38 protein-coding genes and 1 tRNA gene are annotated in these 44,201 nt (G+C 46.1%); 15 read left to right on the forward strand and 24 right to left on the reverse strand.

Annotated features, from left to right (window positions below; genetic code table 11):
• Positions 1–24: 24 nt before the first annotated feature.
• Both QUA71_RS12750 and QUA71_RS12755 read left to right on the forward strand, forming a co-directional pair.
• On the forward strand, positions 25–426 hold the full coding sequence (locus tag QUA71_RS12750) for a hypothetical protein (protein ID WP_190662364.1): 402 nt from the start codon (positions 25–27) through the stop codon (positions 424–426).
• Between the two features lie 411 nt (positions 427–837).
• Positions 838–1,503: a DUF1295 domain-containing protein gene (locus QUA71_RS12755; RefSeq protein ID WP_333285377.1), complete on the forward strand. Its 666-nt coding sequence runs from the start codon at positions 838–840 to the stop codon at positions 1,501–1,503.
• Between the two features lie 369 nt (positions 1,504–1,872).
• Here QUA71_RS12755 and obgE read toward each other — a convergent pair whose 3' ends face one another.
• From obgE to QUA71_RS12775, 4 genes are all read right to left on the reverse strand, one after another.
• Positions 1,873–2,913 carry a GTPase ObgE gene (obgE, locus tag QUA71_RS12760; RefSeq protein WP_333285379.1) on the reverse strand — a complete coding sequence of 347 codons (1,041 nt, stop codon included), beginning with the start codon at positions 2,911–2,913 and terminating at the stop codon, positions 1,873–1,875.
• Positions 2,914–3,491: 578 nt separating this feature from the next.
• On the reverse strand, positions 3,492–4,388 hold the full coding sequence (locus QUA71_RS12765) for a Mo-dependent nitrogenase C-terminal domain-containing protein (protein WP_333285381.1): 897 nt from the start codon (positions 4,386–4,388) through the stop codon (positions 3,492–3,494).
• 417 nt (positions 4,389–4,805) lie between these two features.
• A complete protein-coding gene (locus QUA71_RS12770; protein WP_333285383.1) occupies positions 4,806–5,879 on the reverse strand; it encodes a class I SAM-dependent methyltransferase in 1,074 nt (357 codons plus the stop codon).
• A 481-nt stretch (positions 5,880–6,360) separates the two neighbouring features.
• The gene (locus tag QUA71_RS12775; protein ID WP_278187374.1) at positions 6,361–6,672 is read right to left on the reverse strand and encodes a 30S ribosomal protein PSRP-3; all 312 of its coding nucleotides are present in this window, start codon (positions 6,670–6,672) and stop codon (positions 6,361–6,363) included.
• Between the two features lie 177 nt (positions 6,673–6,849).
• Here QUA71_RS12775 and QUA71_RS12780 point away from each other — a divergent pair, with 177 nt between their 5' ends.
• On the forward strand, positions 6,850–7,638 hold the full coding sequence (locus QUA71_RS12780; RefSeq protein WP_333285385.1) for a TIGR01548 family HAD-type hydrolase: 789 nt from the start codon (positions 6,850–6,852) through the stop codon (positions 7,636–7,638).
• 191 nt (positions 7,639–7,829) lie between these two features.
• On the opposite strand, the gene QUA71_RS12785 is transcribed toward QUA71_RS12780, so the two are convergent.
• On the reverse strand, positions 7,830–8,648 hold the full coding sequence (locus QUA71_RS12785) for a tetratricopeptide repeat protein (protein WP_333285387.1): 819 nt from the start codon (positions 8,646–8,648) through the stop codon (positions 7,830–7,832).
• A gap of 179 nt (positions 8,649–8,827) precedes the next feature.
• On the opposite strand from QUA71_RS12785, the gene QUA71_RS12790 reads away from it, so the two are divergent.
• Positions 8,828–9,577: a cobalt-precorrin-6A reductase gene (locus QUA71_RS12790; protein ID WP_333285389.1), complete on the forward strand. Its 750-nt coding sequence runs from the start codon at positions 8,828–8,830 to the stop codon at positions 9,575–9,577.
• A 201-nt stretch (positions 9,578–9,778) separates the two neighbouring features.
• Here the strand turns inward: QUA71_RS12790 and QUA71_RS12795 are convergent, their stop codons facing one another.
• Positions 9,779–10,975 (reverse strand): CapA family protein, encoded by a 1,197-nt coding sequence (locus tag QUA71_RS12795; protein WP_333285391.1) that lies wholly within the window; start codon positions 10,973–10,975, stop codon positions 9,779–9,781.
• A gap of 63 nt (positions 10,976–11,038) precedes the next feature.
• On the opposite strand from QUA71_RS12795, the gene QUA71_RS12800 reads away from it, so the two are divergent.
• Entirely contained in the window at positions 11,039–12,016 is a 978-nt protein-coding gene (locus QUA71_RS12800) for a hypothetical protein (RefSeq protein ID WP_333285393.1), read from the forward strand.
• A 78-nt stretch (positions 12,017–12,094) separates the two neighbouring features.
• Positions 12,095–12,655 carry a Uma2 family endonuclease gene (locus QUA71_RS12805; RefSeq protein WP_333285395.1) on the forward strand — a complete coding sequence of 187 codons (561 nt, stop codon included), beginning with the start codon at positions 12,095–12,097 and terminating at the stop codon, positions 12,653–12,655.
• Between the two features lie 116 nt (positions 12,656–12,771).
• Here QUA71_RS12805 and QUA71_RS12810 read toward each other — a convergent pair whose 3' ends face one another.
• From QUA71_RS12810 to QUA71_RS12820, 3 genes are all read right to left on the reverse strand, one after another.
• Positions 12,772–13,167 (reverse strand): SH3 domain-containing protein, encoded by a 396-nt coding sequence (locus tag QUA71_RS12810; RefSeq protein WP_333285397.1) that lies wholly within the window; start codon positions 13,165–13,167, stop codon positions 12,772–12,774.
• An 81-nt stretch (positions 13,168–13,248) separates the two neighbouring features.
• Positions 13,249–15,108 carry an N-acetylmuramoyl-L-alanine amidase gene (locus QUA71_RS12815; protein ID WP_333285399.1) on the reverse strand — a complete coding sequence of 620 codons (1,860 nt, stop codon included), beginning with the start codon at positions 15,106–15,108 and terminating at the stop codon, positions 13,249–13,251.
• 192 nt (positions 15,109–15,300) lie between these two features.
• On the reverse strand, positions 15,301–16,986 hold the full coding sequence (locus tag QUA71_RS12820; RefSeq protein WP_333285401.1) for an NAD-binding protein: 1,686 nt from the start codon (positions 16,984–16,986) through the stop codon (positions 15,301–15,303).
• A 371-nt stretch (positions 16,987–17,357) separates the two neighbouring features.
• On the opposite strand from QUA71_RS12820, the gene QUA71_RS12825 reads away from it, so the two are divergent.
• Positions 17,358–17,969, forward strand: a complete 612-nt coding sequence (locus QUA71_RS12825) for a COP23 domain-containing protein (protein WP_333285403.1) — start codon at positions 17,358–17,360, stop codon at positions 17,967–17,969.
• Positions 17,970–18,058: 89 nt separating this feature from the next.
• On the opposite strand, the gene QUA71_RS12830 is transcribed toward QUA71_RS12825, so the two are convergent.
• Positions 18,059–21,982: a cobaltochelatase subunit CobN gene (locus QUA71_RS12830; protein WP_333285406.1), complete on the reverse strand. Its 3,924-nt coding sequence runs from the start codon at positions 21,980–21,982 to the stop codon at positions 18,059–18,061.
• A gap of 209 nt (positions 21,983–22,191) precedes the next feature.
• Between QUA71_RS12830 and cobJ the strand changes: the two genes are divergently transcribed.
• Together cobJ and msrA are read left to right on the forward strand one after the other, a co-directional pair.
• On the forward strand, positions 22,192–23,946 hold the full coding sequence (gene cobJ, locus QUA71_RS12835; RefSeq protein ID WP_333285408.1) for a precorrin-3B C(17)-methyltransferase: 1,755 nt from the start codon (positions 22,192–22,194) through the stop codon (positions 23,944–23,946).
• Between the two features lie 107 nt (positions 23,947–24,053).
• Positions 24,054–24,677, forward strand: coding sequence for a peptide-methionine (S)-S-oxide reductase MsrA (msrA, locus tag QUA71_RS12840; protein ID WP_333285409.1), 624 nt, complete (start codon positions 24,054–24,056; stop codon positions 24,675–24,677).
• A gap of 61 nt (positions 24,678–24,738) precedes the next feature.
• Here the strand turns inward: msrA and QUA71_RS12845 are convergent, their stop codons facing one another.
• The 12 genes from QUA71_RS12845 to QUA71_RS12900 form a co-directional block, all read right to left on the reverse strand.
• Positions 24,739–25,515: a DNA polymerase beta superfamily protein gene (locus QUA71_RS12845; protein WP_333285410.1), complete on the reverse strand. Its 777-nt coding sequence runs from the start codon at positions 25,513–25,515 to the stop codon at positions 24,739–24,741.
• Between the two features lie 45 nt (positions 25,516–25,560).
• Positions 25,561–26,511 carry a DNA polymerase beta superfamily protein gene (locus QUA71_RS12850; RefSeq protein ID WP_333285412.1) on the reverse strand — a complete coding sequence of 317 codons (951 nt, stop codon included), beginning with the start codon at positions 26,509–26,511 and terminating at the stop codon, positions 25,561–25,563.
• A 128-nt stretch (positions 26,512–26,639) separates the two neighbouring features.
• Positions 26,640–27,044, reverse strand: coding sequence for a putative toxin-antitoxin system toxin component, PIN family (locus QUA71_RS12855; protein ID WP_333285414.1), 405 nt, complete (start codon positions 27,042–27,044; stop codon positions 26,640–26,642).
• Positions 27,041–27,406, reverse strand: coding sequence for a hypothetical protein (locus QUA71_RS12860; protein WP_333285416.1), 366 nt, complete (start codon positions 27,404–27,406; stop codon positions 27,041–27,043). The genes QUA71_RS12855 and QUA71_RS12860 overlap by 4 nt, the downstream gene beginning before the upstream one ends.
• A 171-nt stretch (positions 27,407–27,577) precedes the next feature.
• On the reverse strand, positions 27,578–29,236 hold the full coding sequence (locus QUA71_RS12865) for a DUF262 domain-containing protein (RefSeq protein ID WP_333285418.1): 1,659 nt from the start codon (positions 29,234–29,236) through the stop codon (positions 27,578–27,580).
• Positions 29,237–29,336: 100 nt separating this feature from the next.
• A tRNA-Val gene (locus tag QUA71_RS12870) sits at positions 29,337–29,408 on the reverse strand.
• Positions 29,388–29,534: a hypothetical protein gene (locus QUA71_RS12875; RefSeq protein WP_333285420.1), complete on the reverse strand. Its 147-nt coding sequence runs from the start codon at positions 29,532–29,534 to the stop codon at positions 29,388–29,390. The genes QUA71_RS12870 and QUA71_RS12875 overlap by 21 nt, the downstream gene beginning before the upstream one ends.
• Entirely contained in the window at positions 29,534–29,746 is a 213-nt protein-coding gene (locus tag QUA71_RS12880) for a DUF2839 domain-containing protein (RefSeq protein WP_333285421.1), read from the reverse strand. Before QUA71_RS12880 ends, QUA71_RS12875 begins: the two co-directional genes overlap by 1 nt.
• A gap of 65 nt (positions 29,747–29,811) precedes the next feature.
• Positions 29,812–31,320: a helicase C-terminal domain-containing protein gene (locus QUA71_RS12885; protein WP_333285423.1), complete on the reverse strand. Its 1,509-nt coding sequence runs from the start codon at positions 31,318–31,320 to the stop codon at positions 29,812–29,814.
• Positions 31,321–31,342: 22 nt separating this feature from the next.
• Positions 31,343–32,872 (reverse strand): pentapeptide repeat-containing protein, encoded by a 1,530-nt coding sequence (locus QUA71_RS12890; protein WP_333285425.1) that lies wholly within the window; start codon positions 32,870–32,872, stop codon positions 31,343–31,345.
• Between the two features lie 78 nt (positions 32,873–32,950).
• Complete coding sequence (locus QUA71_RS12895) at positions 32,951–34,513, reverse strand: pentapeptide repeat-containing protein (protein ID WP_190662308.1); 1,563 nt, start codon at positions 34,511–34,513, stop codon at positions 32,951–32,953.
• A gap of 96 nt (positions 34,514–34,609) precedes the next feature.
• A complete protein-coding gene (locus QUA71_RS12900; RefSeq protein WP_190662306.1) occupies positions 34,610–36,172 on the reverse strand; it encodes a pentapeptide repeat-containing protein in 1,563 nt (520 codons plus the stop codon).
• Between the two features lie 38 nt (positions 36,173–36,210).
• Between QUA71_RS12900 and QUA71_RS12905 the strand changes: the two genes are divergently transcribed.
• From QUA71_RS12905 to ccmS, 6 genes are all read left to right on the forward strand, one after another.
• The gene (locus tag QUA71_RS12905; protein ID WP_333285428.1) at positions 36,211–37,050 is read left to right on the forward strand and encodes a prephenate/arogenate dehydrogenase; all 840 of its coding nucleotides are present in this window, start codon (positions 36,211–36,213) and stop codon (positions 37,048–37,050) included.
• A 67-nt stretch (positions 37,051–37,117) separates the two neighbouring features.
• Entirely contained in the window at positions 37,118–38,953 is a 1,836-nt protein-coding gene (locus QUA71_RS12910; RefSeq protein WP_333285430.1) for an APC family permease, read from the forward strand.
• Positions 38,954–39,407: 454 nt separating this feature from the next.
• Positions 39,408–39,896, forward strand: coding sequence for an RtcB family protein (locus tag QUA71_RS12915; RefSeq protein ID WP_333285432.1), 489 nt, complete (start codon positions 39,408–39,410; stop codon positions 39,894–39,896).
• 344 nt (positions 39,897–40,240) lie between these two features.
• Entirely contained in the window at positions 40,241–40,909 is a 669-nt protein-coding gene (locus QUA71_RS12920) for an RtcB family protein (protein WP_333285434.1), read from the forward strand.
• Positions 40,910–41,011: 102 nt separating this feature from the next.
• Complete coding sequence (locus tag QUA71_RS12925) at positions 41,012–42,808, forward strand: ABC transporter ATP-binding protein (protein ID WP_333285436.1); 1,797 nt, start codon at positions 41,012–41,014, stop codon at positions 42,806–42,808.
• 162 nt (positions 42,809–42,970) lie between these two features.
• Complete coding sequence (gene ccmS, locus QUA71_RS12930) at positions 42,971–43,405, forward strand: beta-carboxysome assembly chaperone CcmS (protein ID WP_332955063.1); 435 nt, start codon at positions 42,971–42,973, stop codon at positions 43,403–43,405.
• A gap of 76 nt (positions 43,406–43,481) precedes the next feature.
• Here ccmS and QUA71_RS12935 read toward each other — a convergent pair whose 3' ends face one another.
• Together QUA71_RS12935 and QUA71_RS12940 are read right to left on the reverse strand one after the other, a co-directional pair.
• On the reverse strand, positions 43,482–43,703 hold the full coding sequence (locus QUA71_RS12935; RefSeq protein WP_333285438.1) for a HEAT repeat domain-containing protein: 222 nt from the start codon (positions 43,701–43,703) through the stop codon (positions 43,482–43,484).
• 184 nt (positions 43,704–43,887) lie between these two features.
• Positions 43,888–44,106 carry a hypothetical protein gene (locus tag QUA71_RS12940; RefSeq protein ID WP_333285440.1) on the reverse strand — a complete coding sequence of 73 codons (219 nt, stop codon included), beginning with the start codon at positions 44,104–44,106 and terminating at the stop codon, positions 43,888–43,890.
• Positions 44,107–44,201 lie beyond the last annotated feature (95 nt).

Consider the following 44,201-nt stretch of genomic DNA (forward strand, 5'->3'; position numbering starts at 1 on the left):
TCAAACTATAAATCAGTTTGTATTATGAAACTAAGCATTCGACTTGCTTGTCTGGTAGCGCTCTCAACTTTAGCCGTTGGAGTCTCCCCCTCCTTGAGTAATGCTAATCCTGCTCCTGAATATGAGACCGACGGCGTGAGAGCGATCAACAATAATATCGAACTCAATCGGGCAAAAAACTTAGCTCGTCAAGCAGCAGAAAGGGCTAATGGGGGTTTAGGCAACTATCGAGCTGAAGCTTCTATGCACGGTACTTCTAAGGAATCGCCGTTCGTTGACAATGGCGATGGAACTTGGACTTTTACTTTTAAGGGTTCCAAGCCTGGTTCGTCTGTCTTTACTGTAGAAACGGTTGTTACGGTTTCCCAAGATGGGAGGGTGAGAGTCGATTACAACGGGCAAATTCGCGACTCAAACGGAATTTAACAAGACTTAAGACTTACTCATCGGTGCTCAGAAACCTGGTTTTTCACGAAATACTTTGTTACAGCCCCAGAAACGGTAAAAAACCCGGTTTCTTGGTGTTGATGCGTCCAGGACTGAACTTGTGAAATAGCGATCGCCCGATTAGAGAAATCATTGATTAAGCTTTCGTCGCGGGTGATCCGCGCAACATTCTTTCGGTACTGAGATCGCGATCGATTTTCTTTGTTAAGCCGAGAGCCGGAGCTGTCAAATAAACGAACGAGGGCACTCCGGTCACGCTGTCAAGTTGCTTGTTACCGCGTCAGGCAAAATAGAAGCAGGTTGATAAGTTTGGTCGTGATAAGTAGTTACATCTAAAAAAGTGTAATATAAATAGAGATAGACTTTACTAGATAGAGATTAGCAAAAGCTATGAAACTCAAGCACTTTATCAATCTGCACAAAGGACTCAGCTTTCCATTTATTTTGACACTGATGTTCATTTACCAAAATTTTAATTTAGGTGCTTGGGTTTATCTCGCTCTGCACGGTACTTATGGTTTGTTGTGGCTGCTCAAAGGCCAGATATATCCAGATAAACAGTGGGAACAAGAAATCTCTGTCGGAACGGGAATATTCGGCTTTATGTTAGTTAGCCTCTATTGGGTAGCACCTTTTATTTTGATTAGCAGTGGCTCACAACCACCTCTGCCGTTAGTGGCAGCAGCAATTTCCCTAAATATCATCGGTGTCTTTCTACACTATAGTAGTGATGCACAGAAGTATTACACCCTTAAGTACCGTTCGGGACTAATAACTGAAGGATTTTTTGCCAGAGCGCGCAATACGAATTACTTAGGGGAAATCCTCATCTACGGATCGTTTGCGATGCTAGTTCAGCACTGGCTACCTTTTTTAATTCTGGCAGCTTTTATTGCTGGTATGTTTATTCCTAACATGATAAAAAAAGATCGTTCACTCGAACGATATCCTGAATTTGCCGACTACAAAACTATGTCGGGACTTTTACTACCTCGACTATTTGTATCGACAGCTCTCGAACAAAAAAAAGACAGTTTAGAGGAGAAAGTTGGTTAAAAATAGTAATTTAGGGCGTTGCAGAATTACAATATGAGTTCATAAGCGATAAGGCGATTTTTTAGGAAATGCCCTGAATGCAGCTCAACTCATATCCGCAAAATAAGATAAAGCTTCTAATAAGATAAAGCTTCTAATAATAAATTTCCCGCCTTTGCAGCACAGCCTTAGCGATGGCCCCATACCCCTTTGGGAACTTTCACCGTCACGCTTGTAGGCGATTTAAAGCAGTCGGTAGATACTTTTAAACGATCGTTTTTCAAGACACAGAGGCTCAAACCCTGGCCGCACCAGTCCTACAGCCGAAAGATTTGACCCCCTCAAAAAAACACTTACCCATTCACGGAAATTTCAGGAACCAGAAAGCGATTAAACACTCGCGACGGCTTCGAGTTCCGCCGCCTCTTTCTCGTTCATCTCGTCGAGTTTTTGCCAAACTTGCTGCATCAATTCATCCAATCCAACTCTACTAACGGCGGAAATCAACAAAACAGGAGCGCCGCTAATTTCTTTAAGTCGGCTGATTAAATTACCGATTTCTTCGCTTTCAAGATCGATCGCATCTACTTTATTAAAAGCCAAAATCTGCGGTTTATCGGCTAAACCACGCCTGTAAGCCTTCAATTCTTCCTGAATAGTGACATAATTGGCGATCGGATCTTCATCCGTAACATCGATCAAATGCAGCAACAACCGAGTCCGCTCAATGTGCCGCAAAAACTCGTAGCCCAAACCAGCACCTTCGTGCGCTCCTTCAATCAATCCCGGAATGTCTGCAAACACCGTACCGTCGCCAGTCGGTTTTTTGACTACGCCCAAATTCGGTACTAAAGTTGTAAACGGATAATCTGCTATTTTGGGGCGAGCCGCAGACAAAGCAGAAATTAAAGTGGATTTGCCAGCATTCGGCAGCCCGAGAATTCCCACTTCAGCTAATAGCTTCAATTCCAAACGCAAAAACTTGTGTTCTCCTTCTTTTCCCGGCATTGCATAATCTGGAGCGCGGTTAGAATTGGTCAGAAAACACTTATTCCCCAAACCGCCTTTGCCGCCTTGGGCAACGCAAAAAGTCTGTCCGGGCGTTACTAAATCTGCTAAGATTGCCTGAGTTTCCGCGTCGTAAACAACTGTACCGCAGGGAACTTCGATCGTGCGATCTTCCCCAGAAGCCCCAGTCATATTTTTCGGCGCGCCCCGCTTCCCGTCTTCGGCTTTAAAAATCCGGTTGTACTGAAAATCTAGCAGCGTTTGCAGGCTTTCCACCGCTACCATAAACACAGAACCGCCCCGCCCGCCGGTGCCGCCACTGGGCCCGCCCGCCGGTACATACTTTTCTCTGCGAAAAGCTACCATACCGTCGCCGCCTTTGCCTGCTGCGACTTGAATATCTGCTCGATCGATAAATTGCATAATTTAGTCAGTAGTCAATAGTCAGTGTCAATAGTCATTAGTTATTATTATACCAGATGCAAGTACCATATCCCCCTTTTCCTTTAGTCCGCGTCAGCGGACGACAGCCAAGTTTAGTCGCGATTTACAGTGGCCGGAAAAATATAATTATACCAATTCTGAAAAGTAGTGCAGAGTGAGAGATTGTACGCGAACCTCTGTAGGGAAACGGCACTGCCGTGTCCGGCTTATAAATATGCGACTTTTAATAATTTGTATAAGATTGAGGATTGTACCAAGACTTTTGTTGAATTAGTATTATCAAAGCCGATTTTATATTAGCCGGACTCACGCACAAAAACTGAATAAGCCGGATTTTTATAATGAGGCGGATAGCTGTAAAAATATTTTTTGTGCCAAAAATAGGTTTCTAAATCCTCGAAAATACTCTACTGAAAAGTAGTAATTGCTACTTACACGAGTTCTGCAAATACTGATTTAACGTGCTAATTATAGCGGTAAGGTGCTTATGGGCGCATCCTACAGATAGAGGTTTTGCGCCCCGGAATGAATTACCAATTAGCAATTACCCATTCCTATTAACAATAGGACGATACATCTTCCTTACATTCATCTGCCAAATAGCAGAGAGCTCGAAAGCGCATCCCCACCAACTGTTCGTAAAGCGGGTTAATCTTGCACATCGCCGGAATGTGCACGATTTTGCGTCCGAATAAGACGACATCTCGCTCAAACGGACACTGCGGCGGAATCATTTTGCAGACAAAGTGTGCCAGCTTGGGGTCGTGAATTTCCCAGCCGTCAAGCCAGTCTTTGACGGGTTGCAGGACATTTTTATGGTGAGGTTTAGGTAGCCGAGATGAAAGGGGTGTTCCGGCGACGGGGGCGACATTCGCATCAAAGACGATTTGGCTGCTGGGCCCCTGCGGATCATCGCACTTGCTGTCTTCGATAGTGTGTCGCAGAGCTTCGATCGCCTCTACATTGTGTCCCAAAGCTGTGCAAAACTTATAGATTACCTCGTCTTCGCTGAGCGAGTAGGTACCGTCTGCCAAAGCTACCATGACTGCTGTCCTCAAAAAATCTTCGCCTTTGGCGGTGTCTTCCCCTAACACAGCAGCTAATTCCTCTGGGGCTATCGGTTCAAAACCCGCCTCAAAAGATACCGGGTGGAGTTCATCCTCAGTTAGATTTGCAATCATTTTTTGCTCGTCTTCGTCAAAGTTGCCGTCTGCCCAAGCAATTGTCAGCAATCCCCGCAGCCAAGCAGTAATCTCTTCGTTGGTGCAGGAAGATTTAGCGTTACTCATTAGCATTTCCACTTGGATGTACCAGTCAATTTGTTCGTTTACAGCGGGCTCAATATTCCCCTCCCAATAATTTTTACTGGTTTTTTGGTCGATGGATGATCTATTTGTGGAAGGTTGGTGCCCGAAGATTGCTCCAAACGCTTGTAGTGGATGTGTTAAAAGCATATTTGTTTCTCAGCAGCATCGCTTACTAGCGAGCTAATCTATTGGGTAATCCTATTCCCTAAAAAGTCATCTATCGGGAGGAATAGGTTGGTTGAATTCATCTTAACTCTAGTTGCACCCATCGAGATGACGATCGAATTTTATTCAAACCTGATTGCCATTAGCCACCCAATTTTTCGCAACAAATAAAAGGTTGGCAAGGGTTCGATCTAATCAGACACTGGGTTTGTCGCCCAGGGGCGATCGAACTTCGCTCTGTTTACATTTTAATATATATTTTTGTAACTTTTTATGTGCAGGCTGCACAATATTAACAGCGAGTTGGCTTTAAGCTGTTGAAAGAAAAAGATATGAGGAAACAGTTACTGCCGATTAACAGTTGTGGTTGCTGTGTCCGCCTACAAATAACAAGTTTTTTTAACTTCGGCGGCACAAAATCCAGCGCAGTTCCATGGGCGGGCGTGCGTTTGCCATTGGGAAGACATCTCGACCGGTGGCCCAACTGGGAAACCAGGGCGTCGGTGGCCAGGCTCCTTCCGGCAGGTGGTGGCGTTCGTACTCAAACACCAATTCATCGGATATTTGGACTAAGGGCAACCCTTCCATTGCGGTGGCGAGTTCTTGAGGCGTAAATAAAGTAGACCAGGAGAGTTGGGCAACTTGTCGCACGAGGGCATCCGGCTGGTAGTCGCCGACGGTTAAAAACGTGCTGAACAGCAACAGACCTCCGGGACACAGGGAATCGCACATTTTAGCGAGGAAAAGCCGTACTTGATCGCTGTCTCGAAAATGTGAGATGACTTCGGCGGCAACTGCCAACTGGTAGCGGGCCGGCTTCATCCGCATTAAGGGATCGAGCACATCGCCTTCAGTCACTGTCACGGGAAGGTTTTCGGCTGTTACTGCAGCTTTCAATTGTTCTGCAAAAGCTGGAGTTAGTTCGATCGCATCTACAGAATAGCCCAATCTCGCCAAGGGCAACGTATTGCGGCCGGTACCCGCCCCCACGTCTAAAATCCGCACTCGATCGGGTGTACCCAATTTAGCAGCCGTTGCCATCAATTTTGCATCTGGATGAGAGCCGAAAAGCGGAGGTTCTCTGGTGTCTACCCAGCTTTTGTACTGTTCTCCAACTGTTGAGGTAGTAACAATGACTTTGCAAGCTAAACCGGTTTGTGGCGGCTGCACTGACTCGTATTGCAGAATCAGCATCGATGCTGTGGAGGTGCGGTAGCCTTGTTCTAACTTGGTGGCTAAAAGCTTGCTGAGTTCGTCTCTGCGGTCTTCGGGCAGGGGTCTGTCGAGAGTGCTAAATAGCTTTTCTATCGACTTGAGATAGTGGCTTAGCATTCCCGGTACGCAGGGGAAAATTAATTCTCCGCGAGCGTTTATGCGAGTATTAATTTTGTAGAGGATAGCTTGCTGGAGAATGTCGGGATTTACTACCAGCGGTAGCTGTTCGGTCTGGTCGATCGTACTTTCGGCGCCCATAAATTCCGCGAAGAAGGAAGAAGGAAGAAGGAAGAAGGAAGAAGGAAGAAGGAAGAAGGAAGAAAGAAGTTCAACAAGGAAGCCGTGTACAAGATTTAACGAATTTAACCGATGGATTTTGAGGCTTGAGGTTGGAGGTTCGGGGGAATTACGTTGAGAGCTGACTGTACAATTTAAAAGTATAAAAAAGCCGATTTTAGATTTATTTGGTTTGGTTGCTTAGCCTTTTTAGATTGTATTAAATCAGATTTGAGAGCTTTATTTTGGGTAAATCTCAAATCTCAACTCTCAAATCGACCAAGCCCAAAACCCGAGTAAGTCCCAAAATCGGAGTTAGTATCAATATAAGCTGTAGCGCATTTAAATTGTATGTTTCACGGCGAGGTGGAAAAAGCGTCAAATCCTCTCGCCTTCTCCCCTCTCTCCTTCCCCTCGTCAGCCATAACAGGCAATGTATATGGGTAGCAAATTAAAGCTGGGCTTAGTTGCTGCCGGTAAAAGTCACTTGGGGGAATCTTGACTGAGCTTCAGTCATCGGGCGCCGTCTGCCTTCCTCTTGCCAGTAGTTGATTACTTCTGTCGCTTGGTTGAGGATTTCGACGCGATCGTTATCAGCAATCCAGTGTTTGGCTTCGAGTTCGTTTTTGAGGTCTTCCCACGCATCTTTGCGAGGCCAGAAAAAGTAGGATGTCAGCGGGCTAGTTCCTTTGCCGACAACTTGGTCAACGGCGAGGGCAACATTCTCTTCTAGCCAGAGAACTTTTAAGATGAACTTGGACAAGCAAACCTCCAGGGTTCCGATCGAACTTGTTAAAAATTTCTACAATCGCTAAGCGTAGCACACTCTGTTCGATAATTAATCATCGGCCATGAAAAGTTTTGTGGCGCGGCTGGTTTTAGCGCCACTCAGGGGCTGGGAACAGATAAAATTTGGGTTCTCACCCGCCCTAGGTACAAGGATGGTTAAGTTGTGAACAGAGTTATTGTAGTCTTCGACATTGACGGTGTGGTGCGGGATGTGTCCGGTTCCTACCGGCGGGCGATCGCGGATGCGGTGGAGCATTTCACGGCGGGTGCTTTTCGTCCGAATTCTCTCGATATCGACTCTCTGAAGTCTGAGGGAGTGTGGAATAATGACTGGCAGGCGTCTTTCGAGTTAGTTTGCCGTTATTTTGAGGGGATTGGGCGATCGAGAAACCAACTCGCTCTCAACTATGACGAATTAGTGGCTTTCTTCCAAAGTCGCTATCGCGGGCCTGATGAGAAAAATTGGACTGGTTACATTTGTACCGAACCGCTGTTGTTAAGTCCGGCTTACCTGGAAAATTTAACAGTTGGGGGCATTTTTTGGGGCTTTTTTAGCGGGGCGATGCGGGATGAAGCTGCTTATGTTTTGTCAGGGAAACTGAGTTTAAATTCCCCCGTGTTGGTGGCGATGGAAGATGCACCGGGAAAACCCGATCCGGCTGGACTTTTCGCGGCAATTGAACAGTTGGAAAACCTGCACGGTTTAGAAAAAAATTTGCCCGTGATTTACGCGGGAGATACTGTTGCCGATATTTACACGGTTGTGAATGCGCGGGAAGTGCAACCAAATCGGGTTTGGCTGGGGACTGGAATTTTGCCACCTCATGTTTTGGATGATTCGGTGCGCTGCGATGCTTATGCTGCAGCGCTGAAAACTGCTGGTGCAGCAGCGGTTTTCAGGAATGTCGAAGAGTTGACGGCTGGGCGGATTCGAGAATTAGTCAATTGTTAGTTGTTAGTTGTTAGTTGTCAATTGTCAGTAGTTAGTTGTCGAAATAACAAATAACCAATGATATCGTTTCCGGTTGTATCGGAATAATAAAATCGAGTCAACAGTTAACACTCAAACATTCAGTTTTTCGACCCCGAGTCAACAGTCAACAGTCAACAGTTAACAGTCAACAGTCAACTTTCCCTTTGAGATTATTGCAAGTGCAAGAATTTGTCTAATGCACTGACTGCAACTGGTGGCCAGCGCCGGGTATGGGCAACCCAATCGATGTCTTTGTAGCGGGAATCGAGGCCGACTGCTGCTACCCAATTGCTCTCAGCTTCGCCGCGCTTCCCGGCTTCCCAAAGACAGGCGGTGAGGGCGGCTCTCATGTCGGCAAATTGGGGGTATCTGCGGACGATGTTTTTCATGTTGCGAATTGCTTCTTTAGTTTGCCCGTTTTGATAAAGTGCGAGGGCGTGGTTGGCGCGGGCAAAGGCGTATTCGGGGGCTAATTCAAAGGCTTTGCGGTAGTCGGCAATTGCTTGTTCCCATTTTCCTAAACCTGCTTCGGCGTTGCCTCGGTTGTTGTAGGCTGCTGGATCTTTGGGGTCTAATTCTAGCACGTGATTGTAGTCGGCGATCGCTTCTTCCCAGCGTCCTAAACCTTCTAAGGCTGTGCCGCGGTTTAGGTAGGGATCGGGGGCGTCGGGAGCTAGTTCGATCGCTCTTTCGTAGTCGGAAATTGCGGCTTGCAGCTTGTTTTGGCTGACTCTAGAATTGCCTCGGTTGCTCCAAGCGGGGGCTTGTGAGGGAAATTTGTCAATAATTTGAGTCCAAAAAGTTTCAGCGGCGGGAAATTTGCCTTCATTTGTAGCTTCAAAAGCTTTTTGAACGAGTTCTCCCAGTTCCTGTTCGGGAGTGGCGATATCTGTTGGTTGTACTTGTGCGGTAGCGGGCGCTATATTTCCCAACCAAACTAACCCGGTTACAATTAATACTGTAAAAAATGTCAAAAGTGAGCGAATCATCGTTGTTGGCAGTTTAAACTTTACTAAACATATTATTAACCGAAATTGCGGGCGTTGCTTGGATAGTACCAGTTTCAAAAAAGGATGTGACTGTAGGCAACCTCCGAACCCTTATTTCATCAGTCATTTACAAATCTAAAATCTAAAATCTAAAATCTCAATAAGTTAGGGAGAATTTGGTGAAAAAACGGTTGCTAATTTTGGGCGGGACGGGGGATGCTGCGGAACTGGCGGTAAGAGCGTCTCAAATTGCTGAAATTGAGGTCGTATCTTCGCTAGCAGGACGCACTCAACAGCCTTTTACCCCAAAAACGGGTACGGTGCGAATTGGGGGGTTTGGTGGGGCGGCTGGGCTGGCGCAGTTTTTGCTCGATCGCCCGATCGACTTGTTAATTGATGCTACTCATCCGTTTGCGGCTCAGATTTCTGCCAATGCTGCTGTTGCTGCTGCTGAATGTAATGTGCCCTATTTGATGCTGGTGCGTCCCGCTTGGGAGAGGGTGGAGGGCGATCGCTGGATTGAAGTTGCCAGCCACTCGGAGGCTGCAAAAGCTTTATTAGGGCAGTCTCAGCGGGTGTTTCTCACCATTGGTAGGCAGGAATTGGCGGAGTTTGCAGGTTTGGATGCTATTTGGTTTTTGATGCGGGCGATCGATCCTCCTGCACTCAATTCTCCTGTTCCTAATGGTAAATTGTTATTAGCAAGGGGGCCTTTTTCATTGGAAGACGAGCGGCAACTACTATTAGAATATCAGATTGATACAATTGTTAGCAAAAACAGCGGGGGCGGGGCTACTTATGCTAAAATTGCTGCGGCTAGGGAACTAGGAATTCCGGTTGTGATGGTGCAGCGACCGCCGATACCCGATGTTGAGCGGGTTGCGGATGTTGAAGGGGCGATCGCTTGGCTGAGGGAGCAATTGAATTAATTTAATCTTACTCACATCTTGCCTCAATTTTAGTAACAGGCAAGATGCCTGTTTCACAAGACATAAATTTTTTTGTGGGGTGGGCATCTTGCCCGCCCCCAAAGGTTACTAACACGCAAGATGCCTGTTTCACAAAACATAAACTTCCTTCCAGCCTCTGCCTGGGAATACAAATTGATCGGCTGTGCCTCGAATACCCAATTACTTAGATTTTTTCGGACTCTCCAAAGAGTTAAGATGATTGTTCATATCCTGCAAATATTTTGATAAAACCGGATACTGTGAAGTTGCGAGTAGTGCATCTTTTTTCTGGCTGACAGTTGTTTCTAAGGGCAAAACGCGATAGTTAGTTTTATTGTTCTGAGTATAGCGGTGTACCCAAGTCGGAAAGGTTTTGATGCTGGTAATTTCTGTAGTTTTTTCGGGAAATGTTTTGCGAATATTTACTTGCAAAATTACGCCTAAGTCTGTATATTTTTTATTCTGACCGGAAATGAAGTTTCCCATTGAATAAATTGCTACAGCTTTGCGAGTTTTGCCATTTTTTCCGGGAAAGTTAAAAATTTTGTAAGGTTGGACGACGTGGGGATGGCTGCCGAGAATGATGTCTGCACCAGCTTTTAATAGGTTTTCCACTAATTGTTTTTGTTGGGTGTTTGGCTGTCGCTGATATTCGTCGCCAAAATGCAGGGAAATTGCGATAATATCTGCTCCTTGCTTTCGGGCTTTGGCAATGTCTTTGACTATCTTTTTTTCGTCTATTAGCGAAACTAAGTAGTCTTTGCCTTTGGGTATGGGAATGCCGTTTGTGCCGTAGGTGTAGGCTAGCAGGGCTAGTGAAATGTTGTTTTTGGTGCTGATGAAAGTGCGTGAAGCTTCGGCGGCTGATGTGGCTGTTCCTGTGAACGCAATTTTGCGATCGCTCAGATTGGCGATCGTCCTAATTACCCCTTTTTCTCCACGGTCTAAAGCATGATTGTTGGCGGTTGTCAATATATTAAATCCGGCTTTTTTAGTCGCATCCGCTAATTGAGCCGGTGCGTTAAATAGCGGATATCCCGTATATCCGCCCGCATCTTCGCCCGCTAAAGGTGTTTCGAGATTTCCGATGACCCAATCGCCTGTTGACAGGATACTTTTAACTGGTGCGAAGAAATTGTCAAAATTGTATGTTTTCTTTTTTGCGTCGTAGCCCGATCGCGTTTGGGTACTGTGCATCATGATGTCGCCGACAGCAATTAGTTTCGCTTCTTTGATCTCAGACTGTGGTTTGGGGGGAACAGGAGTTGCTATTGGCGATCGACTTTCTGTAGGCTGTGTGTTGGTTTGTGGCGTTTGGATATTGCAGCCTGCGATCGAAAGCATGGCAATTACCGAGAGCAACCGACGAAAATTCATGATTTTTGATAGTGATTTGTCGGCTTATATGGTATCATAAATAATTTACCTACTGCTAAAAAAATGAAAAAAAACTATCTAATTCTTGCCTTAATTGTTTTTGTAGCAATTACGGGTTTTGGGGTTTTAACTTACGCTCAAACTTCGGGTGATAGACCTTTTGAATTTGCCTTAATTGGCGATTTGCCCTACAGTGCCGAACAAGAAGCAAAATTTCCGAGTTTAATTGCAGATATCAATCGATCGCCCGCAGCGTTTGTCGTCCACGACGGCGACATTAAAAACGGTTCTAGTGTCTGCGATGATGCAACTTTTGTGAGTCGCAAGCAGTTATTTGATAATTTTAAAATTCCATTTATTCTAGTTTATGGTGACAACGAATGGACGGATTGCCACCGTTCAAATAACGGCAGTTACGATCCAGTAGAAAGACTCGCTAAACTGCGGGAGATTTTCAACCAAGGTAATCAAAGTTTGGGAAAGCGCACCTTAACTCTCACCCGTCAAAGCGAAAACCCGCAGTTTGCTAAATTCCGCGAAAATGTTCGCTGGATTTATCATGGAGTTGTGTTTGTGGCGATTAATATGCCGGGAAGCAACAACAATTTTGGTCGCACTCCCAAAGCAGATGCAGAATATGCCGATCGCAATTCAGCTAACTTAGCGTGGATCAAAGAATGTTTTGCTTTAGCCAAACGCAGCAACAGCAAAGGAATTATGTTAGTTGCACAGGCAAATCCGGGATTTGAACTCGATCCGACGGACAAAAGAAGAAGTGGCTACAACGATTTTATCTCAACTCTGGAAACAGAAACAGGCAATTTCCCAGGACAAGTTGTATTCGTCCACGGCGATACTCACTATTTCCGCATCGATAAACCTTTACCCTATTTTACCGATGAGACTCAACTACCGAGAATGAAAAATTTTACTAGAGTTGAAACTTTTGGTTCTCCCAACGTGCATTGGTTGCGGGCTTTTTATGACCCTACCAATCCTAATTTGTTTGAATTTAAACAGCAGATTGTTCCGGAAAATTAGGCGATATTACACCAGTTTCATGCAAGATAACTATTTTTTGGTTTACACTGAAGATAGGTAGCATTGAGGAATTTATTTATGACGATCGCAACTGAGCGCCTTACTCTTGAACAATTTCTGAAACTGCCAGAAACTAAACCTGCCAGCGAATACATTGAGGGGGAGGTTCTCCAAAAACCTATGCCGAAAACAAAGCACAGTCTATTGCAATTAATAACCTGCAACGAAATTAATCAGGTGACGCAAACTCCCAAGATAGCTTATGCTTTTCCAGAGTTGCGGTGCACCTTTGGCGGTCGATCGATTGTTCCAGATATTGCGGTACTATTGTGGGAACAAATTCAATTTGATGAGAGCGGTGAACCATTGGATGATGTGCTAATTGCACCGTATTGGGCGATCGAAATTCTCTCGCCACAACAAAGCTCAAATCGCGTAACTAAAAAAATCATTCACTGTCTGCAACATAATTGTCAGTTGGGGTGGCTAATCGATCCAGACGATCGATCGATTTTAGCCTTTTTGCCCAACCAACAACCGCAATTCTGCGAAGGTAGCGATGTCCTTCCTGTTCCCGAAATGATTCCCCTGAATATCACCGCCGAACAGGTGTTTAGCTGGTTGAGAATGCAACAATGAATCAGGGCGATCGTCTTTTTTGTACCACTTTAAAAAATCTTCCGGTGTGGTTTGTAGTGAAAACTTTAGCTTTCATCTCAACTAAGGACTGAAATCCTTACTACAAACCAAATCCCCTATTGCCGCCACCTGTCAAATTGGTCTTCGGAACAGCCATTAATAAATTGATTGTTCACCCAACCGTCAAGGATTGTCAAAGTTTCATTAGGAGGATTACCCGAAAATCTGGCCGCAATTTTCACCCACTTACCTTGTCTGCTGACAGCCCTAACTCCGTCTCCCCTTTTCAATTTAGCAACAACCGGGTACTGATTGCCGGGGCCTTTGCGAATGTTAACAGCGCCACCTTCACCTGTAATAAACGAGCATTGAGTTTGCTTTTTTAAAGCTTCTGCTTTTGCGGGTGAAAGACTTTGCTGCTTGCCGAAAACAGGAAAGCTGTAAAGTGAGAAGCTAAGACTTGCAACTACCGCTGCAATAAAAAAGGCTTTTGATTGAGTAAAAATTAGCATTATTTCATTTCCTTGGATTGACCGAACTGAAGTCCTGACTATGATTTTTGGTAGAAGGACTTCAGTCCTTACTACTAACTGTTATTTGACAGAGGAAAACCATTCGGTAACACCTTGGGCGATCGCCTCGGCTAACTTCTTCTGTTCTGTTGGATTCACAATCCATTCAAACTCTTCAGGATTTATGAGAAATCCCAATTCCATTAAAACAGATGGAGCAACGGCAGGACGAGTCATGGCTAAGTTGTTCCAGAATACACCATAGCTCGGACGGTTCAACTTGGCAACTAAATAATTGTGCAAAAACATTGCCAAACTGTGGGATTGCGGGTGAAACCAGAAAGCGCCGACGCCTTTAGTCTTAATCGCGTCGCCGTTATCCGGCAAAGCATTGTAGTGAATTGAAAGTGCGATCGCAGGTTCTTCTTTTTGAATCATTTCCACCCTTGGTGGCAAATCCAAATCGACATCTTCTACCCGCGTCATTAGCACATTCGCGCCCCGATTTACCAATTCTTCTCGCACCAATTTCGACACAGTTAAAGCTACTGTTTTTTCTCTAATCCCCACTGGACTCACAGCACCTCCATCCTCCGGCCCGCCGTGTCCCGGATCGATCAGAATCTTAATTCCCGACAGCGGCTTTGCTTGCGAATTGGGCACCGCGCTTGTATTCGCAGGCGGGTGTTTTAAAGACAACACTAAAGTTGTGCCGTCGTATCTCAACTTGTAACCCCACTGTTGGGCGGATTTGAGATTAAAAGTGTATTGTACTTGCAGCGGCGATATTTGTTGCCATTCCAAACGCGAAATTACGGGGTCATCCTGGATGCGAATAATGTCAGTTTGAGCGGTAGTATTGTACAGAGTTAAAGTGAAAGTGCGTTCTCCTTCTTGCACAGTGACTGGGACGGGTATTTCTAAGGGAAATAAGACCTCTGTCCAGCCGGAAACTTGACGCGAACTGGCGCTGCGAATAATCGATCGCGGAGGCACTGCATCCTTGACAATTTGCACTTCTGATGCTTTAATCCAAGCACCGTAATCGAGTCTGAGCCATTCTCCCTCGCGCCCGATAACTGTTGCTCGCGTTCCCTTCGGCAGCGGTGTCATCCGAGAAAAATCTGTACTCGCGCCGGTTCGGGCAACGCCAGGATCTGCTGTTACTTCGGCTATTTCTAAGTCAGCCGGAGAAAGAATAGAAATCTTGCCAGTACCCTGCTGGCTGATAGTTTGATTATTCATTGTTAGCTCAAATACAGGCACTCCTAAATCCACTTTTTCCGTTTTTGGTAGCGAGGAGTTAGACTCATTTTCCGCCCTGACCAAGGAAGCATTAGACTCATTGCCTCCCCTTAGCAAGGGGGGGTTGGGGGGGGTTTGAGCGCAGCCTTGATACTGTTCGCTGCCGCTTTTTTTGATCGGGGAGTTTTCACCTAACAGTACAGATTTGTTGTCGGGTAGTTCGACTTGCGATCGCGCTTTTAAAGGAATAGTAACGCCCGCCAATTTTACTGAAACTTGAGCATTCGCAGGTGCGATCGCCCCAAAGCAAATATATTCCCCCGGCAAACTCGCCACATCGACTTTCGGCGTCAGGGAATCTTTAGCAAAAGCCAATCCTACAGGGACTTCCGGCTGATTAGACTCGCGCGTCACCTTAATTTTGACTTCCTGATTTTCGTAACGCAAGGTAAAGAGATTTTCGCCGAGTTGCAGCGGAAAAGTTGGGGCGAAATGCCCCGATGCGGTGCGCGAAATTTGGTTGCCATTTACTAACACTTGTCCCGGTGCGGGCGCTGTGCCGATTAAAAAGATGCGATCGGCTGTAGTTTTGTGGTTGGCTGGAGGATAAGAGACGAACAAAGGTTGAGCCGCCACAGCTACAGAGGCGATCGCCATTATCAGCCCAAACACACATAATGCTAAAAATTTTCTCATTCTAAACTGCAACTAATTGAGACTCTGTTGGTTATTTATACTAGGACTTGCGCTAAGAAACCCGGGAGAAATCCGGGAATAAACCGGGTTTCTGAGAATTAGCCGTAAGTCCTATTTACTATACAGGCCCCATTTTATCAGGTTTGTAGTTGCAATTGAGCGATCGCCAACATAAATTCCCGCGTCAAACCATTAAGTTTTAATTAATTCCGAGGTGGTTCTCCACAGTTGCTCCAACCGATTCGCCGGCATCGTCAAATACAAAACATCCCCCGTACTCAAACAACAATTGAGTAAATCCCAGCCGTGGAGAGTTTGACATTTAGCTTCCACATAAAGAGGCACAAAATCAGCAGACTTAGCAGCATCTTGAATACGGTGGCCGCAAAAAGGATGTTTTGGCGTAATCAATGTGGCTAAGCAAACCCATAGACTGTCAGCAGTCATTCCGTTGCCCAAAATTCTGCCTCCAATCGCCGCCGCCGCGAAAGCAGGAGCAGCCAATTCCGTCGGGTTCAAAACTCCTTCAAACTCAAAAACTTGCTGCACCATCAAAGCAAAATGTGGGTCTTGATTGCGGACAATAACTGATAGTTTTGGTGCCAATCCTTTAGCGCTCAAGGCAATTTCGACATTAGACATATCGCTGCTAGTTACCGCCAAAAGTGCTGCCGCTTGCTTAACATTAGCAGCTTCCAGAGTTGCGGGCAAACTAGCACTTCCCTGAATGACCGGAATTTTCATTGAGCGAGCCGTGCTCAGAAATCGGCTGTTCGGATCTTGCTCGATCGCCACAATATCGTAACCGTTAGTGTGCAGTTCTTTTGCAATTTGGATGCCAATTCCTCCGAGTCCGCAAATAATGTAATGATTGCGCTGCGGAACTCGCGCCACATCCCAATATTCGGTAAAGCGAGTTCCCAATACATAATCGTTGAGCAGTGCGTAGCAGATGCCGATGATGCCGGCTCCAACTAACATCATCACAACTGTAAATAGTTTAATGCTTTCGGGAGCTTGTTCGGCTACTTTTTCATGACCTCCGGCTCCCGTAATCATCCCGACTGAAAAATAGAGAGAATCAACAAGTGAGATATTATTGTCAACACAAATATAGGTAGCAGTAGCAACGGCAATCATTGACAGCAGCGTCAATACAACAATTACTGCTGCTTGGCTGTGCTGCTGAAATCTGTGCAGCCTAGTTAATGTTTTGAGCAGTTTTTGAGTTAAAGTTTTTTGGGAGCTGCGGATAGTCGGCTGAGTGGCAACAATTAGCCGATCGCCCTGCTGACACTGCCGATCGGCAAGCACCGCCGATACTAAATCAGTTTTGTTAGCAGCCGGCAGATAATAAATCAACATTCGCGATCGATCGTCCCACAAATCGCTCAGTTTGCGATTTTTCCAAGGATGTGTTTCATCGATATATTCTTCGTGAATCGGCCAAGTGCGATCGAACAAACGCAACTGTCCGATCGCCTGACTTCCGAGAGCCGCAAAGGCAAAAACCGGAGCAGCCAACGATGAAACGCTCATGGAAGTGTGATCGGGCAAAGTGTGGTCAATCCTGTCGCCCAAGCTAGTATTGAACAATCTGTTGATGATGCGAATCTGAGGATTGAGAATCCTCGCCTGCATCAAAATTGCCAAATTCACAGCATCATCGTCTGCTGCAATTACTAAAGTGTGAGCGTTTTGAATGCCAGCCGCCAACAAGGTAGAAGCTGCTTGCAAATTTCCGACAACCACATCAGAAGTTTCGCCGCGAATTGGGCGATCGCTAATACCAACCACAATCGCTCCTTGCTGTCTCAACAAACAAAAAATCTTGTGTCCCGTGTGGCCCAACCCGCAAACAATGATTCGAGGTTTCATAAAAAGTTATTTGCCAGCCAATTTCGGAGCTGTCCTTGTAGTTTTACTTATCATTGTTGACTCTCCTGGTTTTGCAGAATGTAGCTAAAAAGACTATCTAGGGAACTTGTGCCGCCGTAGCCTGGAAGTTTTGAAACAAGGACACGACAGGGCCGTTTCCCTAAAGCCGCGTTCCCAAGTTTTGAAACAAGGACACGGCAGTGCCATGTACCTACAGATATGATGTGCAACTAACCTAATTTAATATTTGAAAAATATCCGGGTGCGACAGCCAACCAGCAGAATCTGAATAGGTAGGGACACGACACTGCCCTGTCCCTACAACTATGACTTCCTACATAAATTTAACTGCCTTAGCGGCAGGAGTTATTATGAAATTGACTGCACCCTTATTAGCATCCGCTTTAGTTTTCGCCGGTACTGTCGCCTTTGCAAGCCAAGTGCAAGCAGCTACCAGCAACTCTGGGAATAGCACTAGAACAACATTTCAGTGCGTTACTTCTGGCCGTAATTTTGTCACAATTGCGCGGCGGGGAAATGTCACGACAGATCCGATGATTCTTTGGAAATCTACCGAGTTCGGCCGCGAATATACACCTTGGCAGCGCTGTCAAATTGTTTCCAATAGATTGACCAAAGCTGTTGCCCAGAATGGCGGAAGATTGAGCAACTTGCAGTTAACAACAGGAATTGTTAATAACTTGCCCGTAGTTTGTTACGTGAACGGACGGGGGCGCTGCAACTCTCAAAATCTGCTGTTCACCCTTGACAAGCGAAATGCTAAAAATCCCGGTGATGCTTTAACGAGATTGATTAATTTTGCCCAAGACGGCAGCGGGCCCGTGGCAGTGTTCAGAACCGGAGCTCCATCGTCTGCACCGCAGTTTGTTCCCTTTGGAGATATGGTCGATCGAGCTTTTAATTCTCCAAACAATAAACCGTCAGTTCCTGTAGCAAAACCGCAGGGCGATCGGGGTATTTAATAGTCGCGCCTCTAACTTGCACCTGATAAAATTGGAAACTATTGTGGGGTGGGCTTCTAGCCCGCCCCTAAATATTTAGACTAACAAAACTACACTGTCACCCCTTCAATTTTCTCATCAGTCAACTCGTACAACTCGCGCAACTGCTGCAACTTATCCGCATCGGGCAGCCAAAAACCCCGCCCGTTAGCCTCCAACATTCTGCCGACAATATTGCGAAAAGCTTCAGGATTGGCCTCCCGCAACTTCTGCGCCATTTCCTGATCTAAAGCATAAGTATCAGCCGCCTGATCGTAAACCCAACTATCAGTAAAATCAGCCGTTCCGCCCCAACCAATTAACGCTGTCATCCGCTGCGAAATTTCATAAGCGCCGCCAGAACCTTGATTTGCCATCGCGTTAGCCCACTTAGGGTTTAGCAACTTAGTTCGATATTCCAAGCGCAGCAAATCTTCTAAATTGTGCGGAGTTGTATCCTTAGAAAAACTTTCGACAAAACTCGTGTTAACCTTTTTGCCGCGCTGCTTTTCTGCGGCTTTCTTCAAACCGCCAGTATTCGCATAATACTCTTGAATATCAGTCAAACCGTATTCAACAGAATCAATTTCTTGAATTATGCGATCGCACCCTTGCAACAACTGAGTCAAAACCTCTGGCCTCGCTTCCCCCTTATCCTTTCTCCCGTAACTAAAAACATTGCGACTTTCCCAAGTTTTCCCCAACTCATCCCCCGATTCCCAACTACCATCAACAACCCTATCGTTAACCAAAGAACCAAAATCCCCAGCCGGATTAGAAAACAACCTTGCCGAATAATTCTGCACACCTTGTCCCTGCAAAATTAAAGCGTGTTTGCGAATAAAATTCTCCGATTCCGGTTCATCAGCATCCGCTGCCCGCACGAACAAATCATCCAACAATTCAATAATATTCACAAAGCTATCTCGGAAAATCCCCGAAAGATTTCCCAACACATCAATCCGGGGATGACAGACATCAGCTAACGGTTTTAATTCATAGCGAACAATGCGGCCAGTTCCCTCTTTCAGAGGTTCAGCCCCCACCAATTCCAGCAGAATTCCAATAGATTCGCCCCGAGTCTTAATCGCATCCAAACCCCACAGCATCACCGCCACAGTCTCAGGATAATTCCCATGTTCCTCAAGGTGCTTCTCAATAATTTTCCGAGCAATTTCGCGCCCCCTTTCATAAGCCGCCGGAGAAGGCATCCGATAAGGATCTAAAGCGTGAATATTCCTGCCAGTTGGCAACACCCCAGCCCCATCCCGCAACAAATCCCCGCCCGGTGCAGGCAGAATATATTCCCCATTCAAACCCCGCAAAAGATTAGTCAACTCATCCGTCGTTTGCAACAACAAATCCCGCACCAACAAACCCTCCTCAATAACCCCATCCAACCCCTCTTTCTCTTCTTCTCGGCGCCCTCTGCGCCTCTGCGGTTCATTTTCTTCACAAACCAGTTTTTGCACCTGTTCCGATGATAACCTCTCCCCAAAATAAGCCTCAAGATAAGAGGTCATTTCCTCAGAATTAGGCGGTTCCCCGAGAACGTGCAAACCAGAAGAAAAAAAGCGACATTCCACCACCTGCAAATACTCGTAAAGCTTCACCAAATAGCGATTAAAAGCATCAGGACTGAACATTACCATAGTCTCAAAACTAAAAGCAATACCCAACTTGCGAGCCTCATCAAACGGACAATCAGCCTCCAAACCGCTATCTAAAATTTTCTTACAAATAGCCTCTTTCAACACATAATTCTTGGCCGTATCTTCCCGATATTCCGCAATCAAATCCCGCAAAGCCATCAATTCCTTGTACAAGCCCGCGCGGCCATAGGGCGGCACGTTGTGAGAAATCAAAACACCGTAACCGCGCCGTTTTGCTAACATCGATTCCGAGGGATTGTTGGCGGCATAGACATAAAGATTCGGCAAACTTCCCAACAAAATATCCGACCAAGAATAGCCAGTATTTCCCAGAGGAGATCCCGGCAACCATTCAACAGTGCCGTGCATTCCGAAGTGAACCACAGCATCAGCTTGCAAATCATTTTGCAGCCACTTGTAAAAAGCAGCATATTGAGGGTGAGGCGTCAAATCGCGATCGAACATTAAGCGCATCGGATCGCCCGAAATTCCCAGCGGCGGCTGCAAACCTATCCAAACATTCCCCAGTTGAATGCCACCGATAAGGAACTCGTCGCCGTCTGTCTTAATGCCAGTACCAGTCAGAGATTCCCACTGTTTTTCGATACGACTTGTTAACAGATAGCCCAGCCATTTTTCTAAAGTTTTGACATTAACAGTCTCTTTTGTGGTACGGGCATCTTGCCCGTCACAAGTAGGTTCATCCGCCTCTTTCACCCTGCGAATTAACTCCTCACCGTCAGCCGGAATTTCTCCAACTGTATAACCTGCTGCTTGAAGTTTGTGCAGGAAATTTAGCAGCGATTTCGGTACATTTAATAAAGCAGCCGTACCAGCCGCACCGTAACCGGGAGGAAACCCGTAGAGAATAATCGCAATTTTCCTTTGAGATGGCGGAGTTTGTCGCAGTTTCACCCAATTATTAATTCTACTTGTCAGGCGTTTGGCGCGATCGGGCACGAGATAAATATCCTCACCCACCAAACCGCCCAGGGGAACAGGATCGATCGCGCCATCCAACTCAGGCAAAGCATACAATACCACACTTTGCAAACCCCCTATCCCCTGACGAGTCCAAGAATGGATATCCTGAATCAGCAGAGGTGCGGACACAAAATAAGGTACATTTTTAGCAGTTAAAATGCGCTTAGCAACTTCCACCTGCCTTCCACCCTCCATCGAACCAGCAGGCCCGCCAACCAAAGGAAAGCCAATAGTAGAGACAATGGCATCAACTTCCACAGCATCTTTAGAAAGCGAAAGAGTTTCAATATTGCCTTGTTTTCGCCGTGCAGTTTCATCAGCAGTCGTCATCCAATCCCGCACCGCCACATGGCCTTCAACGCCATTGATAAAAATTGGCAAAGGCACAATTCCCGCATCTTCAAAATAGCGAATTAATTGAGGTATATAAGGCTGCTTGGTGATAACGTGCTTGCGGTAAAGCAAGATGCCCACAACAGGGGATTTTACTTGCTTGAAATTAGGGAACCCATTGGTTCCAAATTTGGTGGAACGGGCATCTTGCCCGTTAGAAACCTGGTCATAATTTTCCGACAAATTACTCTCAAATTTTGTGGAACGGGCATCTTGCCCGTTATAACCCTTTCTATCAAGATGTCTAGCCTCTTTTGTGGAACGGGCATCTTGCCCGCCCCTAGCACTTTGATGACTCAGATACCAATCCAAATATTGCCTAGGCGATTCAAAATAACCATTATAATCAGGATGCAACAAACCCATATTGGGAGTTTCCACAGGCGGCGGAATTTCTGCAACTTTCAGCCCCAAATACTTTTCGGCAATAATCCAAAACATCGAGACAACATTATCCGCCCCGCCCGCATTCCAGTAACCATAAATAATCAGCCAGTTTCGCAAATCCTGCACTTTTTGCACCGGCACATACTTTAATAACTTCGGCCCAACCTTCAAAAAGCTGATGTAACCAGCCAGCTTATCTTCTTCTCGCCCATTGCTGAACTTATCCAGAATAAACTTAACAGGCTTCGGCATTCCCTTCGGCTTGTCGCCAATTTTAAAAGCGCCGATTTGAGTAAGACTCATCAATTCCAAAGCCGACTCAAAAACCAGGCGAATCGGAATATTCTGCACCCTTTCCCGCAGCCACATTACCGCATCGTAATCAAACAGCAAACTCCCGAAAAACACATCAGCATTCGAGAGGGCGGCTGCTACAGCGTCGGGTTCGTCTACGAGGGCGCGATCGCTAAAAACGCGCACTTCCAATCCCTGACAGCCACCCACAGCCAACTCAGCCGCTTTGCGGTACAAATCAGCATTAAAAGATTCAAACCCTGCAATTAAGACAATGCGTTTCACAGCCCTACCTCGAAATATTTGCTTCTTTTAATGATAGACTAATTGCAGAAAAGCACAGGCAAGATGCCTGTGCCACTTCCAGACAGAACAACACAAAAGATAAACTTCTTCCTTCTCTTTCTTCGCGCCCTTCGCGCCTTCGCGGTTCGTCAAATCTAAGAAAATATTAAAATAATCAGACCAATCCAAACACAAGCATAATTAAAACAGTGAATCGAATTCCTCCCGCAATAGTTATATTAGGTCAAAACAGCCAGCCGATCGCCAAAAAAATCTCCGCACATTTCCCCGGTTCCCAGATTTACGGTTTAATCGATCGCACGAACGACACAGACATCAACTTTAGCAACTTCGGCGAAACATTGCGGGAATTGTTTGCCACAGAAACCCCAATTATCGCTATTTGCGCCGCCGGAATAATCATCCGTACCCTCGCCCCGCTGCTGTCAGACAAACGCGCCGAACCGCCAGTTTTAGCCGTCGCAGAAGACGGAAGCGCCGTCGTACCGCTGCTGGGCGGTTTGCACGGCGTTAATGATTTGGCCAGAGAGATTGCAGCAGCCCTCGGCGTACAACCTGCAATTACCACCACCGGAGATATTCGGTTTCGCACCGCGTTGCTGAGTCCTCCTCAAGGCTATTATTTGGCGAATCCAGAGGACGCGAAGACTTTTATTTCAAATTTGCTCGCCGGGGCAAAAGTAGGCCTAGAAGGGGTTGCAAGCTGGCTTTCCGAGAGCAATTTGCCGATCGCCCCCGACGCCCAATTAACTATCCGCGTCACCGAAAAAGCAATTGGGCCGACGCCAGATTGTTTGGTTTACCATCCGCAAATTGCAGCAGTTGCACTCGCGAATCTATCGAATATTCAGCCAGAAATAGCCCTGTATTGCGTGCAGGAATTACTGGCCCAAACAAATTTAGCAGCAGCTTCTGTTGCTGGATTTTTTGCATTAAAACATGAGATGGGAAATCCGGCACTTGAAGCACTTTCACAATATTTTAAAGTCCCCGTCCGCTTTTTCAATCTCTCCGAACTTGTCGAATTAGACTCAATTGAATTCATCGAAAATAAGGCTGCACAAATTGCCCTGACAGCAGCAGGTGCAAACAGTCAGTTAATCGAATGCGATCGCACTTTATCCCTGAATTGCGCGCTCGCCCTGGCCGCCGAGCCCATAAATGCTAGCGCGATCGGAATTAGCCGCGGCAAACTGGCGATCGTCGGTACCGGCCCCGGTGGCGCGCCCTGGATGTCCCCGGAGGTTAAGGAAATTTTGCGCGAAGCGACGGATTGGGTGGGTTACAAGTTCTATCTCGACTTAGCCGGAACCCTGCGGGAAGGACAAAAGCGGCACGATTCCGACAACCGCGAAGAGATCGATCGCGCCCGTTTTGCCCTAGATTTAGCAGCATCGGGTCAATCTGTAGCTGTGGTTTCGTCGGGAGATCCGGGTATTTTTGCGATGGCGGCGGCGGTGTTTGAGGCGATCGACTTTGACGCCAAACCCGAATGGCAAGGCATCGATATTCGGGTAGCACCGGGCATTTCAGCCATGCAGGCGGCCGCTGCTGCGATCGGAGCACCCCTCGGACACGATTTTTGCGTGATTTCGCTTTCGGATATTCTCAAGCCTTGGGAGGTCATAGAACAGCGGATTGCGGCTGCTGCTGCTGCCGATTTAGTTATGGCATTTTACAATCCCATCTCGAAACAGCGGATTTGGCAACTCGCAAGGGCGATCGAGATTTTGTTGCAAAGTCGCGATGCTAAAACCCCCGTCATATTGGGGCGAAACCTCGGCCGGCCCGGTCAATCTGTGCGCGTTTGCACCCTCGGCGAATTCCAGCCGGAAGACGCCGACATGAGAACTTTAGTTATTGTCGGTTCGAGTCAGACTCGGATTATTCCCCGCAACTATGGAGATGTTTGGGTTTACACGCCGCGCAGGTACGAAAAATAAGTCTAAGTGATTTGTCAAAAGCAACATTTCTCTATTTCCTCTTTCTCTGCGCCCTCTGCGCCCTCTGCGGTTAATAAAAAAAATCTTCTTCACACAACCCGCCACCAATGAACACTAAATTACCAGAAACAATAGAAACAGCTACTTTTGGACTTGGTTGTTTTTGGTCTCCCGACGCGCAGTTTGGAATTCTCGAAGGAGTCGTGCGAACTCGCGTCGGTTATGCGGGCGGGACTACAGCCAACCCGACTTATCATAACATAGGGAATCATATTGAAGCGGTGGAAATAGATTTCGAGCGATCGCAAATTTCCTATGCAGAACTGCTAGAGATTTTCTGGAGAAGTCACAATCCCCGGCAATCTCCTAGTTGGTCTCGCCAGTACATGGATGCGGTTTTCTATCGCACTGAATCCCAAAAGCAATGTGTTGAACTAAAACTCGATCGCGAAAAAGCTAATGGCGGCGAAATTTATACATTAATTCAGCCTTTGACCCAGTTTTATTGGGCTGAGGATTACCATCAAAAATATTATTTGCGTCAGGAACCGGAACTGATGCAAGAATTCGATCGCACTCAGTTTGTTAACTCCACTGTAGCAGCAAGAGTCAACGGTTATATCGCTGGTTTCGGCAGTTTTTCAAATCTCGAAGGGGAAATTAGAGATTTTGGTTTGTCTGCCGCCGGATGCGAGAAGTTAGAGAAAATAGTCTCCAGAATCCGACATTAAATTTTACCAAACTCTTGTGGGCTGGGCGTCCCGCCCGTCCGCAGCAATACGCACCTTACGACTAATTAGACGTGGAACAGCTTAGAGATGACATTCTCACCTTAATCAATAGTTCATTGAGTGGAACTTTTGCATCAGAATTTGACGGCAAATGACTTGTACTGCTTGCATCTACCAATATATTAACCAGTCGAACGCGCTCTTGTCGATAAAACTCGATCTCAGCATCTTCCAGCACCGATTTTTCCTCCCCGCCGAGCTTTCTCGCAATCAAATCGGGAATGTACGACAACTGAAATTTTTCATTTAGTTTTACCAAATTTGCCTCTACCTCCCCCGTTTGCATCAAATGAATCCCAGTCAGCAACACCCGGTAAACATACAGCAGCGGTTTCACCCGGCGCGGCTGTTCTTTCTCAAACAATTTCCACTGATTGTGAGCAAAACCGAGATAGTGGTGGCTGTGGTGCTTGGTAATGCAGTTCGAGGCGAGATTTTTTAATTCCTGGTGTTCCTTTGTACTGTAAACTATGAGCGGCGAATACAGTTGTTCCAAGACGTAGCCGTTGCGCTTCAACAGCAACTCAAAAAATTTTTTGATATCGTGAGTTACTAAATCGAGTTGCATTCCCTCCCGAACTTCAGAAACTTCGATTGTTTCTTCTCCAGCAATCAGCCCAATTACTTTCGGTAGCGGTAAGATGTGTACTCCCCGCAAGTCGAAGTCAGAATCGGCGGAAGGAAAGCCGTATAAATGCGAACCGCTGACAGTCGCAAACAACAGCGGATAAGGTTGAACGGAGATAATTTGGGCGAGATTCGAGATGTATTCTGTCATTTATTCCAGTCCATGCAGGCGGGCTTTGTTTCACAAGAAGCCATTTCAAGATCCGACTTCGATCGCACCTCTGCGAGATTTAATCAAAAACAGGTTCGCTTTCTCGTAATTAGGACGTTCTGGCAACTTAGTTGCAGCAAAAGCGCGATCGAACTCACCGTGCAAACTCAACCGCCAGCGATTCACCTCATCCCAGGATATTTCTTGGTTGCGGATCGATAAAAGTTGCGATCGATAATCCTGCACGCGAACAGGCACAAACCCCTCCTTGAGGACAGTAATTCCGGACAGCAACAAGCGAATTAAGTGCATCGCGTGCTTCCAACGAATTTCCCCGGTATTGCGGAGGTCTTGCTCCATTTTTTTAAATTGAGACAAAACGTAGCTATTGTAAGTTTGATAAACCAATTGAGAAAGAAAGATTTCCCTAATTTCGAGCAATTCTTGTGCTACAGGAGAAACTGTTTCTACCAAAGGCGTGTACAAACATTCTAGCACATTTGGATTAGCTTTTAGTGCCAAAACTAGAAACTTTTGCAGTTCCCAATAGCATTCCTGATTTTCCTTGTTTTCCAATTGTTCTGGAATGCCGTAAAGCGACCAATGAAGTATTGCAGGCGGCAGGTAAATCCCGCGTCTGTCTGTATCGGATTGCTCGTTATCAAGGCCGTAAGCTCTCGAACCAACAATGCAGCGGTAAATTACAGAATCATAGAGGTTGTATTCTGCCAGAAAATCTCCTCCTGACTGCAATCCTTCGCTCTGAAACTGCTTGCGGATGCTGAGTTCGTGCCGCCGCAGACTAACTTGTGTTCCGTCTGGGAGTTTGACTAAATATGCGTGGGAATTGTCGGTAGGCGATTGAACGATGACACCTACTAATCCCGGTTTCCAAGATTGGTCACTGGCGGGGTTTTTGACCTCAATTCTGGTGACAATTTGGGTTCCTGCGGGTAGGATTAAGTTGAAATTTTGAGGAATATTGGCATTTGCCATGAGGGAACCTCCTGCGGGGACACGAGCTACAATGTTAATGTAACATATATGTAGTACAAAAGTCGGTGTTTTGGGCGATCGCGTCCCTGCCCGCAAGCTACGGCAATTTTGGTCTTTTTGAACATAGTCTAATTCATAATCAATTCTGCAAACATAGAAACAGAAATAATTAACGTATTCTCTAAACTCTGAACTTCAGTAAAATCGCGATCGCCTGTAATTAAAAAATCAGCATTACCAGAGAGTGCACAAGCAATAAACTTAGCATCTTTTTGATCTCTAGGAAAATCAATTTCTATAGACACATCAATGAGTTGGGTTGAACCTTGAATCAAATTCAACCATCTTTCTTTCTGAACATCTGTTAATTTTAGTTTGCGTCTACTTAATACCTCCTGATACTCTGCTAAAATTTCTTCTGAAACTACCCATTCATAATCCGGTTTATTGATAACCCAGGTAATAACAGATGCTGGTTTTCTTCCAGCAATCGCCGCAGATACTAAAATATTAGTATCTATAACAACTCTCATTCTCCTCTCCGATAAGCTGCAATTTCTTCGGCAATTTCTTCATCAGTTAAAGGATGATCCGCGTGTAAAGCCTGGGTTTCTTCACATAAGTTTCTAAAATCTTCAGCTAAAGCTTGTTTGTGCAGATCGGGCTGATAACTCTTCTTAAGTTCTCGGCTGATTTTGATTTTTTCTGCTAGTAAATCTTGTGCAGTTTTTCCTGAAAGAATCGTTACTACTTGCCGAGGTTGATTAAGATGCTGTTTTTCTGACAAAGCTTTTAAAGCATCAGTAATTACCTGATCGGGGGTTGTATATTTCCCTGTCTCTAAGTGTTGTTGCAGTAAATTTTCTTGTTCTGAGTTCAGAATTATTTGGATCATAACTTTGCCTCTATGCCTCTATAGGGATTGGTATAAAAATGGTAAAAACAAAGAGAGTATCAGGCATTAAACAAGAATAAAATTAGGTTGCAGTTTCAAGAAGGAGGAGAGGCCTCGAATTGCCATTTCTGTCGATTTGCTGGATACAGGGAATGTGATAATATAATCTCACTATTCGACAAATTTAAATTCACTCATAAAACTAAAAAGTGATGCTATTTCTGTTACATTCTGCACATTTTCGGTTCGGCCACCACTAACATCAATATATAATTGTTTAAAATTTGAATTTTCGATACCAAGTGACTTGAACTTCTTTGTTTCTCTATTTGATTTCTCACTCAACTCCATATAGGTTCCAACAAAGCTCAAAGAAGCTAATCGATTTATTGAGTATTCATCTTCTTTAATTCTATCTACTACAAACTCTAGAATCATATAAATAGCCTCTAATATATTATCAAATTCATAGAGCGAACCATTCAGATAAAATTTTGTAGGCGAATTCACTGTAGTTCTTTTTCTTGGCTGTAATTCTGTCTGGGTAAGAGATGGAGAGGAACATCTATGGTAAAGCATCCCATCTACAAAATCTGTTTCATCAATTGTTTCAATTCTTTTACCTGAAGAACTACATATTGGATTAGAGTTAAACAGTTGTCGCTTCATCTCTAGCTTTTCATAATATGACTGTGAATTTTCGATAACTTGACTCAGCTTATTTTTCCAAATTCCTATACGTTCATTTAGTTTGGAATCAGTCCTCTGTGAAATCGCATCTATAAAATTACGGTCATAAGAACATATATCAAGAAATGCTTCATAGATAATTTCAGTTTTGTCCTGTATATCGGTTATTGTATAATCAACAAAACCTTGCATTTGAACATCGAAAATAGCTTGATTAAGAAGTGGAGAAAACTGAGCTTTATCTGTTTTAAGGGTAAAGTTTCTAAACTGTTTCTCGTTGAAGGTGACTTTAACCATTCGTAAGACTTTCTCAAATAAAGATTCAAGCTCCTCGTTGGCTCTTAAATTTACTTGTGGCAAGAAATTTTTATCCGCATTAGGTTTTCTTCGCCTCATATAATTATTAAGCGTTTCACCTCTGGCTTCCGGATATTGATTTGATTCTGGCTTGTAAAGTTCATAAAAAGCAAAGAATCTTAGAATAAGTTCAACATCAAGCATCCTGTTTGGATCTGGCTTGCCTTCTCTTACTGGCTTGAACTTAGGAAAAGGTGATAATAATTCTCTGTATAAGATAGAATGACTACAATGATTTAAAAAATCATTGAATTCACCATGAAACATACAATTTCTTAATTCTTGTGAATTAAGAGAAACTGAGCCTTGATTAAGTCGTCCAAAAACTTCAAATTGTATTTCAGGCTGTGTCCCAGTTTCAATAACAATTGTATTGATTTGACGCTCTAAAAAAAGGCTGCTGATTTTCGGTGGTAGAGACGGATAAGTAAATTGGTTTAGGTCTGGTAACGTTATAAGATTTGTTAACTTCAAAGTTCCGTTACTAAAATGCGCCAAAGTTGTTAGTCGTTGAACTCCATCAATTACTTCAAACACTCTTTCATCTTTTTCTTCATCAAACTTTTCCAGTAAAAATATAGATGGAATTGGCACATCCATAAAAACCGATTCAATAAAACGACATTGCTTAGGGATATCCCAAACAAAAGTTCGTTGATAGGATGGTACAACAATTTTTCCGCTCTGAAAGTCCTTAATCAAGTCTTTGACTGAGCGAGTTATAGATTTTTGCAAAACTCTCGCTTTTTGTAAGCTTTCAACAAAGTCATTTCCAATAGCCATTATTATTTTTTGGGGTAATGGATGCTGTAAAAACTATATAAAAGAGGCGCAACCCTAAATCTGAGCTGTGAAAAATGTCGGTTAGTTTGAGTTAAAAATATGGGCAATACTGGATTTGAACCAGTGACCCCTTCCGTGTGAAGGAAGTGCGCTACCACTGTGCTAATTGCCCGCAGATAATTAAGATACCATACCAAGTCCAAATTTGCAAGTAAATTTTTCCTAAAAATTTAGCAGCTTGTTTCCGAGTTAAACTCGACACAATGCCAAGAATACAGGCATTTGTCGAGTCTGGCATCAGTTAACCTGCCACCAACCCGCCGCTGGGCCGACAAATCGCACTACCACCCACCAAGCCACCAAAACGCTAATCCCGATCCAGCTTCCGCGACTTGTCCACTTGACAAAATCTTCGCTTTGGGTTTTCGTGATTGGCAGCCAGGAAACGATGCGTTCTTCTTTACCGTATTCGTCGCCGATCGACTCTTTGCGACGCTTAGCTTCACCCATAATCTTTGTCTACTAAATTAGATTTCAACTGGATACCTAACCAAATTATACGCCAACAGGTCATCTCAAGCCTGCGTCAGCCAAGTCGTATCCAAATAATCAATCCTCGCAAAAGGACTCAAAGCCGCTAAAACCTGCTGTCCATAACTGCGGTGAATCACCCTGCTGTCGAAAATCGCCACCACCCCTTGACGTTCTCGCACCGGCGCGATCGCCCGTTGCAACTCATTCAGCGCCGCCGGCAGCAAATACAACCGAAACCAATCCTTGCGCCGTTCCTTATAATAAGCCACACGCGCCGTCACCAAAGGATTCTCCAAAGAAGGTAGCGGCAAAGTTGCGATCGCCAGCAAATGAGGCGCCCTCAATTCCCCCTGATGTTCCCGCCAAAACTCCCACCCAGTCACCAAAATCGCATTCTCGCCCACATCTGTTTTTTCTACCTGCACCCGAGAACCGAACTCAGAAGCCAAAATCGCCGCCAGCCGAGCCCTCAGCGGTACATCACCAACTATCAGCACAGTTAAACCCGCCACCGACGCGCTCATCAACAGCAAAGTCCGAATTTCTTCAATTAAAACTCCCTGAAATTCCGGCGTATTTGGCAGCGGCAGCCCGTTGGGAATGTACAGTTGAATTAATTCGCTTTGTCGATCGGGCGAAAACTTAACGCTGGTCAATTCTGGAAGTCCCAGCATTTCCCGGAAAATAGGAGCCTTCGGTTCCACATCCACCGCCCCACCAATCAACACCACGGGCTGATCGTCCCAAAATTTGCCCACAACCTCCCCCACCTGCACCGGCGCGCAGTACAGAGAAAATGAGCCAGCCTCCCGATGAATTTCCGCCCACCGCAGTTTTCCGTTTGCTTCCCACCGCTGCCAAAAATTGCTCCAAGCAGCCGGAATTAGGGGGTTTGGCTCGATTTTTTCAAACAGCCCCTGCAAAATATTTTGCTCTGCCGTTTCCAGCAAATAGCACTCCTCTGGTTTCGCCGGATGCTGAAAGAATGCCCGCGTTAGCATTACCCGCTTTTGGAGGATGGCATCGGCTTCCAAAGGCTGAGATTGCATTAAATCATTCCAATCAGCCGGTTGCAAACCCGCCGTCAATTGCTGGCGCGTCCAAACTTCCAAGTCATCCACACCGTCAATAATTGTCGGAATATTCCTGTGAAGTTCCGAATTCCCCGCCAAGCGAGCCGCCAGCCAAGACTCTGGATCGGCTAGCATCAATCCTCGCCCAGTGGCACGATCCGAATAAGTCTCGATCGACCCCTCTGTTTGCAGCCACTCTTGCAAACGCGGAATTTCCACAGCTCTCAAATGCTCGATCAGCGGTGTCGGAGCCACTAAAATCACAGGCTCCGGCCACATCAAAACCGGCATCAAATAGCTAACTCGATACCGCTGTCGGTAAGCTCCAGCGGGAAGCCCTGTTTGGATCAGAGCGCTGCGCCCCAAGCGCAAAGCCCGCGCCACGAGCCGCGCCATCGTTAAATGGTGTGGCCAGTGCGGCTCGGAGTGCGATCGCAGGAAGCGGAGCAATGAGTTGTGGACTTCTACCTCAATCAATCGGTTTTAAAATTGACATTTCTCACTCAACATAATCAAAACTGGCCAGAAAATCAACTACTTTTTGACCGAGAGGCACACTGAATTTACTGTCCTGATGAGTTGCACCTCCCTTCCCAAAATTCCCGTGAGAATTCACCATCAAACTCTCCTGTCCCGAACTAATTAAAATAGTTTGCGTAGGTGACTCAAAAAACTTTGTTGGCTGACTAACCCGTGATATATTAGAGACAAAATTTATCAACTCATTTAATTTATTTGTAGCTGTACTCAATGCTTTACGCAACTGCACTATTCGTCTTTCTTCCAAATTTTGAGTTTCGATATTTTTGCCGATAACCATAATATTTCTCTGAGTTTGTACAGCATCCTTAAAAGGAAGAATCGCTAAAAAAGCTGCTGGCAATAAATGCTCATCGCTCTCAAATCTAAAAGTTAGAGTTGTGCGGCGGTAGCCGACTTCAATATTAGGAGGAAAATTCATTGCCCGGTAATGCCGAGCTATTTCGCTGTAAACTGTGGCTAAAGTGCTGTTTGCTGAGTAGTCTAAAAGTGCGTCAACCACAATTTGCACTAACCCAGGCGTGTGATTTAAAAATTTTCTCGATTCTGACGGCGAATTAAATTGTTGAATCTGAGTGCGATCGCCTGCGGGGCTGAGGTCTACCCACTGGCAAGTAATATCCTCTGCAATGATACCACACCGAGGAACCAAATACAGTTTTGCTCCTGTTAAAGTTGCTCCCCTCAAATCAGCGCCCACCCAATCTGCATTAATCAAATTTGTTTCTGTCAAATCAGCGTGAACGAAACTAGCATTTCCTAAATTAGTATTTCTTAAATCTGCTCCGTTAAGGTTAGCTCCGCTCAATTTAGCACAGCTCAGATCGGCGCCGTTGAGGTTAGCTCCCGTCAAATCCGCCCATTTGAGGTTAGCTCCGCTCAAATTGGCACTGCTGAGATTCACCTGTTGCAAAGAAGCTTGTCTCATATCGGCATTGCTCAAATTGACGCCGCTAAGTTCTGCTTTCGTCAAATCTGCGCCGTGTAAGTTAGCTTCTTGAAAGTTAGCTGAAGCAGCCGAAGCACCTCTGAGATTTGCACCGGAAAGATTAGCACCGCACAGGTTAGCTTCCGTCAGTTTTACCTCTCTTAAATCTGCTTCAGTCAGGTTTGCGCCGCTGAAGTTAGTTTTGCTGAGTTCGCAGCGGACTAATTCACTTCTAATCAGGGATGCTCGGATTAATTGAGCTGCACTTAAATCGGCTCTCACTAAGTTTGCTACGTTGATAGTAGCCCCGTTTAAGATTGCCCGCGAAAGATTAGTGCTACTGAGTCTCGCCACATTCAGGTTAGCTTCGCTCAAGTTAGCGTCGCTCAAGTTAGCGCCGCTGAGGTTGGTTACAAATAAGCTAGCCCGCCTTAAAATTGATTGGCTGAGGTTGATGCGGCTGAGATTAGCTTCATTCAGGTTGATTCCTGTGAAATCTCTGTCACCTTCTGTGTATCTCTTGACGAGTGCAAATCGTTTGAGCAGTTCTTCAGCTTCCATTTTTTTCTTTAATGAAATGGCAATTGGCTAACTTTTATATGGCATGAATAGAAATGATATCAAATTAATTTATAGTATTTACTCACCGAGCTGATAAAAGCTTTTGACAAACTCAATGACCGTATTTAGCGGCGGGGTGGTAAATCTTTGGGCTTTAATTCCAGGACTGATAGACGTTTTGTTGACTCCGGGCAAATTTGTCAAGTTTCTGCCAAAATCTGGGTGATAGTGAATCATCAAAGTTTCGGCGCTGGAGTTAGCCAGTACAGTTTGGGTAGGCGATTGGAAAAAACTTGACATCGGTTCGCGATCGAGGCGAATCGGCTGAATTTTCATTTCCCCTATTTTTCTCATTGCTTTGGTCAGAGCTACGTTTAATTGCACTACCATATTTGAGACTCTGACGCCCAGGTTATTACCACTTTGGGGTTGAATCATCTTGATCAGAGTAATCAAATTTTTCTGAGTAAATGCTGCATCACTAAAGGGAATAATCGCAACGAAAGCTGTGGGAAATAGTTGCTCGTCCTGCTCTATTTTAAATGATATGATTGTGCGTCTGGAATTAACTTCGATACTGGGAGGATGGCTCAAAGCAGGGTATTGACGGGCAATTTGGCGGTAGGTAGCTGCAAGGACAAAGTTAGCATCGGGGTCGAGGGGTCGATCGACAATAATTTGAACTGTCGGCGGTGTAGCATTGAAAAACCTTTGAGATTCTTCTGGGGTAAAGCGCTGAATGTGGCTGCGATCGCCGTTAGGGCTGAGGTCAACCCAATCGCAGGTAATGTCATCTGCTTTCACATCAAACCTAGACACCGCGTAAATTTTTGCCCCCGTCAGGGCCGCCCCCGTCAAATCTGCGCCCACCCAATCAGCGTGAATCAAATTTGCTTGAGTCAAATCCGCGTGTACCAGAGTAGCGTTCAACAGGTTGACATTGCTCAAATTTGCCCCGTACAAGTTGGCCCCGCTCAATCTCGCTTCATCGAGGTCAGCACCGCTCAGGTTCGCTCCGCTGAGGTCAGCCCACCGGAGATTAGCGCCTCGCAAGTCAGCGCCACTGAGGTTTGCCTGAGACAGATTAGCTTGTCTGAGTTCGGCATTGCAGAGGTTGACTCCTCGCAAGTCTGCCCTGCTGAGGTCGGCTCTGTGCAAGTTGGCCCGTTCCAAGTTGGCCGCTATTAGGGAAGCGCCTCTCAGGTGAGCCCCGCTGAGGTCGGCTTGCTCTAGATTGGCTTCTCTGAGGGTTGCTTCTCTCAAATCTGCTTCGCTGAGATTTGCACCGGTCAAGTTGGCACTGCTGAGGTCGGCTCGGATCAGTTCGGATCTGATCATTGTAGCTTCGACGAGTTGGGCTTCTCTGAGGTCGGCTCGAATCAAGTTTGCCACGTTGAGGATAGCGCCGCTGAGGTTGGCTTTGTAGAGATTGGCACCGCTGAGTCTGGCAACATTGAGTTTGGCTTTTCTCATGTTGGCGTTTGACAAATTGGTGCCGCTCATGTTAGTCAGGCTCAAGATTGCCTCACTGAAATTAGCCCCGCTGAGATCGATCCTGCTGAGATTTGCCTCGCAAAGGAGGATAGCAGTAAAGTCTCTTTCTCCTGCGGCATATTTGGTGATGAGTTCTTGGGCATCCATGCTTTTCAATTTCCCTGATGTGTTAGCTAGAACAAAGCTTTGTTGTGCCAACCTTTAAACTAGAATAAGCATTTTTTGTAACTTGATGCAATATGCCTAGACATCTATATTATGGAAGCCTTTTATAAAATCCAAAATGCTAGTGATATTAGCTTGACCTAATTTTGTGCTTTCGGCTAACTTACCCGAGGTTGAGTTGCTCGGCTCGTATTTTTTTATCAGGCGCTTGCCGAAGCCTGGGTGGTGATATACGCTGAGTCTTTGGTCGCGCGAATTAATTAAGATCATCTGTGTAGGAATCTGAAAAAAATTGATGCTTTCGCCGATTTTTGGAAAAGAACTGGAAATTTTGATTTGGTCTACTTTGCTAATAGCTTGGTTGAGAGCTTTGCTGCATAACTGGACGTGTTTAGATTCTTTGACGTTAAGCTTGCCTGCATCGTGAGATTGAATCATTTTCATCAAAGCGATCAGGTTTTTTTGAGTGATGGCGGCGTCGTTAAAAGGAATGATGGCAACGTAAGCGGTGGCAAATAATTTATCGTCGCTGTCCATTTTAAAGGCGAGTACGGTGCGCCTGGAGCTGACTTCGATCGTGGGAGGCTGACTTAAACTCGGGTATTGTTGGGCAATTTGGTAATAAGTTGCAGCTAGGGCAAAATGAGCGCCTTGGTCTAAGGGCGAGTCAATCACAATCCGAACTGTGGGCAAGGTTTCGTGAAAAAATTCGTGGGTTCCTCCGGAGTTCAACCAGTAAATTTGGCTGTGGTCGCCGTTGGGGCTCAGATCGACCCACTTGCAGGTCATGCCTTCGGTTTTGATGCCGAGTCGCGAAACTGCGTGGAGTTTGGCTCCGGTTAAGGTGGCTCCGGTTAAGTCGGCTCCAATCCAGTCGGCGCGGATCAGATAGGCATTTGTCAGGTCGGCGTGAACTAAACTGGCATTTGACAGGTCGGCGTGACAGAGGTCGGCTCGGCTGAGGTCGGCACCGCTCAATTTGGCTTCGCTCAGGTCGGCCCAGCGGAGATTGCAGCCGCTGAGGATTGCCCAGCGCAAATTGACGCCGCTGAGGTCGGCGCCGCTGAGTACGGCTTGAGTGAGGTTGGCTTGTCTCAGTTCTGTGCCTCGCAAGTCTGCGCCGCTGAGGTCGGCTCGGCTGAGGTCGGCGCCTTGCAGGTTGGCTTGTTCGAGGTTGGCTTCTGTCAAGCACGCGCCACTGAGATGAGCGCCTCGAAGGTTGGCTTGAGCGAGGTTGGCTCCTCGAAGGGTGGCTTCGGTGAGGGTGGCGCCGCTGAGGTTTGCGCCGCTGAGGTTTGCGCCGCTGAGTTCGGCTCGAATGAGTTCGGCTCTGATCAGTTTCGCTCCTATCAGTATGGCTTTTTTGAGGTCAACTCGCACTAGGTAAGCGACGTTGAGGTCGGCGTCGGTGAGGTCGGCGCCGCCTAGGTGGGCGCCACTGAGTCTGGCAATGTTGAGTTTGGCACCGATGAGGTTGGTTTTGCTGAGGTTGGCTCCGCTCAGGTTTGCTACACTCAGATTCGCACCCTTGAGGTTGGCTCCGCTCAAGTTGACGCCGCTGAGGTTGGCCTCAGTCAGGTTGATTCCGGCAAAGTTTCTTTCTCCGGCGGCATATTTTTTCAGGAGTTCCTCGACTGTCATGGGGGCGGCACCGTATCAAATATCCCCATTTTATTGCTATGAATATCGGTATTGTAGGACTGGGTTTAATTGGCGGCTCGATCGGGCTGGATTTGCGATCGCGCGGGTTTAATGTTTTTGGGGTTTCCAGTCGGCTGCAGACTTGCTCTCGGGCGCAAGCTCGCGGTGTTGTCAATGAAGCCAGCATACACCTGTCTCTAATGGCAGCAGCCGATGTAGTTTTTATTTGCACGCCGCTGGGGTCGATCGAGCCGATCGTCCGAGAGTTGGTGCCCTATCTTTCCCGGGATACTATTGTAACGGATGTCGGTTCCGTAAAAACACCCATAGTGCAGGCTGTGTCTTCTCTGTGGCCGAACTTTGTCGGGGGACACCCGATGGCGGGGACTGCTGAAAGCGGAATCGAGGCGGCGGTGCCGGATTTGTTTGTCGGGCGGCCTTACGTGGTGACGCCGACTCCCCAGACGCCGGCGCTTGCGGTGGATAAGGTTGAGGAAATTGCGCGGTTACTGGGTGCTAAAGTTTACCGATGTGAGCCGGAAGAACACGATCGAGCTGTGGCTTGGATTTCTCATTTGCCGATCGTGGCGAGCGCGACGCTGGTTGCTGCGTGCGATCGAGAGGGCGATCGGGATATTGTTAATTTAGCCCAACATTTGGCGAGTTCGGGTTTTCGGGATACAAGCCGCGTTGGCGGCGGCAATCCCGAGCTGGGAGTGATGGTGGCAAAGTACAATCGAGAGGAATTGTTGCGATCGCTCTCTATTTACCGCGACAGTCTTGACGAGTTCATCACCGATATCGCAGCCGAAAATTGGCAAGCTCTCGAACACAAGCTGAAGCTGACTCAACAAGCGAGACAAAATTACAAATTGTGAGCCAAAAAATACTTAAAACTTTCCCCGTCTCGATTATGATTTGTGGATGCCTATATATTGAGTTTTAATGTCCACTTATTCTCGACTCAAGCGATTTTTACTGGGTGAATCTCTCCCCACTAGCGCATCGGTTCATGAACGCCTAAGCAACGCTGCAGGACTAGCTGTTCTGGCTTCCGATGCACTTTCGTCTGTTGCCTACGCTACTCAAGAAACTCTGCTCGTGCTATTACTAGCGGGGAGTAGCAGTTTGAGTTTATCGCTGCCTATTTCTGGAATTATTATTTTACTGTTGGCGATCGTGGCGCTGTCTTACCGACAGACAATTAAAGCGTACCCCAACGGTGGCGGTGCTTACATTGTGGCGCGAGAAAACTTAGGTATTTATCCCGGTTTGGTCGCAGCAGCTTCACTGATGATTGACTACATTTTAACTGTAACAGTCAGTATTTCGGCTGGGGTGGCGGCCTTAACTTCAGCATTTCCCGGATTGGAACCGTATAGAGTGGAACTGTGTTTATTTTTTATTGTCTTAGTCATGTTTGCCAATCTCAGGGGCGTGCGGGAATCTGGCAATATATTTATGGTTCCTACCTATGCGTTTATCGTGGTAATTTTTATCTTGATTGGCACGGGTTTATATCAACAGGCAACAGGTCACGTTTTGCCGACATTAGAAAATATTCCGGCTAAGGAACCTTTGGGATTATTTCTGCTGGCGCGCGCGTTTGCAGCGGGCTGTACGGCCTTGACAGGAGTTGAAGCCATATCAGACGGGGTATTGGCTTTTAAGCCTCCTGAATGGAAAAATGCGAGCCTGACTTTGACCTATATGGGGGTAATTCTAGGAGTGATGTTTGTGGGAATTAGTTACTTGGGTAATATTTATCACGTGATTCCTAGCGAACATGAAACGCTCCTTTCTGTGTTGGGAAAACAGATTTTTGGTGTGGGTATATTTTATTACTATTTGCAGGCAGCCACTCTGTTGATTTTGCTGTTGGCTGCGAATACGAGTTATGCAGATTTTCCGCGACTTTGTTATTTTTTGGCGCGGGACGGGTTCTTGCCCAGGCAATTGTCGCTGTTGGGCGATCGACTGGTTTATTCTAATGGCATTAATCTGCTAAGCTTCTGCGCTGCTCTTTTAATTATCATCTTTCGAGGCAATACGAGCGCGGTGCTACCCCTGTATGCGGTTGGAGTTTTCACTTCTTTTACTCTCTCCCAATCGGGAATGGTAATTCACTGGTTTAAGGAACGAGGTAAAGGTTGGCAAGTTAGTGCTGTGATGAACGGTATTGGTGCAGTGGCAACAACGGGAGTTTTGGGTGTAATTCTCGCTACAAAATTCCTTTTGGGAGCTTGGGTTGTCGTAGTAACTATTCCGATCGTAGTCAGTGTATTTTTAGCTATTCACCGGCACTATCGGTATGTAGCAGCTCGCTTGAGCATTCAGGGAATAGAACCGAGGTCTTATCTTCGCAGACCTAAAGTTAAGACGGTGACACATCCGGCAGTGGTGTTAGTCGGGCAGTTGCACCGAGGAACTTTCGAGGCCCTCGATTACGCTCGTTTAATTGCTGATGAAGTTGTGGCAGTTCACGTAGATATTGGTTTGACAGATCGAGAAAAATTACAATTAGCTTGGAAAGATTTGCAGTCAGACATTCCTTTGGAAATTCTCGAATCGCCTTACCGTTCTGTTGGTGAGGCTTTGACTCACTTTTTGACTTTGTTTGAAGAGCAGCGACCGGGAGTGTATTTAACGCTGATCATTCCGGCTTTTGTGACGCGAAATTGGTGGGAGGGACTGCTGCACAATCAAACTGCTTTCTTTTTGAAAGCGGCTTTGCGGGCTAAAAAAAGTCGGGTTGTAACAACGGTGAGGTATTTTCTTTAAGTGGGGATGGGCAACCACGGGGGATTGCCCCTACTTCCTGGCAATTAAGGCTGGAATGCGGTCGGACGCGCTGGCCCAAAAAACCCGGTTTCTTCGCAAAATCTTTGGTTTGGATGCGATTTTGCTAGGCATAAAGCGGGTTTCTGACACCGCTTGGTAAATCGTATATAGCAATCCTTGCAGGAGTCGTAAATTTTTTCCCCCACCCCAGCCCTCCCCTTAGTAAGGGGAGGGAGTAAGAAATTCACAAATGATTTAGGAGCGCTATATATTTATTAAAAATTCCATGAAAGGGTTGACATATCAAAAATGATATGTCATAAATTTAGTCATTAGAAAAGTTGCCTTTCAACTTATCTTGAAAAAGATTGCGGCTGCTGAACCCAAGTCTTTTGTTCCCTAAAAAATCTCTTCAACTCTTGGGGGTTGCTATGCAACCCGCAACAGACTATTTATGCAGCAGCCAAAAAACTTGAAAAGGCTTTTGCGAGCTTTGTCTCGGCAAGGTCTTGATGTTAGTTACGACAATAAAGTCTACTCGATTTGTCTCAATAGTTCTCTGAATGAACACTGGCAAGATGCCAGCGCCACAACAGCAGAAGTTTTGCTCCCAGAGGATTTTCCTGTGGAAGCAAAGGCGCTCAAACAGTTAGCAAATTTGGCGAATGTTCGACACCCTCAAGGCGGCTGCGTTTGCCGCGCCTGGGCTACTCCTGACTTCCATCCGGGGGATGCGGGGGTGGCGATCGGCTCGATCGTCCAAACAGCAGGAATGGTGATTCCGGCGGCTACCGGTTCCGATATTAACTGCGGGATGCGGTTACACGTTGCGGATTTGTCGATCGAACAATTCCTCAGTCAGCGCGATCGATTTGTAGAATTGCTCAAAGGGGATTATTTCTTCGGTACTCGCGATGTCAGCTTGACATCCACCCCGACCTGAAGGTACGGGGATTCCCAAACCTCACGATTTGAATTTCTGCTTCTTCGCAACTGCCTCCACCCTAAAAGAGATTTGGTCTTATGTTCGCTCCACAGACTAACCCCGCAAGCCCTGCGGTTTTTACGTGTCGAATACCAAACGGAATTCTTCTTCGTTTTGATTCTAGGGATGTTTACCATTGCCCTATCCTCTTTTCCCGGTCTACCGATTTTGCTTCGCCGCCAGCACAAGGCTGAACTTCGCTCGTATAGGCTGTTTGATCCATCGTCTCGGGTGGGTCGTTGACCAATTATATTGTAATATAAAGCCGTCCTAACAGGACGAGGTTTCTACCCAATTTTCTGATGATTCATTCGGGTTCGCGGAATGTGGGCAAATACATCGGCGGAATGTGGCGCGATCGAGCTTGCGACGCCTGGCCGAAAACTCTGAAACATCCTGAATCCCGGCTTTTTCCGCTGTCTGTGGCAGCAAATCCCGAACTTGTGAGCAGCTACCTGCAAGCGGAAGCAACTGCCGCTAACTACGGTTTTATCAACCGTTTGCTGTTAGCAGAACTTTTGCGCTTGCGTTTGCGGCAAGTTTTCGGCGATGTGGAAGCTCCGTTAGTATACGATTTGCCTCACAATATTACCTTAGCTGAAGGTGCCGGCTGGGTAACGCGCAAAGGCGCTTGTCCCGCACATTCCGGCCAGCCTGTAATTGTACCGGGTTCGATGGGCGCGCCCTCTTATTTGCTGGTTGGGAAGGGGAACGATCGATTTTTGCGATCGGCTTCTCACGGTGCCGGCAGAGCGCGATCGCGCTTCGATATGAGTCGCGCAGGTGCTGACAAAACTGACTCCGCTTTGGGATTAACTGGCGTAGATTGCATTACCTGGCGCGAAAAACGCAGAATCGAAGAAGCACCGGCAGCTTACAAGCCAATCCAACCAGTAATTGACGTTCAGGTTGAGGCGCAAATAGTTGGTGTAGTCGCTAAAATGAAGCCAGTGTTAACGTTTAAAGCCTAGGAACGGGGCATTTGAGAATTAAAAATTAAACAAAGGTAAGGTGCGCGCCCAGCACCCTACTAATTTTTAATTCTCGACCCTATTTCCGATGCCCCATGCCCTATGAATGATTCTCAAGTATCACCAAATCCATCAAAACCTGTCCATCCCCTAAAGCGGCTGCTGAAGTACGGGCGCCGCTACCGCCTGAAAGCTTGGCTGGCAAGTATCTGTTCGCTGCTGAATAAATTCTTTGATTTAGCGCCGCCAGCATTAATCGGTATTGCGGTTGATGTGGTGGTGAAACAGCAAGATTCTATCCTCGCTCAGTGGGGCATAAAAGATGTCTTTTGGCAACTGGCAATTATCACTCTTTTGAGCGCGGTTGTTTGGACGTTGGAATCTCTTTTTGAATATGCCTATGATTATTTGTGGCGCAATTTGGCTCAGGATATTGAACATGATTTGCGTCTGGAAGCTTACAGCCATTTGCAGGAATTAGAATTAGCTTATTTTGAAGAACGCAGCACGGGCGGTTTGATTTCTATTCTCAATGATGATATCAATCAACTCGAACGTTTTTTGGATGACGGCGCTAATGAGGTGATTCAGGTAATGACAACGGTTGTTGTGATTGGCGCGGCTTTTTTTGCTGCTTCTCCTGGTGTTGCTGGGCTGTCAATGCTGCCGATACCTTTTATTATTTGGGGTTCGATCGCCTTTCAAAATCGCCTCGCTCCTCTCTATGCTGATGTGCGGGAAAAGGTGAGTTTTCTGAACGGGCAACTGTCGAATAATTTGATGGGAATTACTACTATTAAAAGTTTTACTTCCGAAGAGCATGAAATTCAGCGCATCGGAACACAAAGCCAAGCTTACCGCCAAAGCAACCGACGGGCGATCGTACTTTCGGCAGCTTTTATTCCGCTGATTCGGGTTGTGATTTTCTTGGGGTTTATTGCAACACTATTTCTGGGCGGTTTGGAGGTGGTAGCGGGCCGGTTGTCTGTGGGAACTTACAGCGTTTTGGTGTTTTTGACCCAGCGGTTGCTGTGGCCGCTGACTCGCCTGGGAGATACTCTGGATCAATACCAGCGCGCCATGGCTTCTACTAATCGGGTGATGAATTTGTTGGATACTCCGATCGCCATTCGCACCGGTGATATTCGGCGGCCTGTTAGTTCGATTAAGGGTGAGTTGGAATTTAAAAATGTTACCTTTTCTTACAATCAAAGAAAACCGATTTTGCAGTATTTTTCTCTGACTCTGCCGGCGGGAAAAACTACTGCGATTGTTGGGGCTACTGGTTCGGGAAAAAGTACCCTGGTGAAGCTAATATTGAGGCTGTACGAGGTACAGCACGGCAATATTTATCTCGACGGTATAGAATTAAATAACCTGAATTTAAAAGATTTGCGGAGAGCGATCGGATTGGTGAGTCAAGATGTGTTTTTGTTTCACGGTACGGTGGCAGAAAATATTGCTTACGGCAGTTTTGAGGCAACTAATCGAGAGATAGTAAATGCTGCTAAAATTGCGGAAGCGCACGAGTTTATCGCCCAATTGCCGGACGGTTACAACACTATTGTAGGGGAACGCGGTCAAAAATTGTCGGGGGGTCAGCGGCAGCGAATTGCAATTGCGCGGGCGGTTTTGAAGAATCCGCCCATTTTGATTCTTGACGAAGCTACTTCAGCGGTGGATAACGAGACTGAGGCGGCAATTCAGCGCTCGCTCGAACGAATTACCAAGAATCGCACTACAATTGCGATCGCCCACCGTCTTTCTACTGTCCGCAATGCCGATTGCATTTGTGTCATGGAAGAGGGGCTGGTGGTAGAATCGGGGCAGCACGAACAACTGATCGAACAGGACGGAATTTATGCGGCGCTCTGGCGCGTGCAATCTGGTATAAGATAGAAACGCAGCGGTTTTGGGTAATTGGGAATTGCTAATTTGTAATTGGGTATGGGGCATTGGGCATGGGTAACTAATGACAACAGTCAACTGCCAACTGCCAACTGCCAACTGACTACTGACTGCTGACTGTAAAATATTAGTTTATACAAACAAGAAGAGAAAATGTTTCTATTTGATAGCCCTGAGTCCAAACCCAACGAAAATAGCTGGAGCCGCAAGTTAGATAAATTTGTGAAAGCTAATCAAAATGAATTGGCTGCTTTGGCTTGGGGACTATTTCTGGAAAGGGGAGAGGAAAGCGAGGAGATTTTGGCAATTGATATTGCAGAAACTGCGCGTTTTGTGTATTGTAAGAAAGAGGCGGTTGAGGAGTTGAACCGTCAAGTGAGAAGTCATATTCAGGAAGTTGTAGGTGTGTTGAACGCTCACAAGCCTGAGAAGGAAGTGGCGATATTGGCGATCGGTGAAGGTCAAATTAAGTTGATTCTTTTTGAACCTAAGCCTGAACCTCCTGTTTGTTTTGAGGAAGCGGCAACAGATGTTGATACATTGTTGGCTAAGCTGGAACAGCAGATGGTTGAATGTATGAAAGGATAAGATTACTCGGCTCTTGAAATCGCGTCTACACAAACTTTCGTCCCAGCAGAGAGGGGCTAAGAAATGAAAGGTGTATTTAAGCCTCATTTAGTATCAGTTGTTTGAGGGCTTGGATGACGCTGGAACGGACTTCTGGTGAGGTGTCTTTGAAGGCTTTAACTAATATGGGCACCATCGCGACATCTCCCATTTTTCCCAGTGCTTCTGCTGCTTTCGCCCTGACAGCGGGGCGGGCATCCTCTAGGGCGGTGCACAAGGTGTCTAGCACCATCTGATAGTATGCAGGATTTTGAATCATGCTGTGAGCCTCCGGTTTGCATAGAGCTTACTGCTGTTTTATTTTACCTCTTGCATCTCTGTCAGGAACAGGCAAGATGCCTGTTCCACAAAGAGTAAATTTTATTCTGGGGTGGGCGTCTCGCCCGCCCTGAAAGCCTTATTAAAAATGTTGCAATATTTCAGCAAACTTTTGGGCTGGCTGGCTAGTTCACGTCTTCGGATATGCCTTCGATGAAGCCAACGCCTGCTTTGCCCCAGACGCTTGATTCGGCGAAGTGTTCGCCAACTTTCAGCGCTGCTTTTTTGCCACCGTTGTAAAGCCGTTTGAAGCTGATTAGCTTTTGCCACTCGATGGGTTTTTGCTCTTTAATTTCCTTAAATTCTGCATCAATAATATTGCGTGCTTGTTGCTCGTCTTGCACATAGCTATACTTTTTTTCGTAATTGCTCAACTAGGGGAAAAAATGGAGCCATCAATAGAGAGAGCTTGTTGAATAGATTGATAAGCAGTTAAACC

This window comes from Microcoleus sp. MON1_C5, assembly GCF_036701875.1.
GTDB lineage: Bacteria > Cyanobacteriota > Cyanobacteriia > Cyanobacteriales > Microcoleaceae > Microcoleus.

Bases quoted from the DNA above. Each gene is read 5' to 3' on its own strand.
- QUA71_RS12795 (WP_333285391.1), bottom strand. From the start codon at position 10,975: ATGAATTTTCGTCGGTTGCTCTCGGTAATTGCCATGCTTTCGATCGCA.
- QUA71_RS12895 (WP_190662308.1), bottom strand. From the start codon at position 34,513: ATGGATGCCCAAGAACTCATCACCAAATATGCCGCAGGAGAAAGAGAC.
- QUA71_RS12855 (WP_333285414.1), bottom strand. From the start codon at position 27,044: ATGAGAGTTGTTATAGATACTAATATTTTAGTATCTGCGGCGATTGCT.
- QUA71_RS12810 (WP_333285397.1), bottom strand. From the start codon at position 13,167: ATGCTAATTTTTACTCAATCAAAAGCCTTTTTTATTGCAGCGGTAGTT.
- QUA71_RS12890 (WP_333285425.1), bottom strand. From the start codon at position 32,872: ATGGAAGCTGAAGAACTGCTCAAACGATTTGCACTCGTCAAGAGATAC.
- QUA71_RS12860 (WP_333285416.1), bottom strand. From the start codon at position 27,406: ATGATCCAAATAATTCTGAACTCAGAACAAGAAAATTTACTGCAACAA.
- QUA71_RS12905 (WP_333285428.1), top strand. From the start codon at position 36,211: ATGAATATCGGTATTGTAGGACTGGGTTTAATTGGCGGCTCGATCGGG.
- QUA71_RS12800 (WP_333285393.1), top strand. From the start codon at position 11,039: ATGAAAAAAAACTATCTAATTCTTGCCTTAATTGTTTTTGTAGCAATT.
- QUA71_RS12755 (WP_333285377.1), top strand. From the start codon at position 838: ATGAAACTCAAGCACTTTATCAATCTGCACAAAGGACTCAGCTTTCCA.
- QUA71_RS12765 (WP_333285381.1), bottom strand. From the start codon at position 4,388: ATGCTTTTAACACATCCACTACAAGCGTTTGGAGCAATCTTCGGGCAC.
- QUA71_RS12785 (WP_333285387.1), bottom strand. From the start codon at position 8,648: ATGATTCGCTCACTTTTGACATTTTTTACAGTATTAATTGTAACCGGG.
- QUA71_RS12865 (WP_333285418.1), bottom strand. From the start codon at position 29,236: ATGGCTATTGGAAATGACTTTGTTGAAAGCTTACAAAAAGCGAGAGTT.
- QUA71_RS12770 (WP_333285383.1), bottom strand. From the start codon at position 5,879: ATGGGCGCCGAAAGTACGATCGACCAGACCGAACAGCTACCGCTGGTA.
- QUA71_RS12935 (WP_333285438.1), bottom strand. From the start codon at position 43,703: ATGATTCAAAATCCTGCATACTATCAGATGGTGCTAGACACCTTGTGC.
- obgE (WP_333285379.1), bottom strand. From the start codon at position 2,913: ATGCAATTTATCGATCGAGCAGATATTCAAGTCGCAGCAGGCAAAGGC.
- QUA71_RS12820 (WP_333285401.1), bottom strand. From the start codon at position 16,986: ATGAAACCTCGAATCATTGTTTGCGGGTTGGGCCACACGGGACACAAG.
- QUA71_RS12875 (WP_333285420.1), bottom strand. From the start codon at position 29,534: ATGCCAGACTCGACAAATGCCTGTATTCTTGGCATTGTGTCGAGTTTA.
- msrA (WP_333285409.1), top strand. From the start codon at position 24,054: ATGAACACTAAATTACCAGAAACAATAGAAACAGCTACTTTTGGACTT.
- QUA71_RS12880 (WP_333285421.1), bottom strand. From the start codon at position 29,746: ATGGGTGAAGCTAAGCGTCGCAAAGAGTCGATCGGCGACGAATACGGT.
- QUA71_RS12815 (WP_333285399.1), bottom strand. From the start codon at position 15,108: ATGAGAAAATTTTTAGCATTATGTGTGTTTGGGCTGATAATGGCGATC.
- QUA71_RS12845 (WP_333285410.1), bottom strand. From the start codon at position 25,515: ATGACAGAATACATCTCGAATCTCGCCCAAATTATCTCCGTTCAACCT.
- QUA71_RS12750 (WP_190662364.1), top strand. From the start codon at position 25: ATGAAACTAAGCATTCGACTTGCTTGTCTGGTAGCGCTCTCAACTTTA.
- QUA71_RS12900 (WP_190662306.1), bottom strand. From the start codon at position 36,172: ATGACAGTCGAGGAACTCCTGAAAAAATATGCCGCCGGAGAAAGAAAC.
- QUA71_RS12910 (WP_333285430.1), top strand. From the start codon at position 37,118: ATGTCCACTTATTCTCGACTCAAGCGATTTTTACTGGGTGAATCTCTC.
- ccmS (WP_332955063.1), top strand. From the start codon at position 42,971: ATGTTTCTATTTGATAGCCCTGAGTCCAAACCCAACGAAAATAGCTGG.
- QUA71_RS12925 (WP_333285436.1), top strand. From the start codon at position 41,012: ATGAATGATTCTCAAGTATCACCAAATCCATCAAAACCTGTCCATCCC.
- QUA71_RS12825 (WP_333285403.1), top strand. From the start codon at position 17,358: ATGAAATTGACTGCACCCTTATTAGCATCCGCTTTAGTTTTCGCCGGT.
- QUA71_RS12850 (WP_333285412.1), bottom strand. From the start codon at position 26,511: ATGGCAAATGCCAATATTCCTCAAAATTTCAACTTAATCCTACCCGCA.
- QUA71_RS12915 (WP_333285432.1), top strand. From the start codon at position 39,408: ATGCAGCAGCCAAAAAACTTGAAAAGGCTTTTGCGAGCTTTGTCTCGG.
- QUA71_RS12805 (WP_333285395.1), top strand. From the start codon at position 12,095: ATGACGATCGCAACTGAGCGCCTTACTCTTGAACAATTTCTGAAACTG.
- QUA71_RS12920 (WP_333285434.1), top strand. From the start codon at position 40,241: ATGATTCATTCGGGTTCGCGGAATGTGGGCAAATACATCGGCGGAATG.